The sequence below is a fragment of the Geothrix fuzhouensis genome (assembly GCF_024609325.1).
GTDB lineage: Bacteria > Acidobacteriota > Holophagae > Holophagales > Holophagaceae > Geothrix > Geothrix fuzhouensis.
Genome location: NZ_JANHMQ010000001.1, coordinates 787,557 through 843,787, shown reverse-complemented (window position 1 = coordinate 843,787; position 56,231 = coordinate 787,557). Strand labels below are relative to the sequence as shown.

Below are 56,231 nucleotides of genomic sequence, written 5' to 3'. Positions count from 1 at the left end.
CCCGCAACAGGCGATGATGGTGATGGCGGTCGCCCTCGAAGGCCAGCACCGTGTCCACCAGGTGCTCCAGGACCTTGGGGCCCGCCAGACTTCCATCTTTGGTGACATGACCCACCAGCACCAGGGGGGTGCCCGTGGTTTTGGCCCAGCGGGTGAGCATGGCGGCGCAGCCGCGCACCTGGCTCACGCTGCCGGCGCTGCTTTCGAAGTCGGGATCGAAGAGGGTCTGGATGCTGTCCACCAGCAGCAGGCCCGGCTTCATGCGCTCAGCCTCCTCGATGATGCGGCGCACGTCCGTTTCCGCCAGCAGGTGGATGCCGGGGTTCTCGGCGCCAAGGCGCTGGGCCCGCAGCTTGATCTGGCGCTCGCTCTCCTCGCCGCTGGCATAGAGGACGGTGCCTTCCGCCGTGGCGGCCCATTGCAACAGCAGGGTGGACTTGCCGATGCCGGGCTCACCGCCCAGCAGGGCCACCATGCCCGGCACCACACCGCCGCCCAGGACCCGATCCAACTCCACCAGACCCGTGGGGCTGCGCTCGGTGTCCGTCACATCCACATCGGGCAAGGCAACAGGGCCTGTGTAGTGGCTTTGCGCGTAGGCCGAGCCCGCCCGCTGAAGGTCACGCTTCAGGCTTCCGCGCACCTCTTGCACCGTATCCCAGGCGCCACAGCCGGTACACTTGCCCATGGCCTTGGGATGGCGCGCGCCGCAGGCGGTGCACTCGAACAGGGGTGAGGTCTTGGCCATCAGGCGGAGATCTCGCGGCGGATGAAGGCCACGATGTCGTCGGTGTTCGTGCCGGGCTGGAAGATCTCGCGGATGCCGATGGCTTTGAGATCGGGGATATCGCCGTCGGGGATGATGCCGCCGGCGAACACCAGCACATCATCCGCGCCCTGTTCCTTCAGCAGGCGCATGACCTCGGGGAAGATCTGGTTGTGGGCACCGCTGAGGATGCTCATGCCCAGCACCCGGGCGTCCTCCTGCACCACCGCGGCCACGATCTGTTGGGGCGTCTGGCGCAGGCCGGTGTAGATGACCTCCATGCCGGCATCCCGCAGGGCCCGGGCCACGACCTTGGCGCCGCGATCATGCCCATCCAGGCCGGGCTTGGCGATGACGACGCGGATGGGGGCCTGGCTCATGGGGACTCCGGTACGAGGATTACCAGTTCTCAGTCTGCCGCAGCGCCTCGTAAAGGCCAATGGCTGCCGCCTGCGCCAGGTTCAGGCTGCGATGGTGGTCGCCCACCATGGGGATCCGCACCAGATGGTCGTTGTAGGCCTTCAGGAGGTGATCGGGAAGCCCTACCGTCTCCTGGCCAAACACCAGGCCGTCGCCGTAGGCCCAGGGCACTTGCGTATGTCGCCGTGCGCCCTTGGTGCTGAAGAACCAGAGGCGTTTCGCGGGCGTGCGGGTCAGGAAATCCTCCCAGTTCTCGTAGTGTGTGGGCTCCAGCTTCTCCCAATAATCCAGGCCAGCCCGACGCAAGTAATAATCGCTGGTGTCGAAACCCAGCGGATGGATCAGGTGGAGCTTCGCCCCGTTGTTCACGCAGAGGCGGCCGATGCTTCCGGTATTCTGCGGAATCTCGGGCTGATGCAAGATGATATGGAACATGGGAGGTCCTGATGAGCGCCACGACGAGCGAATGCCTGTTCTGCAAGATCGCGCGGAAGGAAATCCCCGCCGCCCTAGTGTACGAAGATGACAGCCTGCTCGCTTTCAAGGACATCTTTCCGCAGGCGCCGGTGCACTTGCTGCTCATCCCCAAGGCCCACTGTGAGGGGTTGGGTGACATGACCGCTGAGATCGCGGAAGTCGTGGGGCGGCTTCCCCAGGTGGCCACCCGCCTGGCCCAGGAACACGGGATCGCCGCCAGGGGTTGGCGCCTCCTGAGCAACAACGGCCCCGACTCCGGCCAGAGCGTCTTCCACCTGCATTTCCACCTCCTGGGCGGGAAGCCCCTGGGCGGGAAGCTTTGCCTCTAGGCAAGCGGCTGGACTTAGCACTGGCATAGAAACTCACGGAAATTTCAAGGGCCTGACTGGGGGCACCGTCACGGGGCTTGGCCCCGGGGCTACTTCCTCCGCCAGAGATCGAAAGGCCGGGCGCCCAGGAGAATCGACACCCGGTTCTCGTGTTGGGAGGCGGAGCCTCGGTGGAGGTGCACCCGGCCGACGGATAACTCCATGAAGAATTCTCGGAAGCCGGTCCTGGCCACCAGGCCCAACCCTTCGATGCGCAGGCCATCGCCCAAAGTGGACGGCTGGTCAGAGGCCCGACCCAGGTCGAAGCGGGGGCCGATCTGCCAGCCCGTACCCACCATCGACGCCTTGGTGTAGGGCAGGCCGATCTTTAGTGCCGCCAAGTTCGGCATGAGGTAGGCGGCACTGCGGGTGCCGATAAAGGAATCGCTGCCGCCCGCGATCCACAGGCGATCCGGCGGCGCATCCTTCGACAGGGCCACTTCGGTGTCCACCATTAGTCCCCAGTTGGAACTCAGGGGCTGGTGGCGTTTGGCTCGGGCATAGCTGCGCCAGTACGGGTGGGCCTCGCCTTCCACGGAGAGGCTCCGGTCCGCCGAAAAGCGCAGGAGGGTGCCTTCGGTGGGGATGGTGTGGAAGTCCAGATCGTCCCACTCCAGCCAGCCCCGCACCACCGTGGCATTCGGCGTGTCGATGTCGGTCCCTGCGCGGGTGAAGGTGCCCCTGTGCTGGAAGGCCGCGAGGCCGAAGCGGGCTCGATCCTCCTTGCCCCAGCGCAGGATGGCCTCCACGCCCAATTCCTTCCGGGTGAAGCGCGAGTCTAGGTCCGCCATGGGCTCCACGAACAGGACGCCGCCACGCACGTCGTTTTGCGACCAAGTGCCGAAAGCCCCCAGCGACAAGGCTGGAAGGGAGGGGAAGCTCCAGGCCACGTGTCCCTCCAGGCGCTTCTGGAGGTTGTCGGCCACCGCTTCGATGGAGCCGCTCTCGCCGCCGCCGAAGAGGTTCCGGCCCCGCATAAGGACCCCGCCGTGCGGGCCCCAGTCGCTTTCGTAGGCCAGGGTGAGGTTCAGTAGGGTGGGTTGGGTGCCCACGGGGCGAAGGTTGAGGACAAGGCCCTCTTCGCGCTCCTGGAGGCGGGTCTCCAGCCGCTGGAAACCCATGCGGTCCTGGGCGCGTCCCAGTACCTCCTCCAGTTCCGAGGCGCGAAGCGCTTGGCCTTCCAACTCCTGGGCGATGGCGCGGGTGGAGGCCGCCATGGGGCCGGGCTCCACTTGCACGCGCACGAGGCTGGGCTCACGCACCTGGAGGGTGAGCACCCCATTGGCGAAACCACTGCCCCGCAGATCCAGCATGGCTGCGCCCTTGCCGACGGCCTCGGCGAGGAGTTCCTGTTCAGCCAGTCCGAAGCGTGCGGCGTGGAAGGGCTGCCCCGTGACCAGGCCCCGCTCGCGCAGGCTCTGGACCACTCGGGCCTTGTAGGTCGTGGCCCAGTCCGCGGGCAGGTCCAACTGTACCCGCTGGATGAGAGCCGCGGGCTCCCAGTGGAAGGTAGCCTCGCCTTCAGGAGTGGCGGGCAGATCCACCCAGGCCTGTTCCAGCGGCAACCTTCGGTAGGCACGGCGGAGCAGGCGCCAGAGGTCGGCGCGGCGCCAGGGACCGGCGGCCGGCCGGGTGTCGGCCAGCAACCCAGCCAGATCAGGATGCCCGGGGCCATCGACCCTCAGGGTGGTCGCGGCCGGTACCCCGGCATCCGCCATCAGGAGGGCCTCCAGCTTGGGCAGGGCGCCACTGAGGGCGGTCGCGCCAGCCTCGAAGAGCAGGGACTCCTTGCCCCGGTAGGCGAACTCGTCCACCTGGTCGGTCTCGGGCCGGATCACCAGATCCGAATTCGCCTCGCTGCGCGATTCGGTGACCCGCATGGCCAGGTCCAGGCTGCGGTCCAGCAGGGTCAGGATGTCGGAAGGCGGCGTGGTGTTCCAGGTTCGCCCGATGTTCACGGCGAGGATGCGGGCGCCGGGAAATGCCGAGCGGGCCGCCATGGCGGGCAGGTTCTCCACCAGGCCTCCATCCACCAGTTGCTCATCTCCGATGGTCACGGGGGCCAACAGCCCCGGGATGGACATGGAGGCCTTCACGGCATCCACAAGGTCCCCCTGGGCCAGGATGCGGGCCTCGCCCCGCGTGAGGCTGGACGTGACAACCCGCAGGCGGGAACCGAGGCGGTCGAAGTCGGAGCCACCCAGCGCCTGGGCCCGGGCCAGGGTTTCGAACAGGGCGATCCGCAGGCGGCGCGCACGCTCCTCGCCGGGCACCAGGATGGGCCGACCGCCGACGAAGGAGAGTCCCATCAAGGTGCCGTGCCGCTCCTCGTCCTCGGATGCGCTCAGGCCCGGCGTCCGCCGTCGATCATCGAGCACCAGTGAGAAATCGCGGCGCTCGAAGATCCGCTCGGCCCCGACCCCGCCGAAACCGCTGGCGTAGAGCGCCGCTGCGAAGCTGCCGGCGCTGGTGCCCACGATTCCCTCGGGGTGCCAGCCTTCCTCTTCCAGGCGCCGCAGCACGCCGGCGTGGGCCAGGCCCTTGGCGCTTCCGCCCCGCAGAGCCAGCACCAGCGGGCGCTCACCGGGCGCGTGGAGCACCGGCAGGAAACGGAACCGCTGGTCTGGCGGACTCACGGTCAGCGCGAGGCGTTCCTGGGCCTGGGCCCACAGGCAGAAACTCAGGAGGAGGATGGCCAGGAAACATCGCATGGGGATCAGAGCCCAAACCAGCGCTTGATTTCCGCCCGCGCCAAGTCTCGGCGGTTGGCCGTCCGGGTCAAGTCGGACAAGTGCCCGGACCTGGATTCCTTCAGTTCGACCAGGCCCTCCACCAGATGGGGGGCGCTGCGCAGGACGCGCTCGAAGGCGGCCTTGGGTACCTCCACCAGCTCGCACGCCGTCACCGCCACCACCGTGGCCCGGCGGGGCGCGCCCGTGAGCAGGGAGCCTTCGCCGAACCAGGCCCCCTGGCCGAGTTCCCCGATCACCTCCCAGAACAGCCCGGTGTAGGGTTCGAACCGCTCGACCGCCTTCACCGCCTGCAAGGTGCCGGCCATGACCAGGAACAGGGACGCGCCCGGATCCCCTTCCCGAATCACTCCCTCGCCTGGCTCGGCCCGGCGCAGGACCACGCCCTCCTTGAGCTCCGGGGCCCACTCCCGCGGCAACCCGAAGCGTTCCAGGATGTCTTCCATGGCCCCGTCCCTGAGTACCACCGGGTCAGTCCAGGTGGGGGTAGGTCCGTGGGGCCCCAGCAGGGGCACCTCGAGGCGGTTCAGCACCGTCTGGGTCAGGCGCACCGCCTGGTAGTTGGCAGCCCGGCCATGACGGAATCCAAGGGCCCAAAACCGCAATTCCAGTACTACTCCGCCCATGTCGAAACTGTGGGTTCTGACCTCGGGCTTGCGATTGGGGTAGTGGGGGATGCCGCCCAGGGCCTGCTCCAGGGCCGCCAGGGTGGCCGCCATGGCGTCGTGGGGAGCAATGACAACCTTGAAAGTGCGTCGGTGGAGACCGGAAGGGGCGTACAGGTTGGTGACCACTGCCTGGGCGATGATCCGGTTGGGAAGGATGGTGGTGTCCCCGTTCTCGGTGATGATCTGGACCGTGCGCCAGGTCATGGCATCGACCCGGCCGATGAAGTTCTCCTGACCGCTGCTACCCCTCAGATTGCCGGTGACCTCCACCCAGTCGTCCACCCGGAAGGCCGGGGAAAGGCTCATGGAGATGCCAGCGAACAGGTTGCCCAGAGTCTCCTGCATGGAAAGACCCACCACCGCCGCGGCGATGGCGCCCGTGCTCATCAGGGTGCCCAGGTTCACGCCCACAGATCTGTGCAGCAGGAAGATCGCGGCACCCAGGTACAGAGCGACCACCACCAGATCCCGGGCGAACCCGGGAGTGGAGGTGCGCCAGTGGCTCAGCAGCGGGTCCAGCAGCACATGGGTGAAGACCCGGATTCCCAGGTAGCAGCCCAGGGCCCAGAATACGAGCTCGCGCGCCCGCACCAGCACGGGGTAGCCGTGACCATCACCCAGCACTGAGACGGCCAGGACCCCTGCCGTCAGCAGCAGACCGATGGCCACCCATCGCCGCCACGGACTGACGACGGTCCTCAGATCCCTGAACACGGCTGAACCTGGATTACAGAAGCAGGACGACTGACGTATACGCCCAGGTTCTCCCGCAGTTGCTTGCCTGTGTCTTCCACCTGGTAGTCCGCAGGCAGTTCGAAGGCGGAGGGGGGAATGGGCCCTTCCTCGATATGGGTGGTGGTAGTCGTCGTCTGTCCCGCGATGGGCAGCAAGATGCGGTACTTCATGGCAATGCCTTGCACCTTGGCCAGTTCCTCACCAACTTTGAGCGTGGAGGCGGCATCGGCCTGCAGCTGGCCGATGGCGGTATGAAGCCTGAGGAAGCGCTGATAGGGGATGGCGGGCACCGGGGGGGTGATCGAGGGATCGTTGCTGGTCTCGATGATCATCGGGCCCATGGCGATCTTCCACTTGTGGCACTCGCGGCCAAGGAGGATTTCGGACCCTTCGTCCACCACGGTGACGGTGACATCGTTGGCACCCATCACCTTCAGGACCAAGGGCGGCAGCTTCTTCAGCTTTTCTGCGGCAGCCCCCGCCGCGATCTCAAGGTCGTCCCAGCTCATCTTCTGGATGAGTTTCTTGTGGTGATCGATGTTGTAGGAGACTCCCAGGGTGAAATCGACCAGAAAATCCACTTGGCTGCCCGGTTGGTTGATCCGCATGAATCGGGATGACCAAAGCTGGGTCTGCTCCCCTTCACGGCCTTCATGGGCATGATCAGTCTCTGCGGCATCGTGGTCCGGAACGCCATCATCCTCATCGACTACATTAAGGAAAAGCTGCACGAGGGAGTGCCTCTGGTAGAGGCCGCCACCCTTGCAGGCGAACGCAGGCTCCGTCCCATTTTCCTCACCACCATGGCTGCGGCCGTGGGTGTCACGCCCATGATCATCTCCGGTTCCAAACTCTGGAGCCCCCTTGCGAGTGTTCTGGCTGTGGGACTCATCTTCTCGATGTTCTTCACGCTCCTGGTGGTCCCCGTCATCTACGTGCTCGTGTTCCGGTCCAAAGAGAATTCGTCTCCTGGAAGCCGTGTGGCTTCGGTCATCCCGATGGTCCTCCTGGCCTTGGTCTTGGCATCCCCGCTCAGCGCGGGGGCGCCGGACCCCAAGCACCTGACCCTCGAGAGCGCTGTGGCCAGCGCCCTCGACCACAGTGCGGCAATCCGCATCTCCCGGGCCAAGGTCGATGAGGCAGCGGGGAAGAAACACACGGCGAGAGCCGACTACTTCCCACAACTCGCAATGGATGCCACCTGGTTGAAGCGCAACGATCAACCATTCATGACCGTTCCGGCAGGCTCCCTCGGGAACGTGCCAGGTCTAGGGCCCTTCCCGACCCAGGACGCCAACTTGGGCCAGGGTAAGACGCATCTTTTCTATCAGAACATCACCTTGAGTCAGCCCCTCACCCAGCTTATTAAGATCCACCATGGGAACGAGGTTGCTTCTGCCGAGGAGCGGGTGGCAAAGGCCGAGCTGCGAAAGATAGAGACCGAGATCGCCTATCAGACACGCCAGGCTTACTATGGCCTTCTGATCGCTCAGGCCCAAATCTCGGCTGCTCAGGCAGGCGTGGCTGCGGCCGAATCCCAGGAACTGGATGCCCAAGATGCCGTCAAAGCGGGGAATGCCCTGAATGTGAAGCAAATTGGGAGTCGGGCCAAGCTCCTTCAGAACCGCTACAAGCTGAGTACCGCCCAGGCCACAGCCGCTGATCTCACTTCGGAACTCAACGACCTGATGGGTGAACCCCTTCAGACTCCACTGGACCTTGCCCCTGTCTCCCCTGATTCACGTCCGCTTCCAACGCGCGAAGCGATGCTGGAACAGGTCCGGACGTCCAATCCCGATTTGGCGGTTGCCCAGGCGTCGCTCGAGAAAAGCCGTAGCGCCCTCAAGGCAGGTAAATCCGAATACATTCCAGAAGTGGGTGCCTTCATTCGTCAGACCCACCAGGATGGACTTCCTTTCGTCCAAGCCAACTCCACCTCCTACGGGCTCTCCCTGAGTTGGACCATTTTTGATTGGGGCAAGCGATCCGGTGTGGTCCACCAGCGGGCTGCCCTTGCGAGCCAAGCCTCGAGCAACTACGACCGGGTGCGCAACCGAACCGAGATCGATCTCGATCGGCTGCTCCGTAAGCTGGAAACAGCGCGAATCCTGTCAGAGGCCGCTGAAGATGCGTATGCCATGAACGTAGAAAAGGCCCGTCTGGCCGGGAATCAGCACAAGTCCGGACTGATCCCAGTCTCAAAAAAGTTGGAAGCGGATGCCGAGGCCAATGCTTCCGAGGCAGAACTTCTCGCCGCTCGCCTGGGACATGATCTCACGCGCGCCGAGCTGGATCGACTGCTCGGAGGAGGTCTAAACCAATGACTGAATCTAGAGACAACCTGAAAACGCCTGCGCCGATCACAAACTCGAGACTGATGCTATTGAAAGCCGCCATCCGCATCTTCGCCGAGAAGGGGTTCGAAGGCGCCTCCATCCGAGAGATCGCCGATGCGGCAGGAGTCAACAGCAGCCTCATCTCCTTCCACTTTGGAGGAAAGGCCGGTCTGCATGCCGCCTCTCTTCACCTCGCCTCCCGGATGGCTGGATGTTCACCAAGAACCTGGGCGCCGAGCTGCGCTACACCTGGAGCCGATACAAGCCCGAAGTGGCCGATTTCGCTCCTCGGGGTTACACCAGCAAACCCACGGTAGACGCGCCTGCCATCAATGCGAGCTTCATCTTCCGGTTCTGAACCGGGCAGCTTTGTAGAACGTGGGCGGACACATCTCCCCGTCCCGGAGGTTTGATCATGCCAGATGGAGGCGATCCCACGATCGCCTCCATCCCGGCCGGATGGAGCAGATAACGAGGTCTGCAATCGATCTCTAGCTTCTATCTAGGCATGGAACCGATGCCATGCCCTCACCCCTTCAAGGTCACAAAATCATGGACATGAAACTCCAGATGAATACACAGATCGAATGCTCGGACACGATGGACTACGGACCACATATCACCATCCGGTCCATGGCCACGTCCGCCCACGACCTGAAGAACCTGCTTACAGGGATCCTACTCTTGGCGGAACGGATCACCTTTGAATCCGGGGCCCTTGAAACCGGAATCGACGCTCTGGCGCAGCGGATCCTAGAGGGAGGCAAGCGGATGCAGCAGTGCATCAACAACCTCATAGAAGCTGCCGCAGGTGAGATCCGGGACCTTCCCTTTCATTACACAAAGTGCAGTATTTACAAACTTTTGCGCCAAGTCGTCAAGTCCAACTGGGAATATGCCCTGAGCAAAAACATCCGCCTTCGTATCCCGGACCTGGGGTCAGAGGAATGCTGGGGCCAAGTGGACGAGGAAGGTCTGCGCATGGCCGTGGACAACCTGGTGAACAACGCCATCAAGTATTCCCCCCCGGGTTCGGAGGTGCAGGTGACTCTCCGTTCACACGAACGGGAAGGAGAGCCCGTTGCCTTGATCCAGGTGAAGGACCAAGGCCCTGGCCTGACACCGGAGGACAAGGCCAAGGCCTTCTGCCCGTTTCAGATATTGTCTGCCAGGCCCACCGGGGGCGAGTCCAGGGCGGGCCTCGGGCTCTCGATCGTCAGACAGATGGTGGAACGTCACGGAGGCAAGGTCTGGGTTGAGAGCGTGTACGGCCACGGTGCCACCTTCTGCATCAATCTGCCCTTGGATGCCTGCCTTTCCTGAGCGAGATCCGGGAGCCTCTGCTCAAGGAATTCCAAAATGGAGGAGACGGACAGCCAGGTCGCTTGGAATTCCCTGGGTGGAACCCCTCCTGCCCGTGTCGAAATGACCTAACTTGTTCTCGTAGTAAATGGAATTTTCACGTCATGACGGGCACAAATTCCAACTTTCACCCAACTGTGCAATACAATTTCATTCCTTCCAGGCTGGTGGACGATGGAACAACAGGCTTCCTCACACCCTCCCACGTTTCCTGGCCACGTTCACAGAATTCCGGTTCAGGGAGTACGAGCAACTCAGCCTGAGATTATCGCTGATCCTCTCCGTCTCGCCATCCGATGCGGCCATCCCCTTTGCGTCCTGAAGGTGGACCTTGATCATTTCAAACGGATCAACGACACCTTTGGACATGCGACTGGGAACCAAGTGATGCGCCTTACTTCTGACGCGCTCCGCCACGAACTTCGCGCCTCAGATATGTGCGGTTTGACGCCTTCAATTACCACGGTACTTATGCGTTCGCGGAAGAAGTTGTCGGGCAGATGGAGGAAAGCCCATGGCATCAGTCTGGCCTTGATGCTGGGAGGCATGCTGCCTCTGATCGGCCAGGAGCCGATGGAAATGGGCCCCTTCCCAACGAGAGAAATGTTCCCGCTTTACCTCATGCCGATGGTCTACCAACCGGTGGATCCCACTCCCGTAGGTCAGGGACGCTGGCGGGTATCCCTGGATCACATGCAGGCGAACACGTTTGAATTCTCGGACATTTTGAAGGACCAAGCGCCGCGTGATGCTCAAGGGCGGCTTGCGATTACCCGAGAATTCGTGCTCGCGCATGCTGCGGAGTACTCCTCGATACCCCTCATGTTTTTCTTCGACGAGGAGATAGCCCGGACATCACTTCGAGTGCGATTCGGACTTACGGATAAAACGGATGTGTGGGCCGAACTCCCATTTCAAAGCCAAGGTGGCGGGTACCTAGATGGGGTCATTGAAGCATTCCATAACCTGGGGTTCGAGCAGTTTGGCCGAGACCGGGTGAAGAAGGATCAGATCACGCTCATGGTGATGACCAATGGACACCTGGTCTTCTACAGCGATCAGCCCATCCGCGGGAAAACGCAGGATCCGACCATCGGTCTGACCCATGAGCTTTCGAGTGGCCCGACGTGGAGACTCTCCGCTTATATGTCACTCAAACCGCCCATGACCACGACCTATGATATCTATCGCTCCGGCTGGGATCATTCTCTTGGACTCACGGGAAGATGGCAGCCAAACACGCATCACGTCTTCTATGGAGGACTCGGATTCATCCGGCGCCCCGGTGGTTCTGCGGCATATAACACCATGGCTTTTGGGAGCCTCCGTGACGCCTGGGGGGCCCACAGCACCTGGGAGTACCGCCGATGGCATAAAGTTCGGCCCTTCCTTCAACTTTATCTTCAGAGTGGTTTTCTCCCGAAGCAACCCTATCAGAAGTTGGATCGACCCAGCCTTCAGCACGATCTGGGATTCCACTGGCAGATTAAGAAGGATGTCGTTTTCACATTTCGGTATCTCAATAACATTACCCACAACGAGAACACAGCAGACATGGGATTTGGGGCAAGCCTGACGGCCTCCTTCTGAGGCGGAGTCAAAAGGATATCGAAGAATGTGGTCCTTCAATATGGATGCTCAAGGTCTGGGCATGCCGTCTGATCAAAGAGAGACTCATAGCGTCGCTATATTGAGGCTAGGCGAGTTTGGGCATCTCAAGAAGGATCCGAAGAAACCTAGGTCGACGCCGGACATCGTAATTAAAGAGTACATCGATAGGGCTGTGACCAGTTTTGGAGAGCAGCCTATTCGGAGTATGGAACCAGGAGGTTGCGAGATCTTCACTACTGAAGTTGAACCTAGCTAATTCCACACTTTTCCAGACGAGCCAGAACTTGAAGTCAATTTGGGATCGGTAAGGGATGGCCCTTCCTTTCCTAGCCGCACCTACCCAGTAGAAGTAGGTCCTACGGGAAAAGCCAAGGCTTCTAAACTGGCGCATGGTACTGACTTTGAGAAAGTTGGTCGCGTCCAAGAACCTCTTCAGTCCGTCCGTGGATCTTCGAGCGTTGGCTGCTTTTAATTCATTCGCCGTTAGTTTGCCATCAGGGCCTTCGACCGATCGATAGTACGAGGTCCAGGCCTTCTCGACGGTGAATCCACTTGCTTTCCCAGAATCCTGGCGGCTTGGTGAAGATCGCACATCCCAGGAATTGGTCGGGGAGTCGAGGAATTCTTCGGTTCTCTTCCCGCCTTCAGAGCGCCTCGCCAGGGATGCTTCTCCAAATATCGTCCTGACCACTTCTTCATTCGTCGCCGAGTCAGTCCGGATGATGTCGTCGATTGTTCGGAGAGAAGGGTCAGCCATGGGATGGGTCCATGTCGGAAGGGCAGTGGGGCCCTCAAATTCTAGAGAGGGAATCCATTTGGTGGACCAAAAAAAAGCGAAAAAGGACCGAGACCTTCCGTGAGAACCCTGGCCGTACGGGAGAGAACCAGGACATGTGGTCAAGAATTTCGCCATTCTCAATGAGAACTGGCAAGATGCGTGTCTTTTTCGCTTTTATTTTGGCTTGTGGGCTGGCCGGAGGTTTCTAGACTTGGGAGTGGAATTCAGTGGAGAAAAGTGGATTGAAGTGGATCAAAGTGGTCTCACTCGATCTTCCGGTCTTTCCTGAGCCGCTGGTTGAAAGGCGATGTCGGTGCTGCGATTGCGCGGAAACTCACCGGCCACGGTGGATGAGAAGGGACGCCTGAAGCTCCCCTCTTCCTTCAAGGCTGAGCTGGAAACCTTCGCCCAGGGCGAGGGGGTCCAGGCTCTGCGTGAAGGTTCCGGCGCCCTGCGGCACTACCTGACCTCTTTGGATGGTCGTTCGGCACGCCTTTACCCCCTGCCGGTCTGGGAGGCCATCGAAGCTCGTCTGGCCGCCCTGCCATCCACCAGCCCCGCCAAGCGAAAATTCCTGGAGACCACCGCCTACTTCGGCAGCGAAGTGGAACCGGACGCGCAGGGCCGATTCGTCATCCCGCCGATCCTGCGCGAGGCCGCCCAGCTCACCGGCGAGGTGGCGGTCCTGGGGCAGATGGATCACCTGGCCCTGTGGAACAAGGCCGGCTTCGAGCGTCGCCTCGCGGCTGAGCCCCTGGGTGCCGATGACTTGGCCCAGCTCGCGGAACTGGGAATCTGATGATGGCCCTGCAGCCCCCTCGCCACGTTCCGGTCCTCCTTCAGGAGGTGCTGGATAACCTCGTGCTGCCTCCGGCTGCCCGGGTTCTTGATCTCACCTTGGGGATGGGCGGCCATGCGGAGGCCCTGCTGGCCCGTTGCGACGAGGCCTCCCGCTACCTGGGAGTGGATCGCGATCCTGAGGCCCGCTATCAGGCCCGCCGCCGCCTGGGCGACGACAGCCGCCTGGAGATCCTGGGCGGGAATTACGAGGACATCTGGAACGATCCCCAATACCAGGCCTGGAAGACCGAATTCGCCCCGGGCGGTTTCGACGCCATTCTCGCGGACCTGGGTGTCTCCACCTTGCAGCTCCGGACCCCGGAGCGCGGCTTCAGCTTCCGGGACGAAGGCCCCCTCGATATGCGGATGGATACCTCTTCCGGCCCCACTGCCCTGGAATGGATCGCGGAACAGACCGATGAAAGCCTGGCCGACGCGATCTACCAGTACGGCGAAGAGCGTGCCAGCCGGCCCATCGCCCGCGCCATCCTCCGGGCGCACCGCGAAGGCCGGCTGGCCACCACCAAGGACCTGGCCCAGGCCGTCTACTCCGTGATCCCCCGGGAACCCGCCAAGCGCAAGGGCCAAAGTGATCCGGCCACCCGCACCTTCCAGGCCATTCGCATCGCCGTGAACGGCGAGTTGGACCGCCTGACCGCCGCCCTGGAATCCGCCATCTCCCAGCTTCGTCCCGGCGGGCGTCTGGCTGTCATCAGCTTCCACAGCCTGGAGGATCGCATCGTCAAACAGACTCTGCGCCGCCTCGCGGGCATCTACGACGGGCCGGGCCGGACGGCCCCCGTCGAACTCCCCAAGATCCTCAAGCTCGTTCATCCCGGTGGTCTCGCCCCCAGCGAGGCCGAGGCCGCCGCAAATCCCCCATCGCGTTCCGCCCGCCTCCGCGTGGCGGAGCGTCTCTCCTGACCGAGGTTCCCATGGCCGCCGCCATTCTGCCGAGCCCCACCCCTCCCGTCCGAACGGTCGAGAGTGAGGGCATCCTGCGTGTGCTGCTCCTCGTGCTGGCCCTGGCGATGCCCCTGGCCACCCTCGCCTATCTGAAGATCCAGAGCACCCGCCTGAGCTATGCCATGGGCGACCTGAAGGAGCGGATCCGCAAGGAAGAGGAGTTCCAGCGCAAGCTCCTGCTGGAGCGCAGCCGGTACCAGCGGGACGAGGAAGTCCAGGGGTATGCCCAGAAGGCCGGGCTCCAGCCCCGCAAACAGGGGCACCTGATCCGCCGGGGCTTCACGCCCGAGGACCAGCGCCTCGCCAAGCTCCGCCCGGTCTCGTCCGATGGGCTGTAGGCTATAGGGCGTGGGCTCCTAGTCCACGTGACCGCTTCCTTTAGCCCCGGCCGTCCTGTGTCCCTCCGTTTCACCACCGAGCCCCGCGTTTCCCGCCGCCTGCTGGGCCGGCAGGATCCCCAGGATTTGTTGAGCCAGCGCCTGCCCTGGATCATGGGGAGCATGGCCTTCTGGGCCCTGCTCATCCTGTTGCGGCTGCTCTGGCTGCAAGGGGTGGAGCACAAGAGATATCAGGCGAGGGCCGAGCAGCAACACACCACGATCGTCCCCATTCCGCCCATTCGCGGCGAGTTGCTGGACAGGCGTGGCGAGCCTCTGGCCATTTCCATCAAGGTCGAGAGCCTCTTCGCGGATCCCCGCATGTTCTACCCGGACTACAAACCGGGGAAGGGCGAGGACCGCCAATGGGGCGAGCCGGACCGCAAGTCCGCCGCAGCGGTGGCCGTAAAACTCGCGCCCATCCTGGAGCAGACCCGGGCCCAGGTGCTGGAGAAGCTTCTCCGCAAGAAGACTTTTGTCTACCTGGAGCGGCACCTGCCGCCCATCAAGACCGCCGCTGTGCGGGCGCTGAACCTGGACGGCATTGAGTTCCAGCCCGAGAGCCGCCGCTTCTATCCCCGGGGCAGCCTTGCGGCCCAGATCATCGGCTTCACCAACATCGACGGCCTGGGCCAGCTGGGCATCGAGCAGACCTATGACAAGCAGCTGGTGGGCGTGAAGGGCGAGTTGATCGCTCCGAAGGATGCCCACGGCAAGCTGCTCATCCTCCAGGAGAACTACAGCAAGGTCCCGGTGAACGGGGCCTCGCTCCAGCTCAGCCTGGATGCCTCCATCCAGCACATCGTGGAGGATGCCCTGGAAGAAGGCGTGCGCCTGTCCCATCCACGCACGGCGTATGCGGTGGTGGTGGATCCCCGGACCGGTGAGATCCTTGCCATGGCCGGCACGCCCACCTTCGATCCGAACCACATCCTGCCCAAGAAATTCCGGAACCGTGCTGAATCCGAGCTTTCCTCCGCCGAGCGTGAGGAACTGCACCGCGAGATGGAGCGCCAGAAGGCTGCCCGCAAGGTACATCCGGTGGAGGATGTTTACGAACCCGGTTCCACCATGAAGATCTTCACGGCGGCCATGGCTCTGGAGGAACGCAAGGTCCACCTGGGCGAGCGCATCGACTGCATGTCGGGCCGCTGGCTGTACAGCCCCAAGATTCCGCCCATCACGGACACCCACCGTCATGGCCTGCTTACCTTCGAAGAGGTGCTCTGGCAGAGCTCCAACATCGGCGCCGCCAAGATCGGCATTCGCCTCGACCCAGCGGTGCACTATCAGTACCTGCGGAAGTTTGGATTCGGGGACGCCACGGGACTGAACTTTCCTGGCGAGAGCTCCGGCCGCCTGATCGCGCCGGACCGCTGGAGCGTGCCCACCCAGTACACGATGTCGTACGGCTACGGGCTGAGCACCACGCCCCTCCAGATCCTCATGGCCGGCTGCGCCCTGGCCAATGGCGGCAAGCTCATGCAGCCGATCCTCGTCCAGCGCATCTACAACGACAAAGGTCTGCTGCTGAAGGAATTCAAGCCTACTGTGCGGGGCCAGGTCATCAGTGAAGAAACGGCCAATCTCATGAAGGAAACCCTAAAGGGCGTGATCACCCAGGGCACCGGCAAGCGGGCCAAACTGGACAACGGCGTGGAGGCCTTCGGCAAGACCGGCACCAGCCGCAAGCTCATCGACGGGCAATACGACCCGAAACGTCACTACGCCTCCTTCATGGGCTTTTTCCCGGCGGACAAACCCCAGTTCGGAGTCCTCGTGATGCTGGACGATCCCGCTGGGGACACCACCGGCGGTGACGTGGCAGCGCCCCTGTTCAAGCGCATCGGCGACGGCATCCTGCGGTTCCGGCAGACCGCGAACGATGCGGACCGGGAAGCGGATTTGAAGCTGTCCCTGCGCGACTGGCCGGTGAGCGAGACCGACGAAGCGGCCCTGCATGTGGAGCGCGGCCGGGTACCCGACCTGCAGGGCCTCAGCCTCAAGGCCGCCATCCATCGGGTGGTGCTGGTGGGTGGGACTCCCAAAGTGGAGGCCACTCCCGGCTCCTCGGCTGCCCACGTGATCGGGCAGAGCCCCGAGCCGGGGGCGCCACTGGAGGTGGGGACGGTCGTGAAGATCAAGGCGGGGATGCCATGAAGCTGGACGCGCTCATCGATGGAATCGCCCTGCGGTGCTCCGGTCCGGACGCCGAAGTGGCGGACCTCAGCAGCGATAGCCGCGAAATCTGCCCCGGCTGGGCCTTCCTGGCCTTGAAAGGCGAGAAGGCTGATGGCGCAGCGTTCGTGCCACAGGCCTTGGCCCAGGGTGCCAACGCCGTGATCGCGGAATCCAGCCTGGCGGCGCCCGCGGAGATCGCGGTCTGCGCCTTCACCGGAGATCCTCGACTGCAGATGGCCGAGCTGGCCCGTCGCCTCCACGGGGCGCCAGACGAGCACCTGGCCCTCATCGGCGTCACCGGCACCAACGGCAAGACCACCACCACCACGCTCATCCGCCAGCTCCTGCGGGGCGCTGGTATCGGCTGTGGCCTGGTGGGTACCGTGCTGAACGCCGCCGGTGATCTGGAGGAGGAAGCCGTCCGCACGACACCGGAAAGTCCGACCTTCTACCGCTGGTTGCACCGCAGCGTGGCGGCACACGATTCGGCGTCGGCGGTGGAGGTGAGCAGCCATGCCCTCTGCCTGGGCCGGGTGCATGGCGCTCGCTTCCAGGTGGGGGTCTTCACGAACCTCACCCAGGACCACCTGGACTACCACGGCACGCTGGAGGCCTATTTCGACGCCAAGCGCCTGCTCGTCGCCCAGTGCGACCGCTTCCTTGTGAACGCCGATGACCCTTGGGGTCGGCGCCTGCTGGGGCGAGAAGGCCACGCCGACTACGCGGTGGATCGTCCCGCCCGCTACCGTGCCCAGGATCTGGACTTGGGGCCGACGGGAACGCGGTTCGCCCTGGCCACGGACAAGGGGACGTGGGAGGTTCGCAGTCCGTTGCTGGGGCGCTTCAATGTGTACAACCTGCTTGCGGCCCTGGCGGCCTGTGCCGAGGCGGGCTTCGACTTGGACCGGCTGGTGCCAGCTGTACCCTTGGTGAGCGGCGCGCCCGGCCGCCTGGAGCGCATCGACTGCGGCCAGCCCTTCGGTGTGATGGTGGACTACGCCCACACACCGGACGCGCTGGAGAAACTATTGACCGAGGGCCGGCGTCTGCTGCCGCCGGGCGGCCGCCTGCATGTGCTCTTCGGCTGCGGGGGCGACCGTGACCGTGCCAAGCGCCCCCTCATGGCGGCCGCCGTGGCTGCGGGCGCGGACGTGCTCTGGCACACCAGCGACAATCCTCGAACGGAAGATCCCGAACGCATTCTCGAAGACGCCGCGCCGGGGATTCCCGCTGCGGTTCGCGCCGACCAGAGCCGCTACCATCGCAACGCGGACCGCCGTGAAACGGTTCGCCTGGCCCTGGCGGACTGCCGCCCCGGCGACCTGTTGCTGCTGGCGGGGAAGGGGCACGAACCCTACCAGGAGATCCATGGGGTGAAGTATCCCTACAGCGACCGCTCGGCGGTGGAAGCGGTGCTCGGGGGAACCAAGTGACGCGCCTCCTTCACGTCACGGGACCGGACGACCCGGCCATTCTCGAAGCTGCGGCGGTCCTCGCCATGGGTGGCTTGGTGGCCTTCCCCACGGAGACGGTGTATGGCCTGGGCGCCGATGGTCTGAACCCAGAGGCCGTGGCCCGGATCTATGCGGCCAAGGGACGGCCGGCGACGAATCCCGTGATCCTCCATGTCGCCGATGCCGCCGCCGCGCGGGAGCTCGTATCGAGCTGGTCCGCGGAGGCTCAGGGCCTGGCGGAACGCTTCTGGCCGGGCCCACTGACCCTGGTCCTCCCCGCTTCGAACTTGGTTCCTTCCATTGTTCGTGCGGGTGGGTCCACTGTGGCGCTGCGCTGTCCCGCCCACCCCGTGGCCCTCGCCCTGATCCGCGCCACTGGCCGCCCGCTGGCCGCGCCCAGCGCCAACCGCAGTCAGCACCTGTCGCCCACGCTGGCCCAGCACGTGGCTTCCAGCCTCGGCGACGCGGTGGACCTGATCCTGGACGCCGGGCCCACTGCGGCGGGCCTGGAATCCACCATCCTCGACCTGACCGGGGGCCGGCCCCGGATCCTCCGCCCCGGTCCCATCGGGCCTGCGGAACTGGCGGTCTTGGTGGGACCTGTGGATCTGTGGGAGGGGGCCGTGAAGGCCGGAGAGGTGCAGGCCGCGCCGGGGATGGCCGAGCGCCACTACGCGCCCCGGGCGAGACTGGAACTGGTGGCGCCAGGAGCCGGCTTGATGGAGGTCTCCGGGTTGGTGGCGTACGTGGGCCTCGGCTCGCTTCCCGACCTGCCCGAGACCGTCCGCGGGATCCTCTTGCCCATGGATGCAGACGCGGTGGCGGCGAGACTCTACGCCCTCCTGCACGAACTGGATGACGCGGGTTTCGAGCGCATCTTCATGGAACGCCCTCCAGAAAACGAGGCTTGGCTGGCGGTCCGTGACCGCCTGTGGCGGGCCTCTGCCAAGGAGCAGCCATGAGCCTCTGGTCTCTGTTCCAGGTCGCCTCCCAGGTGGGTGGCGAGATCCTGGGTGATGGCACCGTAGTGCCATCGTCTCTTTCCTTGGATACCCGGACGCTTCAACCAGGCGCCTGTTTCGTGGCCCTGCGAGCCGAGCGGGACGGCCACGATTTCACCGCCCAGGCGGTTGGAAAGGGGGCTTCGGCGCTGCTGGTGGACCATCCAGTAGACAGTGACTGTCCACAACTGGTCGTGCCCGATACGGAAGTGGCACTTCAACGCTGGGGCCAGGCCCGGCTGGCGGCCTTGCGACCCAAAGCCGTCTTCGGCGTCACTGGCAGCGTGGGCAAGACCAGCACCAAGGAATTGTTGGCGGCGGCCGTGGGTGGCTGGAAGACTCCGGGTAACCGCAATAATACGCTGGGCCTGCCGGAGGCACTGGCCACCCTGCCGGAGGGCCTGAACGCGGCGGTACTGGAGATGGGCATGAGTACCTCCGGCGAGATTCGACTCCTCACGGAGATCGCGCCGCTGGATTTCGGCCTCATCACTCTGATAGGCACCGCCCATGCCGAGAACTTCGCCCATGGTCAGCAGGGCATCGCCGAAGCCAAAGGTGAGCTGGTGGCGGGTCTCGTCCCGGGGGGCGTCTGGGTCCACCTGGCCTCGGACAAGTGGTGCCGCTGGATCGCGGAGCAGCCCTGGGCCCAGCATGCCAAGGCCCTGCCTGTGGGCGAGGGGCAACCTTACGGGTGGGAGGCCGTCGAGTCGTTGGGGGCTTCCGGCGAAGCCTTCCTCATGCGAACACCGAAGGGCACCTTCCCGGTGCGGATCCAACTGCCTGGCGAACACCAGGTACGCAACGCCGCCCTGGCCGCGGCGCTCGCCATCCATGCCGGCCATGAACCGGACCAGGTCGCCGCGGGCCTTGCCACGGTGGTTCCCGAATGCGGCCGGGGGCGGCTTTACCCCTTGGCTGGCGGCGGCCACCTGCTGGACGAGACCTACAATGCCAGCCCTGACTCCATTCTGGCCTGCGCCCAGGCTCTGCTGCATCTTCCCGGTGGCGAAGCTCTGGCCGTGCTGGGCTCCATGCGGGAACTCGGCGTGGAGGCACCCCAGATCCACCGGGAGACCGGAGCCGGCCTCAAGGCCCTGGGGATCTCTCGACTCTGGGCGTATGGCGATTTTGCGAAGGATTATGCCGAGGGCTTTGGTCCGGGCGCCGTGGCCTTCCCTCATTTCGAAGCTCTGCGCGACGATCCCGCCGGCCTCTCCGCAATCCCGTCGGGAGCCCGTATCCTGGTGAAGGGTAGCCGGTTCTGGCGCGCGGAAGGCGTCGTGGATTGGCTCCTCGCCCACTGACCACCAGACCCCCGGACTCCCCATGCTGCCTTGGCTTCTCTCTCCTTTCCGCGACGTGATCCCGGGCATCTCGGTCTTTCGCTACGTCACCTTCCGCACAGCCATGGCCGCGGCCACGGCCATGGTGTTGAGCCTGTTGCTGGGCCCATGGGTGATCCGGACTCTGCGCGCCCTCAAGATGGGCCAGCACATCCGCGACGTCGGGCCCGAGCATCACCAGAAGAAGGCAGGGACGCCCACCATGGGCGGCATCCTCATCCTGGTGGTGATCACGGTGTCCACGCTGCTGTGGTGCGACCTCAAGAGTGGCGCCATCTGGGTGGTGCTCATGGCGCTCCTGGGCTTCGGCACGGTGGGCGCCTTCGACGATGCGCAGAAGCTGCTCAAGAAACAGAACCTCGGCCTCACCAGCTGGCAGAAGATGGCCCTGCTAACGGGTATCTCGCTGCTGGTTGCCTGGCTGATCCTCCACTTCGGCCTGCGGGGAACCGCCACCAGTCACCTGTCCGTGCCCTTCTTCAAGAATTTCCGGCCCGATGTGGGGATATTCCTCATCCCCTGGATCTGGCTGGTCATGGTGGGCACGAGCAACGCCGTGAACCTCACGGATGGTCTGGATGGGCTGGCCACCGGCGGCACGCTCATCGTATCGCTCACCTACGCTATCCTGGCGTATGTGGTGGGCCACGCGAAGATCGCCGCCTACCTGGTGGTGCCGCATGTCCCGGGGGGCGCGGAACTCTCTGTGTTCATGGGTGCCATGGCAGGCGCCTGCCTGGGCTTCCTCTGGTTCAACGCCCATCCGGCCGAGGTTTTCATGGGGGACACAGGCTCGCTGGGGCTGGGCGGAGCGCTGGGCACCGTGGCTGTGGTCATCAAGCAGGAGCTGCTGCTGGTCATCGCGGGCGGACTCTTCGTGGTGGAGGCCGTGAGCGTCATCCTTCAGGTGGGCAGTTTCAAGTTGCGGGGGGGCAAGCGCATCTTCCGCATGGCGCCCTTCCACCATCACCTCGAACTGGGCGGGCTGCAGGAGACCAAGGTGGTCATCCGCATGTGGATTACCGCCATCGTCTGCTCGATCCTGGCCCTCAGTTCTCTGAAGCTTCGGTAGGAAGGGCGATGGGCCTTGGCCGCGTAGGCCAGGGCTGGCCGAGGATGAAGCCCTGGCCCCAGGGCACGTCCGCGTCCATCACGGCTTCGAGTTCTTCCAGCGTCTCGATGCCTTCCGCGATGAAGCCGATGCACATGTGCCGGGCAAAGTGCGAGAGGGCATTGAGGAGGGCAGCCTGGTAGGGCCGGCGGTGGACCTGCTCCACGAGGCTGCGGTCAGCCTTGATGAAATCGGGCGCCAGTCGGGCCATCTGCGTGAGGCTGGCCACCCCGGCGCCGAGGTCATCCACGGCCACGCGCAAGCCGGTATCGCGCAACCTCTTGGCATAGTTCTGCAGCGCCTCGAGATCATCCATGCCCTGGGATTCGGTGAACTCCATCACGACACACTCCACCGGGAAGGGCAGGGACTCCAGCCAGCGCGGAAGACAGGTCCAGAATCCCGGCGCCTCCAGGCTGACAGGCTCCAGATTCACGAAGTGCAGATAGTCTCCACTCCCGTGCTGGGCCAGCGTCGCGAAGGTGGCTTCGAGGAAGCGCAGGTCCAGGGCCAGCCGATCCTGGGGGGCCAGGGCAGGGTCCTGCAGGATCGGGCCCACGGAGCGGGCGATGCCCGCCTCGTCCTGAAGCTGCGCAAGGTATTCCTGGGCCACCATGCGATTGTCCCGCAGGCGGTACATGGGCTGCACATGAGGGACGATGGCCCCCTCGCCGCTCAATAACCTTTTCAGGATGCCCTTTGACATGACCACTCCGCACTCGTTCAAGGGTCCTGCATCAAGTGTAGCCCGGCCGGGGCCCGCATGCAGGAACCTTCACCTCGGGTTACGCTGGACCTGGAGGGCGACATGCGCACCGTGGTCATGGGGGCGGGACGTTCGGGCTTGGCAGCGGCCCGTTTCCTGGCGGCGCAGGGGCGGTCGGTGGTGCTCACCGACAGTCGTCCGGGGCCGGAGTCCGAACTGGAACTTGATCTCGCGAAAGCAGGCATCCCGGGCGTGTGGGGCGGCCATCCTGAGGCTCTCCTGGAGCATTGCGGCGAACTCGTCCTCAGTCCCGGCATTCCTCCCAGCACACCCTTTGTCGCCACCGCTATTTCCAAGGGCATCCCGGTCATCGGAGAGGTGGAGCTGGCCCATCGATGCCTGCGAGCCCGGAACGATGGGAGCCGCGTGCTGGCCGTGACGGGCACCAACGGCAAGAGCACCACCACCGATCTGGTGGCCCACCTGCTCAGGGCCTCAGGCCTGGCCGCAGTGGCTTGCGGCAACCTGGGCACTCCCGTCATCGAGGCCGTGGTGGCGGGTGCTCCGGAACTTACCTATGTCGTGGAGTTGAGCAGCTACCAGCTTGAGACGGTGGCGACCTTCCATGCCGAAGGTGCAGCCTTCCTGAACCTCACGCCGGACCATCTGGCTCGCCACGGCACCCTCGAAGCCTACCGCCAGGCCAAGCTGCGGATCTTCGAACGGCAGGGCGCGGGGGATCTCCGCGTGGTGCCCGCGGGCCATCCCGAGTGGTGGCAGGACGCGCCGGGCGAGGGGCGGAACGCGCGTTTCGGCTGGTCGGAATGCGAAGCCTGGTGCGATGGCAGAGGCAATCTCAGTCTGCATGGCGAGGGGCTCCTCCATCGGGATGAGTTGCGCATCCCCGGCGACCACAATGTGGAGAATGCCCTGGCGGCGGCCCTGCTGGCCCGGCATGGCGGCGCGGAGCTGAAGGCGATCCGCACAGGTTTGCGCAGCTACCCTGGGTTGGCCCATCGCATCGCCTTTTGCGGCGAGAAAGGCGGCGTGCGCGCCTACAACGATTCCAAGGGCACCAATGTGGATGCGACCTTGACCGCCATCAAAGCCCTGCCGGGGCCGCTCGTGTTGCTGTTGGGCGGCACGGACAAGGGCGCCAGCTACGGCCCCCTGCGTCAGGCCCTCAACGGCAAATTGCGCCGCCTGATCTTCCTGGGCGAGGCGATACCGCAACTCACCCGCGATCTGGGCGATCTGCCCCATGACGTGGTGCCGGCCTTCGACGATGCCGTTCGGGCCGCGCTGTCCCTGGCGCGTTCTGGCGACCAGGTGCTCCTCAGCCCCGCCTGCGCCAGCTTCGACCAGTTCGACAATTTCGAGCAACGTGGTGAGCGGTTCGAGTCCCTAGTGCGGGCCTGGCTTTGAGAAAAACTCAATGATCGTTCTTGATTGACCCGTCCGGCCCCCGGATTTCTTGCGTCAGAATTGGTCAATCTGCGAGAGGTTGCGATGCCCGATACCACCCGAATTGCCGCCGATCTGCGAACCATGTTGGGACAGGATGCCGTACTGAGCGAGGCGGAGGACCTCGCCAAGTACGAGTCTGGCTGGCGATACGGGAAGGGCAAGGCCCTGCTGATGGCCCGGCCCGGGACCACCGAGCAGGTCTCGGAGGTCATGGCCTACTGCCACGAGCGGGGCCTCCGGGTGATGCCCCAGGGCGCCAACACGGGGCTGGTGGGCGCGTCCAATCCCGACGTCAGCGGCGACATGCTGGTGCTCAGCCTGGAGCGGCTGAACAAGCGCCTGGAGATCGATCCCATCAACCGCACGGCCGTGGTGGATGGTGGTGTGTTGCTCAGCACCTTGAACGAGGCGCTCTCGGCGCACGGGCTCATGTTCCCCATCGATCTCGGGGCGGATCCGACCATTGGCGGCATGATCGCCACCAACACCGGTGGTACCCGGCTTCTTAAGTACGGCGACGTGCGCCACAACCTCCAGGGCGCGGAGGCCGTGCTGGCGGACGGCACGGTGGTGGATGTGATGAACCACCTGCGGAAGAACAACACTGGCCTCGACCTCAAGCAGATCCTCGTGGGCACCAGCGGCGTCTACGGCGTGATCACCGGCGCGGTGCTCCAGGTGGTGCCTGTACCCAGGCAGGACGCGACGGCCCTGGTGGGCTGTGCCTCCGGCGAGGCGGTGCTGGCCTTGCTGCAGGCCGTGGAGCGGGAACTGGCGGATGTGTTCACGGCCTACGAGGTCATCAGTGCCAACGCTCTGAACCCCGTGTTCAAGCATCACGAGGGCATCCGAAATCCCTACGGCGCCACCAATCCTCCCGCCTACACGGCTTTGGTAGAGCTCTCCTCGACCCTACCGGACACCGCCCTCAACCTGTCAGAAGTGCTGGAGGAACGCTTGGGGGCCTTTCTGGAGAGCGCAGCCGGCGAAGGCATCACGGATGTCTTCATGGGCAAGCCTGAGGATTTCTGGGCCATTCGCCATCACATCAGCGAAAGCCTGCGGAACGAGGGGAAAGTGCTGGCCTTTGACATCAGCGTGCCCCGCAGCCGCATGGCCGCCTTCACGGAGGCCGCGGTGGCCCTGCTGGCCAAGGACTACCCTTATGTCCGTTGCTGCGACTTCGGGCACTGGGGCGATGGCGGAACCCACCTCAACCTGGTGTGGAATGAAGCCGAGTCTCCACGGTCCCCGGCCCAGATCGTCGAGGAGCTGCAGTCCCGGATCTACGAACTGGCCGTCCGTGGCTTCGACGGCTCGTACAGCGCCGAGCATGGCGTCGGACCCCACAATCAGCGGTTCTACGACACCTATACGCCCGAGCCGGTGAAGGCGGTGAATCAGGCGCTCAAGCAGCGGCTGGACCCCAAGAATCTACTGGGCACCACGCGCCTGGGGCCCAGGCTGTGATCACGCGTTAGTCCATCCCGAGGTAGATTCAAGGAAACCCCGGAGCTTTCATGCGCCTTTCCATTCTCGCTCTCCTCCTCGTTGCACCCCTTCTCGCGCGGCCGCCGGCGCCCAAGACCGATGCCTTTGCGCTGGTCCGGTTCCTGGCGGGCGAGTGGGTGGGCGAGTCAGATGGGAAGACCGGCTCCCCAAGCGGCGCGGCCTCCTTCCGCTTTGAGGTGGAGGGGAAGGCCTTGGTGCGGCGTAGTCACGCCGACTTCCCTGCCGCCAACGGCCGGCCGGCCGCCCATCACGAGGATCTGATGACGGTCTTCGCCGAGGGCGGTCAGCTCAAGGCTTTCTATGTCGACAACGAAGGCCACGTCATCCGCTACCTGGCGACCGCCATGCCCCAGGGCGTGGCCTTCACCAGCGAGGCGGCGCCCGGCCCGCGGTTCCGCCTGACCTACCTCCGCGGGGCCACCGACACCGTCACTGTCCGCTTCGAGATCGCCCCGCCTACTGCCCCCGACGCCTTCAAGACCTACCTGGAGGGTGTCACCCGCAAGGTGAAGTGACCTTCCATGCATCCTCCCCCTCGGAAGAGGAGGCAAGAAGAAGCCCGGCTCTGCCGGGCTTCTTCGCGGGGGTCGCGGGGGTATTCGCGCAGCGAGGAACCCCCGGAGAATACTAGGCTTTGGAATGAGGCTTTTGTTCCCAGAACCGTGCCGGTGCGGCGCAGATGGCCATGAAGACCAGCTGGCTGAGGATGAAGAGGCTCAGCGCGTAGAAGGCCTTGTCCATGAAGCCGTAGGAGTGCAGGCCGACGCCCAGCATGTTCACGCCGAACCAGGAGCAGGCAGTGATGACGTTGCCGAAGATGGCCATCACCATGGTGCCGCGTTCGCGGACATAGCCGGCCCAGCGGGCGTGAAGGATGATGGCGTTCCACAGCACAATCAGCAGGGCGCCGTTCTCCTTGGGATCCCAGCCCCAGAAGCGGCCCCAGGACTGGTCGGCCCAGATGCCGCCCAGCACGGTGCCCACGAAACTGAAGAAGAGCGCGAAGCAGATGATGCCGTAGGTCATATCCACCAGGGCCTTGTCCGTCTCCGCATCCACCTTGGTGACGATGTGCTTGCGGATGGCGTAGCCGATGGCGATGGCGCCGGCCAGGAAGGTGCCGGAGTAGCCGATGGTGATGGTCACCACGTGGGTGGCCAGCCAGAAGTTGGAATCCAGCACGGCCCGCATCATCTCCATGGTGTCGCCCTCGGTGCCCAGGTTCTGGGCCACCAGCAGGGAGGCGAAGCCCGCGGCGGCGGCCACGGCGGTGCCAAAGCCCTTGCGGTACATCCGCTCGACGATGAGGCCCAGGATCACGGCGCCCCAGCCCACGAATACGGCGGAGGAGTAGAGGTTCGTCACCGGGGGACGGCCCTGCAGGATGATGCGCGCCGCCAGGCCCAGGGTGTGGACCACTGCGCCCGAGAAGAGCAGGGCGTAGGCGGTGGGGCGCAGCAGCTCAGGCTTCCAGATCCAGGAGAGGCACAGGACGATGAAGGCCACGAAGTAGATCGACAGGCCCACGTAGAAGGGTTGGGCACGGTTGAAGATGACTTCATTGTTCGCGTGACTCAGTGCGCCGGGCTTCAGGGTCGCAACCACCCCCTTCAGGTCGGTCAAGGCCTGGTTGAAGCTGGTGGCGTCATTGGCGACGTAGGCGGCGTTGAGCCGGGCGAGAGGCACCAGAGCCGGGTGGACACCCTGGCCGGCGGCCATGACGCGAAGGCCTTCGCCCACGTTCTGCCAGGCGTCGGGGGCGGCCGCGGCGGTGGGCGGCAGGATGCGGAACTGGGCCAGCTGCATCAAGTCCTGGTGGCGGGCAGAAGCCTCGGGGTCGCTGATGGACTGAAGTTCCCAGCCGAGGCCCGGTGAGCCGGCCAACTGAAGGGTGTTCCGCAGCTTGTAGTAAAGGTAGGCGCGATCGAAGAGATTGACGATGGCGCTCTGGAAGCGGGTTCGCTTCTGGGGCGCGATGGGCTGGGCGGTCTGGGCCTGCTTTTGGATCTCCTCCAGGTGGGAGGAGAGATCGGCGAAGCTGTAGTTGTCACGGCCCAGTTTCTTCCCCTCGGTATTGACCAGGCTCTGCACTTCTGTGTCATTGATGATGAAGATGGGCTGCTGATCGGCCACCTGGGGGCGGAACATCACGTCCAGGATCCACTCGTCGGGTCCGATACCGCGGCCTTCGTAACGGAAGCCCTGGCTGCCGTGGATGACGAGCAGGGAATTGCGGGCCAGGGAATCCAGCGGCTTGACGCGCCCGCCTTCGAGGATGGGGATGTTGCCGAAGCCGGCGGCGTCGAAGCCGCGGACCTTCCCGCCGGGCATGGCGACAACAAGCGCGATAAGCAGGGCGAGGATGCCGGCGCCCCAGGCGAGGTATTTCTGCACGAAGGTCATGTCAGCCCTCCTTCTTGTCCTGGCGCCGCTTCAGCGAGCGCCGCAGGACGATGGCGAAGTGCACGAGCAGGCCCAGGGAGACCAGCACGCAGGACACATAGGGGAGTATCCAGCCGGGATTTTCGACCACGGAAAGGACGGACAGGGTGTCGTTCTTGCCAAAGCTCGCCTGGTAGAAGGTCTTGCCCTCGTACCGCAGCGGCTGGTTCATGTAGATGAGTACCTCGCGGGATTCCTTCTGCGAGGGGTTCACCACCTGGACCAGGCTGGAGAAGTTCTTGGGGATGTCGGTACCGGGGTAGACGTCATGCCGGAATTGCTTGAGCGTGAAGGCGTACGGCAGGTACTGGCGGCGCAGCCGCATGGAGAGGGAGTAGGTGTGCCCCTCATGGGTGAAGGACTGGGGAGCGCCGAGTGCCATGGAGGCCAGCCAGATGCCGTAGCTGCGACCGCCGGCGATGGGTTCCACCAGCACGGATCCCATGTTCATCTCATTGTCGTTGGTGACGGTGGGGCGCTCGACGATGGCAACGCCGGGACCGATGCCTGCGGTTGCTCCGGAAGGCTGTGCTCCGGTCGCCAGATTGGAGAGTTCCGCGTTGGGGTAGTAGCGCTTCACGTTCAGGGTGATGGGCGTGCCGGGGATGGCGATGGCCCCGCCCTTGGCCAGCAGCGTGTCGGGCACGGAGTAGACCTCGTCCCAGGCGGGATCGGTCGTGTCGATAACGGCCAGTTCCAGGTTCTTGTAGCTCTGAACGTAGTTGACGGTCTGGCCCACCTCGATGGACATGTTGGTGTCCACCTGCATCATGCCGGCCACGAACTCGCCGGCGAACAGGATCACCAGACCGGCGTGGACCAGCCACATGCCGGCCTTGGTCCAGCTGCGCTGGATGTCGAGCGTCTTGGCGATGAGGTTGAGCGTGAGGAGAAGGCCCACCAGCCCACCGCCAGGGAACACGGGCAGGGGGAAGGGCAGGGCCGAGGTTCGCCACCAGACGAAGAAGCTGCGCATGTAGGCGTTCACGGCGCCCTGGGTGCCCATGCTCACCTGGGCCAGGGTGCAGAGCACCACGAGCGCCATCAGGCAGGCCAGCAGGACGATGGTGAGTTGGAAGGACTTGAAGAACTTCCAGGTACGGGAGGCAAGTGTCTTAATCAAGGCTGAGGCTCCCCAGGATGCGCATGAAATCAGGCTTGGCCTTGGCTACAGGACCGGCGTCCCCCGTCAGCTTTAGGAACCAGGTGTTTCCGTCCGGCGTGGAGATCAGACCGGCCACCATGCGGCTCTTGGTCTGGCCCTCGCTGGTGAAGTCGTAGACATTCAGGGCGCCGGCCTTGGTCTTGACGACCACACGCGACGCGGCCAGGGCGGCCTCGTCGATGGGGCCCAGGCCGATCTGGCCGCGCCAGCGGTTCACGTTGGCCAGCTCGCCGCCGGCGGCACCGGGCAGCACCACCACCGTGGCTTCATTCTTGCCCGGCACGGGGGACTTGAAGGTGGCAAAGCGCATCCCCTCGCCCTGGATTTCGCTCCAGCCCTTGGGCAGGGACCACTTCAGGGAACCTGGGCCAGCGGGCCTCGGGGGCGCAGGCATGTCCCCAGCGGCCGGGGGCATCCCCGAGGGGGTCTCTCCCATGACGGCCATCGGCGAATCGGAGCTCGGAGCCTCCTTGGGCACCCGGAAGTGGCTCACCTGGTCACGGTTGCACCCGACGGCCAAGGCCAGGAGTCCGGCACCAGCCAGCGAAGTGGCCTTCGCGACGAAGGGCCTGGAATAGTGGGGAAGCATCGATGTTTTCAACAAGGGGTTCCTCTAGGACATATCAGAATACCGGACCTGCTAGGGAGAAGACACATGACATTCGGCAAGGCTTACAAGTCGAATGGCCGGACAGCTTCATCAATGAGCTTCGCTAATTGTTGATCTTTATCCGTGATACCTCCCGCGTCGTGGGTGGTCAGGCTGATTCGGACATGCCCCCAACCAAAGATGATATCTGGGTGGTGATTCAAGGCCTCGGATGGTTCCACCACAGCGGTCACAATCCGGAAGGCTGTGATGAAATCCCGGGTCTTGAATTCCCGGACCAGGCATCCGTCCTGTTCGATCCACGTCATGGCTTCACCTCCTGGGCCAGGGCGGCTTCCAGTTCTGCCAACTCCGCCTGGAGGAGCCATTCCTCAGGGAAGGACCGGGCCTTTCGCGCCAAGGCCCGGAGCCGCTGCCCATCCAAATTGCCGTCTTCCCTCAGGGCCTGCGCCTCCAAATAGAGATCAGCCAGCTCCGAGGGCAGCGAGGATGCCTTCCGGGTCCGGGCCTGGGCTTCCGCCTCGCCTTCCGCGAAAGCCCCCAGCCCTCCGTACCACTGGTCCCAGGCGCCCGGGTCGGCGGGACCCCCGGCCACGGAAGGCAGGCCTGGACTGAGAAAGAGCAGGGCCCAGCTGGGCAGATCCAGGGGCCGCCCGTCCTGGTGGCCCCGCAGGTTGATGACCTCGTGCTCCCCCACCCGGAAACCCGTGAGGAAAAGGCCCGAAGGCAGGTCGAGGCTGAACGGCCCGCGAGGCGGCAGGGAACCACGCCCGAAGGCCACTAGGGCCGAGCCGGGCCAAGGGCGGCCTTCTGCGACGCCGTGGTGGGACAGCAGCACCGGCCCCTCCACTCGGACCAGGGCGGTGGCCAGGCCCGGGGTCAGCTCACCGCGGGCCGGAATCCGCGCCACCACCTTGCCCGTGAGTTCAAGGCCACCCTCCAGGCCCAGGTGGTTCACGGTGCGGGCACGCAGGGCCTCTTCCAGGCCGTGGTCGCCGCCGCGCCGCCAGCTGAGGGTGGCCTCGAAGGCGTCCAGCACTTCGAAGAGGTGGTCGAAATCCCGGGCCACGAAGAGCTGAGGCTGCATGCGGGTGATGTCGTATTCGGTGTCCGCGCAGGCGAGGCTGAGGGGCACCTTGGCCACGGCGTCGGTGAGGCAGTGGGCGGCCTCGCCCAGGCTGCTGAGGAGCCCGGCGCCATAGAGCTTGGGATCCGCCAGGTCGCCCACCAGGCCGTATTCGGCCGTCCACCAGTAGAGGCGGCTGGCTTTGGTGCTCTCGCTGACGTACCGGCGGCTGGCGGAGGCGGCCCGCAGGCGCTCCTCGGCCAGGTGGACCTCGGCCTCGGTGGCTTCGGGATCCTCCTTCACCACGCTGAGGTTGCGGATGGCCTCGTAGACCGCCTGGTCCTCCACGGAGGCGATGGCCCGGAAGCCCGCCTCGCCGCAGCGCTTCAGGTAGTCGGCGTAGCGCCGGTCCGCCAGGATGGGCGCATGCCCGGCACTCTCGTGGACGATGTCCGGCGCCGGGGTGTACTCGATGTGCTCGTGACTGCGGATGTCCGCAGCGATGGCCAGGACACCGAGGGACTGCAGCTCCGTGAACACCGCCGGGGGAATGAAGCCGCGGACACCCACGGCGGACCAGCCCAGGCCCTCCAGCTTGAGGTTCATCTCGTCCAGGCTGGGGATGCGCTCCAGGCCGATGCCCGTGGCCGCCAAGCCCGCGAGGTAGCTGCCATGGGCCGTATCCTTCAGCCGGTGGGTGAGCCGATGCAGGATGTGCCGCCAGACGGCGTGGTCCCGGGGCGTGTAGGCCCCGTAATCCTGATCCGCCACGTAGCGCTGGAGGTGGGTCGGAAGCCGGTCGATGGCGCGCCGGGTAGGTGATGGCAATGGGAGCATGGCGGCCTCGGGATCCATTAAACTTTAAATTGTGAACAATTGGTAGGGAACTTCCAATTCATGAGGTCCGCGCCCGCGCGGGCTACCCTGGTGCCATGACCGATTTCGATCCCTGGGACCCTTACCGCGATCTGCGCTTCGCCGGGACGCGGGAGCACCCGGAGTACGGTCCTTGTTTCATCGCCGAAGGGCGGATCCTGGTGGAGGATCTGCTCGCCGCAGGACGGGCCGGCCGCTTGCGCGTGGTGTCGGTGGCCGCCACCACTCCAGCGGCCGAGGCGGCGCGGGCCCTGCTTCCGGAAGGGACCGAACTGCTGGTGGCCGAACCCTCGGCGTTGTCGGAATTGGCGGGGTTCTCTTTCCATCGGGGCCTCATGGCCTTGGCCCAGGTGCCCCCGCCGCCGTCCGTGGCAACCCTGGCGTCGGCCCGGCGCCTGCTGGTGTTGCCCCGGCTCTACGACGGCGAAAACCTGGGTTTGCTGCTGCGCAGCGCCGCGGCCCTGGGGCTGGACGGCGTGCTGGCAGGCCCCGGTCCCGGTCTCTGGAGCCGCCGCACGGTCAGGGTTTCCATGGGCGCCGTGTGGCGCATTCCCGTCTGGCGGGTGGAGGATCCTTGGGTGCTGCTGGCGGACTGGAAAACGGCGGAACCTGGTTCCGAAATCGTCGCCGCGGCCCTCACGGAAAGGGCTGACGACGCCCGGAGTTGGCGGCCCGCCGCCCGCTGCGCCCTGGTGATGGGGCCCGAGGACAAAGGCCTCGACGCGGGCCAACTGGCTCAGTGCGACCGGGCCGTGGCCATTCCCATGGCTTCCGGCATGGACAGTCTCAACGTGGCCGCTGCCGGGGCGATCCTCATGTTCCGGATGGTTGAAGGGCTGACAAGCTAAGGTTCGCGGCAGGTTGCGATCTCCACCAACCGCAACAGCTCGCTGATGACCTCGCGGCAGGCGGGATCCTGCTCGTAGGAGGCCGAGACCTTCTTTCGCGCGGCGGCCACGTCGCCGCATGCTTTGCCCCGGGCGATGATTTCCTTGCAACCCTCGGGCATGGGGCCCCAGTTCCCGCACTCCACGAACCGGTCGCTCAGGAAGATGAACTTGGGGATGGCCTCTCCGCCATTCGTGAGGAACCGGACGAACACGCCCGGGTGCTGCTGCCGGCTGAGGTAGCGGACCTTCAGGTTCGAGCTGGCCTCGGCCAGGCGCTGGAGCACGGGCGCGTGGCGCACCACGTCGCCGCACCAGTCCTCGGCGATGGCTACGACATGTACGGGTCGGGGCAGGGCGGCCAGGAAGCCCGCCACGGTGGGCTCCATCATCAGGGCCTGGCGCTGGGTTTCGAGCTTGTCCCTCTGCTCAGTGGACTCCGCGGCGGCCAGCCAGTCGGCGTAAGTGAGGCCGGAATCGAACACGGCCTCCCAATCCAGGGTGGGCAGGGTGGGGGGGCGGGGCATGGCACCTCCAGAGAACCTCTGATGCTGCCATGCCCGCCCTCGTGACTGGACGTACCTTTGGGGTGGCGCGGACCGCGGCCCGCGGGAAAGGGGGGCGCCATGAGAGCCATGTGGAATGCCACCAAACCACCTCTCGAATGGGTGGATCCCATGGTGAGAGTGCCGAAGTACGAGCTCCATGCCGGCGATGAGGTGCTGGCACGGCTGTCCCTGGAGCCGCTCTGTCGGACTTTCGCCACGGTGGAGACGGCGGAGGGACGCTGGACCTTCAAGCAGACGGGCATCCTCGCCACCCTCGTCCACATCCGCGAAGCCGAGGCCGTCCAGGATCTGGCCATCTTCCATCCGGGCCTCCTGGGGCGGGGGCTGCTCCGGTTCTCCGACGGCGAGACCTTCAAGTGGCGGCGGGTCCACCACGATGGAGGCTGGTCGTTCCGGGACAAGGACGGCCAGGTGGTGCTCACCCTCCGGCTCGAGCCCTCGCTGCCGGGAGAGCCTTGGCCCCGCCGGACCCGGGCGGAAGTCGACATCACGGCGGAAGGGCGCCCCAACCCGCGGACGCCCCTGCTGACGGCGGTCGGCTGGTTCCTGATGCTGCTCCATCCGCTCTAGCTGGATGGCGTCCCGGACCTTCAGGTCCGGAGGCCACGCACCGGGAAGTGCCTTCTTCACCCCGAGGCCACGTGGTCTAGAGTGGAGGTCCGGTCTTTTTCAGGAGTTTCCATGGCCACCGCCAAAGCCTACGCCACGACCTCTGTCACCTCTCCCCTGGCCCCCTTCCAGATCGAGCGTCGCGCCGTGGGACCGCACGATGTCCAGATCGAGATCGCCTACTGCGGAATCTGCCACTCCGATGTGCACCAGGTGCGCGACGAGTGGGGCGGCTCCAAGTACCCGATGGTCCCCGGTCACGAGATCGTCGGCAAGATCACGGCCGTGGGCACCCATGTGAAGGCCTTCAAAGTGGGCGACCTGGCTGGCGTGGGCTGCATGGTGGACAGCTGTCGCACCTGCCCCAGCTGCCAGCGGAAGCTGGAGCAGTTCTGCGAGAAGGGCGTGGCCTGGAGCTACAACAGCACTGAGATGGACCGCGTGACGCCCACCTACGGCGGCTACTCGTCCAGCATCGTGGTGGACGAGGCCTTCACGCTGAGGGTCTCGCCGAAGCTGGATCTCGCGGCCACGGCGCCCCTGCTCTGCGCGGGCATCACCACCTACTCGCCCCTGCGCCACTGGAACACGAAGAAGGGCGACAAGGTGGGCGTGGTGGGCCTGGGCGGCCTGGGTCACATGGCCGTGAAGATCGCCGCGGCCATGGGTGCCGAAGTGACCATGCTCAGCACCTCGAAGTCCAAGGAATCCGACGCCCGCAAGCTGGGCGCCCACCACTTCGGCCTTACGTCGGATGACGCGACTTTCAAACAGCTGGCGGGTCGCTTCGACCTCATCATCGACACCATCTCCGCGCCCCACGACTACAACAAGTATCTGGGCCTGCTCCGGGTGGAGGGCGCCATGGTGCTCCTGGGCGTCCCGCCCCAGCCCGCTCCTGTCGCGGCCATCGCCCTCATCGGCGGCCGCAAGACGCTGAGCGGGTCGCTCATCGGCGGCATCCAGGAGACCCAGGAGATGCTCGACTTCTGCGCCGAGCACGGCATCGTCTCGGAGATTGAGCTCATCCCGGTCCAGCAGGTGAACGAGGCCTATGAGCGGATGCTGAAGAATGACGTCCGCTACCGGTTCGTCCTGGACATGAAGACATTGTGATTGAATCCGCGTAAACACGGACTACCACAAGGAAAAAAACGGTTGGCCGAGTGGATGTGAAGCTGTAACCTTCTGGGGCTCCCCTTCTCCTTGAGTGGGCGGAGGTTCGATGTCACCCCTTGTCCCCGGCTCGTCCATCGGTGCCTACCAGATCGTGGGTTCCCTTGGTGCGGGTGGTATGGGGGAAGTTTTCCAAGCCCGTGACACGAAGCTGGGCCGCGACGTGGCAATCAAAATCCTGGCCGAATCCTTCGCCTCAGATCCGGCGAGGTTGAAACGGTTCCAGCAGGAAACACATGCGCTGGCGGCCTTGTCGCACCCCAATGTCGTGCAGGTTTTCGACGCGGGCGAGCAGCGCGGACTCCCGTACCTGGTGATGGAGCTGGTGGAGGGCGAGACCCTGCGGCACCGGATGAAGGCCGGGCCCATGCCCTGGCACCAGGCGGCGGAACTGGCGGCGGCGGTCGCGGACGGTCTTGCCGCAGCCCACGCCAAAGGCATCATCCACCGGGATCTCAAGCCCGAGAACCTGATGCTGACCCCAGATGGCCATGTGAAGATCCTCGATTTCGGGCTGGCCAAGCTGCGGAAGGAGCAGTCCAACCCGCATGCACCCCGTTTGACGCCGGGGGCGCTTCAGCTGGCCGGGAGGCTTACGGAAACAGGCCTGGTCATGGGCACCGCCGACTACATGAGCCCAGAACAGGTGAGCGGCAAGGTTGTGGAAGTCCCAAGCGACCTGTTCAGCCTGGGCGTGATCCTGTGGGAATTAGCGTCGGGCCGCCACCCTTTCCGGCGGGGTACGCCGGGAGAGACCATGCGCGCCATCCTGATGAACAGGCCGGAGCTGCCGGCAGGGATGGAGCGGCTGCCTTCGCCCCTGGGACGCATCCTCCGGGTCTGCCTGGAGAAGGATCCCTCCCAGCGATTCCAGACGGCCCGGGACCTGGCGGAGGCCCTGCGTTTTGCGGCTCGCGCGGATCTCGGTCCCCGACCGGTCTGGCATCCCTCGGCCCATCCCCCGACGAGGCACGCCCTCCAGTTCCTGAGCGCCGGAGTGGCCCTGACGGTTCTGGGCTCTGGCGTTGGCGTCTATGCCTGGTGGCGGAGCCATCAGGCCCCTGCGATCTCAGCGCTCCGGGCACCTGGGCCGCCCAGCGTGCTGGCCCTGCCTGCGCGGGTGTACGGGGCAGACGATGCGGCCTTCCTAACGGATGCCGTGCCCAACACCTTGTCCACGCTGCTCTCTAAAGTGGAAGGCCTGGACACGAAGGCACCGCCCTCCAGTTTCCAGATGGAGAAGTGGGAGGGGGATTTGGCGCGGGTCACGGAGGCCTATCACGCGGACCACTTGGTCGTGACCACCATCACCAAGAAGGCCAAGCATCTGATCCTCAACGTGCAGCTGGTGGATACGCGGACCTGGAAAGTGCGCTGGGGGCATCAGTACGAAGGAACCCAGGCGGACTACAACACCCTGGTCCGCGATGCAGCCGAGGCCGTGGCCCGGACCCTGACCCGGGAGGAAGGGCTCGGCCCGGTCATCGCCCGGCCGACCACCGGCTCCGAGGGAGAGCTCGCTTTCGGTGAAGGGCGGCACTTCCTGTATCGGTACCGGGCGCTGAGACGGAGCCAGGACTTCGATCAGGCCGTAGCCGCCTTCGAGAAGGCCTTTCGCCTGGATCCGCGCAACAGCGAGGCCGCGGTGCAATTGGCCTGCCTGCACGGATGGCGCTCCTACGAGGCGGGCACGGCCCAGGCGGGCGAAGCCGAGCGGCAGCTCGAAGCGACGTGGGCGCGGCGGGCCCTGGCCATCGATTCCCGCAGTGGGCTGGCCTGGAGCCTCCTGGGGGCTGTGGAGGTGCAGGGGCGGCGGGAGAATCCGGATCTGGCCGTCGAATACGCGGTGAAGGGCGTGTGCCTGGCCCCGAACCAGGCCCAGGTCCATATCACCATGGCCACCATCCTGTCCGGGCCGGGGTCGGTGGGGCTCTTCATCGCGGGTGGGCGACGGTCCATGGAACTGGATCCCATGGATCTCACGGGACCCGCCTTCGTGGCGCTTGGCTTGGCCTGGATGGGACGCGCGGAGGAGGCCCTCGCCATCGCGGATCGGGCCCTCCTGAGGGAACCGGGGCACGTGCTGCTCAACCACACAGTCCGGCCTTACGCCCTGGCACGATTGGGCCGGCCGGCCGAGGTGGAGGCGCACATCGCGCGCCTGGAGATGCCGGTCGATAGGACGATCCGGTTCTGGTGCGCGGTGGACCGCGGGAAGGAGGCGGAGGCCCGGATTCTCGCGAAGTCCATGCGGGCCCGCTGGCTGGGCCCCAAGATGCGGGCCATCGACATCGGGAACGAAGTGCTGTTCAACGCTCCCTACCTCGTCAAGGCGGGCCTGACTGACGACGCCTTGCGGCTCCTCTTGCGGAGCGTGGACATGGGTAACCCTCCCTGCCTGGATTGGCTCCTGACCAATCCAGAGATGCAGCATCTTCGCCGTGATCCCCGCTTCGCGAGGATTCTCCTGGCCTCCCGGAACGGCGCGGCCATGGTGGCCAGGCAGCTCGATCAGGCCCGGATCCGGGGGGACCTCCCGGATTATCTGTCTGGCCCCCTGGACGACCTGCACGGGCGCATCGCAGAGGCCTCGCGGTTGGTTCCATGAGAAGCGCCCCGACGGGGCGGGGCGCTTCAGGGCAGGACCATCGCTTATTTGTACTGGAACACCAGGTCCAGGGTGGCGGGCCCACCCTTGGTGCCGTTCTGCCAGGGGGTGATGGTGATGTCTTCGATGACGCCCCGCTGCAGGTCAAGATCCAGCAGCTTGGGGTTGAACAGCAGCTCCCAGTTGGTGGCCTGGCCCATGGCCATGACGCAGCCGTTCTTGAGGGCCGCTGGGGTGGTACCAAAGGCGGGGACGGCACCGGTGAGCTGTTTCACGAGACCGGTGGCGTAGGCAGAACCGTCACGAACCAGGGGGTCACGGGGCAGCAAGGCCAGCAACTGGACTCCCCGTTGCCTGATCACAGCGCCGGCAGCACCTACCTGCATGGGATGGCGCGCATCGACCACGGTGAGGGTGGAGCCTTCAGGAATGGCTCGCTGGAGATCTGCCAACAGATCCTGGCTACGACCCATATCGCAAACGACCCCGAAGTGGGTTTTCCCCTGGAAGATGAGGCCCGCCGCCTTCACCACCGGGCCGAAGTCCTCGGCGACGAGGGAGGTGGAGAGGGCTGCCAGGGCAAGTAGGGTGGTGGGGCGGAACATGAAACACCTCCGTGGAAGGGGACCCAGCCGGGCCCAGGTGGTGCCGAGCCGGAGGCTGCGGCGAGTGAAAACCTTGGCCAAGTCGCCTCACCGCGCCATGACCGGTGGCTGACGGTGTAACCGGTGATCTCTGGCGGCTTGCAAAGGGCCTGCTCGGTTTGAATGAGGAGGAAGGTCCCCCGGAGAGCCGGCGGTTAGAGCCCCGTGAGGTCCGATTCTTGAACCTGGTTTCAGTGGCCCCATACTTTCGGGGCGCCCTGGGGTGCTGCATGACGCGATTGGCGTTTGGCGGATTCGAGCTGGACCCCGTCACCGGTGAACTCTGGAAGGGTGAGGAGTGCGTGCGCATCCAGGAGCAGCCGCTCAAGTTGCTGCTCTGTCTGCTGGAGCGGCCCGGGCAGTTGGTAGCGCGCGAGGAACTCCAGAAACGGGTCTGGGGCGGAGATGTCCATGTGGGCTTCGAGGATGGCCTCAACGCGGCGGCCTGGCGCCTGCGACAGGTGCTGGGGGACTCCGCCGAGCGGCCCCTCTTCATCGAGACGGTGCCGCGCAAAGGCTACCGCTTCCTGGGGAAGGTGCTCCCCCTGCCGGGGAAGGCACCTCCCCTTTCCGGATCCTTCCCGATGCCGGTCTTCCGGCCGCCTTCGGGTTCCAGTGTGTATCCGGTGGTCCAGGGTGGCTGGCTTCGGATCCCGCGGAAACTTTGGCTCGGGGCCGCCCTGGGACTGGGCCTGCTGGGCGCAGGTGTCATGTTGTGGGGGGTCATGAGGCCCAAGCCGATTCCTCTCCTGGTCTCACCCCTGGTGAATGTAACGGGCGATCCCGCCGTGGACTACTTCGCCTCTGCCCTGTCCCGGCAGGTAACCCAGGATTTGGCCGCCGTACCCAAGTTGAAGGTTCAGGCTGTCGAAAACATAGCCACAGGGACTGAACCATCACCTGCGGAGACACAAATTCTCACCTGGACCCTGGCCCGGGAAACCCAGGGCTATCGCGTCACCGTGAGCCTGAGGGATGCCCAGGGTGGCAGCCGCGGCGACCAGGTGTTTCTTGTGGCTGCCGAGGATCTGCATGATGCCCATCGCTCCATCGCCGCCTACCTTACCTCTCGGGTCACCGAGGGCCCTCGGTCCATGGCCGCGCCTTGACTCTGCAACCGGATCGCAAGCTGTAGACTGGCGGAAACTCACCCAAGAGGTCTTCATGCCCTTTGGCTCCCGTGCGCTCACCCTCCTTCTGGGTTTTCTGGCCACGACCTTGGGTACGGGGTCTGAGCCAGCTGGTGACACCACGATATTCCTTCGATACAACGCCCTGAACGGCCAAGTGGAGCGCACCACTCACGAAGTGGCCGTCCACCATTTCAAGGAGGCCCGGCGCCTTCTGGAACCCTGTCTGAGCCAGGTGCCGGATCATTTCGAGGCCCACTACCTCCTGGCCCGGATGGCCTACGAGGATCGTGATTTCGAGGGGGCACTGAGCCATCTCGACCGTTCCGAGCGCAGCCTGGCGGAGCTGGATCGAAAGTACCGCGACGAAATAGCGGCACTGGCGGCCCAGGCGGAAGCCGAGGAGGTGGCCACCCAATCCAGTCTCGACAACCTGTATGCCCGAGGGGTGGATCCTTCGGGCTGCTCGGCGAACCTTTTCCAGGTCAAGCAAAGCCACCTGGCCTTCCTCGAGGCCAAAAAGGGAAATATTTATAAATCTGAAAACCCCTTTGAGATTCCTGCGGATTACCACTTCCTGCACGGCAATTGCCTCTACCGCCTGGGTCGCAAGGGCGAGGCCATGGCCCGATACCGCTTGGCTGTGCGGCAGGATCGGGCCCATGCGAACGCCTGGAACAACCTCATCAGCCTCCAGTGGGAGATGGGGGCTTAGGCTGAGGCCAGAGCCGACCAGGACCGGGCCGAAGCCGCGCATGTGGCTATCCGTCCGAACTTGAAGAAGGCTGTCCTCGCGGCCTCTGCCGCGGTGGCGCCAACTCCGCGAACAGTCGGCAACCCAGCGTTGAGCGCGGAGAAACCCCGATAAAGGTCCCTGGCGTCAAAGATCGGTCCGCTGGGCCGGGGCGATTGTGTCCCACTTCCCGACCGCCTTCAATCCCTCGGGATGGGCAGACCATGCTGGCGCAGGAAGGTGAGCTTGTCCCAGTAGCCACGCTGGAAGACGATCAGCCCGTCGACCACCCGGAAGAAGCCACAGCCGCGCAGGCCCAGAGGATCCTGCCATTCGAGAATGGCCCACTCGCCATCCTCGAAGAGGTTTTCGACGAGGCAGACCATTTTCGCTGCCGCGAACTCCCGCTGGAACATGGCCTGGATGGCAGGCCGGCCCACCACCGGTGTCTCCGTCACCTGATGATTCACCGCTTCCACGTGGTACATGGCCGCCAAGGCCGCCGCATCGCCGCGGTTGAAGGCCTCGACCCAGACTGCCACGAGCTGTTTCGGGGTGGGGCGCATGCGGTTACCTCCAGCGTTCCGGCCTATGTCAGCTTGGCGCGGCCTGGTTATCCGGCGGAAGGGTAAACCGGGGCCTCTAGGAAGAGAGATTCGTTCGTGCACTCGGAGGCCACCGGCCGGAACCCGAGGCTCGTGTAGAGGGCCTGGGCCACGGTGTTGTCCCGGTAGACGCGGAGGGTGAGGACCCTGGCGCCACTGGCGCGAAAGGCCTCGCCCATGAGGTGGTGGCAGAGTTCGCGGCCCAGTCCCCGGCCCCGGGCCGCAGGCGCCACGAGGATACGCCCCAGGTGCGCGTGGCCCGGCGCCTGAACCCAGTACTGGCCGAAGGCAACGAGGGCCGACCCGTCTTCCCAGAGCCCGTAACTGGGCCGTTCCTGAGCCTCCAGCAGGCCTTCCAGGTGCTCCGGCGCGAAAGGGAAAGGCACTAGGGGGCCCGCCCAGCGTCTGCAGGCGGCGGCGTCTGGGACCCAGGCGGCCAGCACCAGGAAGTCCGAGGGGCGGGCCGGGCGAAGCAGCAGAGACATGACTCCAGGGTAGCGGAGGTCCAGATTCTGGCTGCAAACAGGGAACCTGGATTACACCAGACAAACCTGCTGTTCATGCCGGGTCGGCGCTGTGGGTGTGGTCAGGCCTCAGCCCTTGGTGTGTTTGGGGTCAGCGGACCTTGGGTACGTCCGCTCTTCCTGGATCTGGCCGTTCTCTTTATGGATCTTCACCGAGCCCGGGTGATGCTGCATGTACGCCCTCGTCTGCCCGATCGCGTCGGTCTTGGTCGCGGCATGGACAACGGACCGGCTGCCTCCTTCGGGCTTGAGGCTCCAGGCGTTTCCTTCCTTGGCGAGGTGATAATTTTTCATATCTCCCTCCTTCGTTTGGTGATCGCCGTTCCAGAACATAGGCTTTTCGAGCGGTTCGACCAATAAAGATGGGAAACCTTTGCCCGAGGAAGAACCTTGCAAGGCCTGACGAAAGAAGCTGATCAAGCCCGCCGCGGCCGAAACGATTGCAGGGATTCCCGGGAAGAAAGGGCCTAACCGCTAAAGGCTGGGTCTAAGTCGAGCGGAGGGTTAGGCTGCTCACGGTTCCCGTCGATAAATACCTGTGCCATTGCATGTTTTGCAAATAGCTACGATTTTTAGACTTCCATGGCATTTCTTGCAGGGAAGATTGACGGAACCACTGCCTGAACACTTCGCGCAGGTAGAAGAGAACGCCTTCTGTGTCTTGCTCCCCTTGCAGCGCGGGCATTTAGCACCATCAGGGAGCAGGCCTTTCGCGTTGCACCGAGAGCATGGACCCGACTCTTGGGAATAGGTGCCTGACCCGGAACATTTTCGGCAACTCAGCACCACCACGCCTCTGCCACTGCAGAGATCGCAATCCATGGAGAGGTGGCCCGCGCCCTCACATCGCAGGCATTGGACACCAAGGCCTGCGGGAGAAAAGCTTTTGGAGGAAGGCTTCGGATGGTTCATTTCTGGCGAATGTTTCAAAACAGCCCCCGCTGAAGTCCGAGTGATCTGAGGTGAGGCTTGACGATGGATGAGGTAAGTCCTCTGACCTGACAGCGGGATTACCTGAACAGGTGAATGGGATTGATGCGGCCGTTCATCAACCCCACATCCTCTCGCCGCCCACCCAGGTACCGAGAATCTTCCCTGGCAAAGCCCAGCCCTTGAACGGGGTGTTGTAGGACTTGGATTGGATGAAGGCCCGATCCACCTGGACCTTGGCGTCGGGATCGAAGAGCACGAAGTCGGCAGGGGCGCCGGACTTCAGGCTGCCGAGGCCACGGCGGTCCAGGTGGAAGACCTTGGCAGGCTCCCAGGAGAGGAGGCTGATGGCCTTGGCCAGACTGATGACCTTCCGGTTCACCAGCAACTCAAGCGTGAGGGGCAGGGCAGTTTCCAGACCGATGACGCCAAAGGCGGCGATGGGCAGTTCCACTTCCTTGTCGTCCCAGCCGTGGGGGGCGTGGTCCGTAGCGATGGCGTCCACGGTGCCGTCGGCGATGGCCTCCAGCACGGCCTGGATATCGGCCTCGGTGCGCAGCGGGGGGTTCATTTTGTAGTCGCTGTCGAACTTCATCAGCTCCTTGTCCGACAAGGCGAAGTGGTGCGGCGTCACTTCGCAAGTGACGGCAAGACCGCGGGCTTTGGCCTCGCGCACCATGCGCAGGGAACCCTTGGTGCTGAGGTGGGCCAAGTGCAGATGGCCGCCTGTATGTTCGACCAAGACGATGTCACGGGCCACCATGGCCTCCTCCGCCGCCGCGGGGATGCCCAGGCAGCCGAGCGAGGCGCTCACCGCGCCCTCGTGCATGTAGCCCTTGCCCGCCAGTTCCTTGTCTTCCTCGTGGGCCACCACGGGCACCTCGAGCCACCGTGTGTATTCGAGGGCTCGGCGCATGAGGGAGGCGTTGCCGATGGGCAGGCCGTCATCCGAAAAAGCCACACAGCCCGCAGCCTTCAGGGTGCCCATGTCCGCCAGTTCCTCGCCCTTCATTTCGCGGCTGACGGTGCCGATGGGGAAGTAGCGGCAGAGGTTCGCCTTGGCGGCGCGGGCGAGCATCATCTCGGTGATGGCCACGCTGTCGTTCACGGGCTTGGTGTTGGCCATGGCGCAGACCGAGCTGAAGCCCCCGGCCACCGCCGCCCGGCTGCCAGTCTCAATGCTCTCCTTGCGGGTCTGCCCCGGCTCGCGGAAGTGCACGTGCAGATCCACGAAGCCCGGCGCCAGGACCGCGCCTCCGCCATCCAGGACTTCGGCCCCCACCGCCAGCGGATCGCGCTCCAGATCTGTCCCGATGGCCGCCACCGCCCCCTCCACCACCAGCAGCTCTCCCGGCCCATCCAGGTTCTGCGCAGGATCCACAAGGCGGACGTTCTTCACGAGGAGGGACATGGGGGCTCCGGGGACCAGGACTCTAACCGGCCACTGATATTTCAAGATTAAAGAAGAACACCGATGAACACTGATAAAAGCTGATGAACACCGAAAAAGTGGGAAGCCTAGCGGGAAAGGCGTTTGATCTGCGGCTTGGGGATTCCGAAGTTGACGAGGAGACAGGTGGGCAGATCGGTGGCTTTGAGATAGTTCAGGCTCTGTGCCGTGTGGGCATCTTCCAGCGCCCGGCAGGCTTTCAATTCGAGGAGGAGGCGGCCCTCCACCACCAGATCGGCGATGTAGGTGCCGACCACTTGACCGGCATAAGACACGGTGATGGGGACCTGCTGCTGGAAAGTCAGCCCGGCTCTCTGGAGTTCAATCGCCAGTGCATTCTCATAGACCTTCTCCAGGAATCCCGAACCCAGCCCGTTGGCCACCTTGAACACCAACCCGATCACGATCTCGGTCAACGGATCATGATCCGGCCGCAGTCCCTTTTCCTGATCGGTGTTCATCAGCAGTTATCGGTGTTCATCGGTGTTCCGCCTTTTTCCGCCCTACTCCATCCGGTAGTTCGGGGCTTCCTTGGTGATCATGACGTCATGGGCGTGGCTTTCGCGGAGGCCGGAGCCGCTGATCTCGACGAGGGTGGCCTTCGCCTGGAAGTCGGCGATGGAGGCGCCACCGCTTAGCCCCATGCCGGCGCGCAGACCGCCCATGAGCTGGGTGACCAGGTCGCCCATCTTGCCCTTGTAGGGCACCTGGCCCTCGATGCCCTCGGGCACGAGCTTGGTGTCCTCCTTGCCTTCCTGGAAGTAGCGGTCCTTGCTGCCCTGCTTCATGGCACCCAGGCTGCCCATGCCGCGGTAGGCCTTGAAGGTCCGGCCCGCGTAGAAGATGGTCTCGCCCGGCGCCTCATCGGTGCCGGCAAAGAGGCTGCCGATCATCACTGCGTCAGCCCCGGCGGCGATGGCCTTGGCCACATCCCCGCTGAACTTGATGCCGCCATCGGCGATGCAGGTGACGCCGGCCTCGCGGCATGCGCGGCTGGCTTCGGCCACGGCGGTGATCTGGGGCATGCCCGCGCCGGTCACGATACGCGTGGTACAGATGGAACCCGGCCCAATGCCCACCTTCACGGCATCTGCTCCGGCTTTCGCAAGATCCTTCGCACCCTGGTAGGTGGCCACGTTGCCCGCGATGACGGAGATGGCGGGGAAGGCCTGCTTGAGGGCCCTCACGGCCTCCAGCACGCCTTTGCTGTGACCGTGGGAGCTGTCCAGGCAGAGCACATCCACCTGGGCCTCCACCAGGGCGGCGGCGCGGTCCAGCAGTTCCTTGCCCACGCCCACCGCCGCGCCCACCCGCAGGCGCCCATGGGCATCCTTGCAGGCGCTGGGGTACTCGATGGACTTCTCAATGTCCTTCACGGTGATGAGGCCCTTGAGCTGGCCTTGGCCGTCCACCACCAGCAGCTTCTCAATGCGGTGCTTCTGCAGGATGCCCTTGGCTTCCTGGAGGGTGGTGCCCACGGGCACGGTGATGAGGTTGTCCTTGGTCATGGCCTCGCGCACGGGAATATCCCAACGCGTCTCAAAGCGCAGGTCGCGGTTGGTGAGGATGCCCACCAGCCGGTGGCCCTCCACCACGGGCACGCCGCTGATGCGGAACTTGGCCATGAGGGCCTCGGCGTCGCGGATGGGGGCGTCGGGGCCGATGGTGATGGGATCCGTGATCATGCCGGATTCGGACCGTTTCACCTTGTCTACTTCCTCCGCCTGGCGCTCAGGACTGAGGTTCTTGTGGATGATGCCGATGCCGCCCAGCTGTGCCAGGGCAATGGCCATGCGGCTTTCGGTCACCGTATCCATGGCGGCGGACATGAGGGGGATGCGCAGGTCGATATCCTTCGTAAGCCGGGTGCCCAGGTCCACCTGGTTCGGGTGGATCTCCGAGTAGCCGGGGACGAGCAGGACGTCGTCGAAGGTGAGGGCGCGCATCAGGGGCAAGGTCAGCATGGGGAGCCTTTTTCCGGACCCGCTGCCTGCGGGACCTTGCATCCCATGGTCTCACGGCTGGGGAGCGGGTTCCAGCGAACGGCTCAGTGCGGGCGGCGGAAGGTGATCGTCAGGGCCAGGGGTGCCTTGAGGCCATGGGGACCCAGGGGTTCGAAACGCCACCCCAGCGCAGCCTTGATGGCCATGTCCTTGAGCTTCTCTGGACCGGAGACCAGGGTGGCCCGGAAGGGCACGCCGTCGGCGTCGATGAGGATCCGCACCTGCGGAGGATCGGTCAGGAGGTGGCCATCTCCAGGGGCCATCTGATAGGTCAAGTCAACTTGGTGGATGGCAATGAGCAGGAGATCCGGGCCGGACCCCAGGGCCGCGTCCCGGCCGGTGCCACGGGTCAGTCCATTCCCCCCGGCTTGGGGTGGCAAGGCGGAATTCAATGAGAGGTAGACCCGTTCTGCATTGGGAGAGGTGCCCAGTTCATCGGGATCGATGACCTCGCTGGGCGCGATCTGGGTGGTGGTTTGGATGCCGGCCAGCCTTGGATCGAGGGTGGAGGTGCCAGCCTCGTGTCCCTTTCCGCCAGGTCCATCGGGGCCCAGGAGATTCCGGACTGGCTCGGTGACATCGGGCCGCAGGATCGGCTCATGCAGCAGGAGGGTGACCGACCGGCCAGCCTTATCCACTGTCCTCCGGGCTCTCTGGATTGCGGAGGGGTTGGCAAGGCTCAGGGACAGGCCGTAAATCAAGAGGGGCGTCAGCCCCAGGCTGAGCAGGCTGGGGATTCGGCGGGACCTTCCGGGTGCAGCGTCCTGGATAGGGTGCAGATCAAAGACGGACGGATCGGCCCCGGCGACGGCCGTTGAATCGAGGATGCGGAGCAGGGGATGCATGTTGGGGGACAGTCTGGGTTCTAAAGAGGCCGTTCGCAACGAAGGCCGGCTTCTGGTGTTCCACGCCAAGCGGCCCAGGTGATGCAGGTGGTCTGAGGCGTGGGGCAGCGGGACCTGAAGGGACAGCCCGGGGGGCGATCCTGGGGGGCGGAGAGGAACCCTGATTCTGCTGAGGGCTGGCGCTGGGCCGCGGCCAGCAAACGGGCGGTGTAGGGGTGCCCCGGCGTGGACAGCAGGCGAACGGTGGGCCCTGCCTCCACGGCTTCGCCGCCATAGAGGACCAACAGCCGATCGCAGGCCCGGGCAGCCAGGCCCAGGTCATGGGTGATCCACAGGAAGCCCAGGCCCCGCTCCTGTTGGAGCTCCAGCACCAGGTCCAGGAAGGCCTTCTGGGCCAGGGGATCCAGGGCGGTGGTGGGCTCGTCCAGCACCAGCAGCTCGGGATCACAGGAGAGAGCGATGGCGAGGCAGAGGCGCTGCCGCTGGCCACCACTGATTTGATGAGGGAAGCGCCGGAGGAAGCCTTCGTTCGTGGGCAACCCCAGTCGCTCCAACATCGGCGTGAGCCGTCGCTGGGTCGCCGAAGTAGATTCCTTGCGGTGGAGGCCCGGCAGCAGGCCCAGGTGTTGGGTCAGAGTCAGGAGGGGGTTCAGGGCTTGGCGGGGATCCTGAGGGACCCAGGCCAGCCGGGTGCCCAGGACTCGCTCCCGATCCCGCCCGGGACCGTCCATGGGGACGCCGAAAGCCGTGAACCTTCCTTCCGTCTGGCGCACCCCTGGGGGCAGGACGCCAAACAAGGTCTGCACCAGCAGGCTCTTCCCGGATCCGCTCTCGCCCACCAGCCCCACGCGCTCGCCGGGGGCCAGTCGGAGGCTTAGAGGGCCCAGCAGGCGGACCCCGTCCACCCGTTCCAGGAGCAGCGCGTCGATGGTCAGGGACATGGGCCAAGAATTACACGGAAGTAATGGAAATCAAAGGGTTCCATAGAGTCTCGGATTGCCCCTTGACGCCCTGCGGGGTGGTCCTAACCTTGGGCCACCCTATCACCCTGCGGAGTCCGTACCGGCCCCGCCTAGGCAAGGAGGATTCATGGATTTCTTGCGCCCAGATCTTCAGGAGCGCCTGATGAAGGAACACTTCGAATTTCGCAAGCTCATGGAGGAACACAAGGCGGCTGATTCGCGCCTGGGCGACCTCCAGAAGAAACCCTCTCTCTCTGCCAAGGAATCCCTGGAAGAGGTGGAACTTAAGAAGACCAAACTCCGCGCCAAGGAACGCATCTATCACATCGTGCAGGAGGTCTCAAGGCACGCCGAACAGTAGACCCTCCGCACTCGTAGGAGAAGCCCCGGGAATCGGCCCGGGGCTTCGTTTTGCCTGGATTCCCTAGGGCACGGATGGGGCCGGGCGCGGCCCCACGGCGATGTCCAGGACCCCCTGGTCCGTCCCGGAGATGGAGATGCGTTTCTTGCTGTTGGTCTGGGTTCCGAAGTAGGGATGGGCCGCCGAGATCATGTAGACGATCACCCGCCGAAGGTCATTGGTGGTTCCCGTGCTCGTGATGCTGGTCTTCCAGACCTGCTTGGCGACGGCCGGATCAGGGGCGTCGTAGGCCTCGACGATCAGATTTCGCTGGTAGGAGGTGATGTTGGCGGTTTTGGGCGGCACGTTGAACCACATCCATCCCACGGCATAGGAATAGCCTGCGCCGGTGGTCACGTTCTCGGTCTGGGGGGTTCCGATGCCATAGGCGAGGCGGAGGAAAAGCTCGGGCCGCTCCTTCTCCCCCGCCTTCTGGAAGCCCTTCAGCGCCAGGGCATTGTCCATGTAGCGACACACCTGCCTGAATTCGAGGTCATCGGCCTTCAAATCGCGCATGCCCGGCATCAGCACATAGCGATTACCCGGCGACTGCCGATCCGGGTCCTGGAGGGCATCGACTTCGATTTCCAGGTTGCCACCGTAGATGAAGTCGAAACGCGAAACCCTGGGGTCGGGGTTGGGATTCGCGCAACCCGTCAGGACCGCCATCAGCCCCGCGAGCAGGACGCTGCCAAGAGAAGATCGATTCATGAGGGGTCTCCTGGGGCTGGGAGGCCCAGAAGAAGAGGCCTCCCGCTTGTGGATGATTTGGTCCTTATTGCTTGGGTCGAGACCATTCTAGGCGCATGGACAGGGGGGCTCAAGGACCGTTCTGCTTGAGGCGGGCAAAGCGGCCCCGGACCTGGTTGTGGAGGATCAGGCCCGCAGGAGCCTCGACCGGTAGGGCTCGCCCACCCAGTAGATGAGCTCCAGCAGGTCACCCACGTCCCACAGCAGCACATCGGCTTTGGCTCCGGGGTGGAGGTGGCCCAGGTCGTCGCGACGCAGGCTGTGGGCGGCGTGGAGGGTCATGGCCGTGAAGGCTTCCTCGAAGGTCATGCGGAGCTGAAGGCAGCCCAGGCGGAGGATCGTGAGCGGATCGGCGCAGGGGCAAGAGCCGGGGTTGAAGTCTGTGGCCAGCGCCACGCGGCAGCCAGCTTCGATCATCTTCCGGGCCGGGGCCCAGTCGCGCATGCCGAGGAAGAGCGTGGTCCCCGGAAGCAGCACGGGGATCACGTCCGCAGCGGCCATGGCCTTCATGCCGGCGTCGCTGCAAAACATGAGGTGGTCCGCGCTGGCGGCACCCACCTCGGCGGCCAACTCGGCGCCGCCGGTCCAGGTGAGTTCGTCGGCATGCACTCGTGGGATCAGCCCCAGGCGCTTCCCGGCCGCGAAGATGCGCCGGCCCTGGTCGGCGGTATACACACCCGTCTCCACGAACACATCACAGAACCGCGCGACGCCGGGATGGCGGCGCACCAGCTCCGGCAGCCAGTCTTCGGCCACGGCCCGGGCATTGGCCTCGGCATCCCCGGCGAATTCCGGGGCCAGGTCATGGGCCGGAAGCAGGGTGACGTCGAGGCTCCAACCTCTCTGCTTCAGCTCCGCATAGGCGGCCGTGAGGCGGGACTCCGCTTCGAGTTCGAGCCCATAGCCGGTCTTGCATTCGAGGTGGACCACCCCGCGATCTCGAAAGGCCTTCAAGCGGGCTTCGCCCGAGGCCACCAGGTCTTCCACCGTGGCACTGCGGGTGGCCCGCACGGTCTCGCGGATGCCGCCGCCTTCCGAGGCGATTTGCTGGTAGCTGACGCCGTGCAGACGCCGGTTGAATTCGCCCGAGCGGTTGCCGCCAAAAAGCAAGTGCGTGTGCGGATCGACGAAACCCGGTGTGGCCCAGGCACCACCGCCGTCCACCGTTGGTGCGTCCCTCCAGCCCGCTGGCAAGTCCACAGCCCGGCCCATCCAGGCCACGCGCCCATCTTCCATGGCCAGGGCCGCGTCGGGAATGCGGTCCACCGCCCAGACCTGGGTGGGATCGGGGGTCAGGAGGCCCCGGAGGTTCACGAGTACACGGCGGTCCGACATGGATCCAGTCTGCCAGGGAACGGTGATTCAAAAAAAACACACCGGGGTCCCTTGCGCCTGGGGGACGGCTTGATAGCATCGCTCGACACCGGAGGTTCCAGTGCGGGGCAGGGGGCGTGGCATGAGGCGACTCGCGCAGGGTCTGTGCGTACTGGCGATCCTGGTCGCGGGAGCGGCCCCGGCACAGGTGCCGGTCTGGGCGCAGGAGCGCGCCCAACACTGGTCGATCTACCGCACGAACCTGCAGGGCCAGCGCGTCTGGAAGGCGATCCCTTTCGATGAGATGACCCCGAATGAGCAGGCGGGCGAGCTGATGGAGCATCTGAAGCAAAACGGCGAGTCGCGGCGGGTGGCCCTGGCCTTCCTCGGCCAGCGCACCCTGTCCGAGTGGGCCGAGGAGGCCCTGAAGACCCGCGATCCGGAGGTGGCCCTCTTTCTCTATCGGCTCGGCTACCGCCAGTCCGGTGCCGATCCCTACGCCTACCTGGGCGCCCCCGACCGGGTGGATCGTCCCTGGACCCATGGGCTGGGCCTGCACCTGGATAAGGGAGGCTGGCGCTTCCAGTGGATCCCCAGCCCGGCATTGTTCACGCAGACTGGCACCGCCGCCCTCCCGAGAGGCCTGGGCCAGGCCGCCCAGCCTGGCGTGCTCATCCACCTGAAGCAGCTGCGGCCAGGGCTCGAAAAACTGGCGGCCCTCAGCGGGGGCACCGACTCCGCCTCCGGTGCCCCTGCCAGCGGCATCCTTCCCGCCCTGGCCCAGGGCAGCCGGGCCGGCTTCGCCGTGAGGCATCTGGAGCCTTGGCTGAAGCAGGTCTCCCCGGCCCTGGAGCCGCTCGCCAACCGCGAGGCCTGGCTGCTGCACTACGGGGTGGACCGCGCGAGCGCAGAGGCCCTCCGGGGCACCCTGGTGTTCATCCCCGGTGATCTGCCCGCCCGCACGCAGCTCGTGATGGCTTTGCTCAAGCTGAATCCTTTGAGCGCGGGCGCGCGGGCCCGGATCGTCAAATGGACAGGCCCTGGCGCATCTACGGAAGTCCAGCAGCTGAGGGGGTCCGGGGGTGTCTTCCACCTGATCCAGAGAGCGGAAGGTACCTGGATCAGCGACCGGGAAGCTCCCCTGCGGGCCTTGCTGTTCCCGGGTCCGCTGCCGTCCCTGGACGAACGCCAGGAGTGGGCCCGCGTCGCCTTGTCGGCCATGGCGCCGGATACGGACCTGTCCTTCTGGCTGGCCCCCCGCATTGGCGCGGGAGCGGCCTTCGAGACCCAGGCCCTCCGTCGCCGCCTGGCCAACGTCCAGCAGGGCGCCTGGTCCAACCCCTTCGTGGCGAAAGCCGCACCCCTCACCGGTGCCTTGGCAGTCTCCCTGGGGGCTGGGCCCACGGAGAAGCTGGTGGAGGCCATGCTTCGGGTGGATGACGGTAGCGACCTGGAGCTGCCCCGCATGCCTGACTTCGCCAATGGTGGCCAGGCGCTGACCCCGTCTCAGATGAAGGGTTACCAGGATGCCCTGGCAGCGGCCCAGGAACGCCAGCGCCAGCGGACCGGCCTGCGCCAGGATGCGGCGGCTTTGCAGGCCTGTTTGGACCTGCGGGGGGCGGCCCTGTTCTGGAACGGCTGGGTGACCGCACCGCCGCTGGGGTCCGTCGAAAAAGCGTCACTGATGGAACTCGCCAAACTCCGGCGGGAGGACCCCTGGCGGGCCATGCAGGCCCAGCGGGACGGCAAAGTGACAGCCTTCGGGGGCTTCGGCGAGCCGGGCATGACACCCAGCCTGGCCTTGGCGTTGCCCATCCAGGGCGCCAAGCGGGCTCAAGTGGAGAACCTGATGAAGAAGGTGCTGCCGCGCCTCTTCAAGGGGCAGAACCAGAAACAGGCCTTGGGCACCACGGAACTGCACCGGGTGATGACGGCCCAGGCGTTCCGCCCTGCCTGGACCCTGGTGGCCGACACCTTGGTGCTGGGTACCGACGATGCGGCGGTGAAGGCTGTGGCCGCGGGGCTCCTGGGCCAGGCCCCGACGCTGGCGGACCGCGATTCCCGGGCCTGGGCCCGCATGGAAATCGACGGAACCCGTGCCTCGAAGGAACTGGAGAACCTGCTGCTGGCCTTCCTCCGCAGCCGCACCGGCAGCGGCTGGTGGATTGGCGAGACCGAGACCGCCAGCGAGGACGAGGCTGCCACAGAGCTGGCCTCCAGCCTGGGCCCCTTCCTGGGCGCCCTGAAGGGACTGGGATCTGTCCGGATTGAATGGAACTGGACCGCGGGTGGCCTGGAGGGGCGGCCCCGATGAACCTCCGTCACCTTCTGGCCGGAGGCGCCGTCCTGGCCGCCGCGGCCCTCCTGGTGCCGATCCGGCACCGGGCGGTCCTGGAGGCGGATCCGGCCAACCCCGTGGTGCACATCCGGGTGGACAGCCGCTCGCTGTTGGGTCTTCGGCGGCCCGGCTGGGGCGTGAAGGTGGAAGGGGTTCCGGCTTGGCGGGGGGCGGGGGGCTTCTTCCTGTCCTCTGAGGGGCCGGCCGTGGCGTTGGTCACGGCCTGGCCCAATTTCCGACAGTCTTTGTCCATTCCATTTCATGCAGCGCGATCTGCGAACGCCCTTTCGGATGTGGGCGACCGCGAAGCCTTCCAGACCTGGTTCGTGGCCATCCTTGAGCAGCAGCTCGAAGGCCCCAGTCCCGCCTGGGAGCCGGCCCAGAGGGACTGCGCGGGCCTGCTCCGCTTCGCCTTCCGCGAGGCCCTGGCTCCGCACACGGTGGCCTGGCGGGAGCGGGTGGCCTTCACTGCGGGATCCCCGGGGCAGGATCCCTCGTCGGCTTTTGTGGCGGATTGGCGAAGCGGCTTTCCCACTCCTGAGGGGCCTCGGCCCTTCGCCAAGGGCGCCTTCCTCCGCCGCCTGGCTTGCGTGTCCTTGGGTCGGGACCTGGCCCTTGCCCACCCTGGCGACCTGATCTTCTTCGCCCGGGGGGGTGCCCGAGCCCAACCCGACCACGCCATGGCTTTCGTGCGTCCCGACGTGGACGGCACGCCTATGCTGCTCTACCACACGGGGCCCGAAGGCAGTGGCGCCTCTCGTCAGCCCGGCGAGATCCGCCGCGTCCGCCTCGACGACCTGCTGCACCACCCTGAGCCCGACTTCCGCCCCCTCCCTGAAAATCCGGCCTTCCTGGGGCTCTACCGCTGGCGCCTGCTGGCGGACGAGCCTTCCGAATCCGCTTCCCTTCCCAGGTCCTGACATGCGCTGGCTTCGCCCGTTCCTCACACTGCTCCTGCCCACCGTTCTGCTCTTGCCCACCACGGGTTCGGCTCAGAAACGGGCCGCCGAAGCCCCCTGGCGGGAGGGCGGCTGGACCGGCGCCTTCGCCACCCTGCGCCCCACCCTGCCCGGGAAGCCGGGCCTGCTGGAGGCGGCGGGCCCCATTCCCACCGAAGCGCGCATCCGCCTCTACCGTGTGGAGGAACCGGAAGCCTTCTTGAAGAAGGTGCTGTTGGACCGTGGCGCGGCCGCCGCCGAGGGCGGACGCGCCGCCCAGGATCCCCTGGATGTCCTGCGGGAGGCGGTGCTCTGGGGTGGCCGCCGGGCCTTTGTGACAGTGCATCGCACGGCTACCCAGGGCCTGCGGGATGCCGCCAAGCAGGCGGACCGCCTGACATCCGCGAAGACCCCGTCGGCACCGGTGCGGGAGGGCTCCGCCCTTCCCCTGGAAGGCCAGCCCGGCATCACCTTCGTGACCGAGGTCGTGCCCAAGGTCAGCGAGGACATCGCCGGGAAGAAGGGGCACGAGGACGATGAATCGGGTGACGACGGCTTCACCAGCCGCGTGCAGCTGCCCGCCCAGGCGGCGGGTCTCTACCTGGTGGAGGTGTTGCGGGGCAGTACCGCCGCCTACGTTCCCTGGATGGTCACGGACCTGGCCCTGCTTTCAGAGCAGGACGGGGCGAAGCTCCGCGTGCAGGCCGTGGATGGGCGCGATGGTGCGCCGAAAGCCGGCGTCTCCGGTCAGATCATCGAAGGGGGCAAGCGCCAGCCCCTGGTCTTCGACGGCGTCGGCAAAGTTGAAGCCGCTGTGACCCCTGGCGTTCGCCGCGTGGTCATGGCGCGCAGCGGCGCGAGCTTCGCCCTCCTCGCCAGCGAAGGGCAGAGCGCGGCCGCCGTGCGCCAGCGCCTCTACGCCTTCACGGAACGGCCGCTCTATCGCCCCGGCCAGGAGGTCTTCGCCAAGGGCATCCTGCGGCGGGTGGAGGACGGCGAGAACCGCGTGGACAGTGGGTCGGCAAGCCTGCCTTTCACGGTCCTGGACCCCGAGGATACGAAGGTGACCGAGGGCCAGGCCAAACTGCTGAACGCCGAGACCGGCACCTATGCGGCCCAGTTCACCCTGCCCGGCGCGGGCCGCCTGGGCCTCTATCGCCTGGTGTTCCAGGGGCCCCAGGGCCCTGGCCAGGCCGAATTCAAGGTCGAGCAGTTCGTGAAGCCCGCCTTCGAAGTGAAGGTCACCACAGAGAAGACCAAGGTGGGTCTGGGCGATGCGCTGGTCTTCCACGCGAACGCCCGCTATTTCTACGGCGCGGCCGTGCGCGGCGCCAAGGCGGACTGGTTCCTCTACAAGGTCGTCCCGCCCAAGTCCCGCTGGATCTGGGATGACGAAGATGCCGGTCCCGCGCCCGAATTAATGGAAAGCGGCCAGCTCGAACTGGACGATGAAGGCCAGGCAGATCTGCCCACCTTCAAGGCCGAGAGCGACGGCCTCTGGCGCATGGTGGTGAAGGTGGCCGATGCGTCGGGCCAGCGCAACAGCGGCCAGGCCCAGGTGCGCGCCGCCGCGGGCGACCTGGTGCTGATGATCGCCGCGGACCGCCAGGTGGCCCTCCCCGGCAAGCCCTTCCAGGTGACGGCCCGCGCGCTCGACCTGGACGGCAAGGAAGTTCCGGGCGTGGCCATCGCGCTGCGGGCTGCCCGCATTGTGGCGCAGAAGGACAACGCGTACTGGTGGTCCCGTCCCAATGCCCTGAAGCCCGGCGAGACCGTGGCCTCGGCCCAAGGGCCGCAGGCCATGCTGACCATTCCCGAAGGTGGCGCCTTCCTGCTGGTGGCCGAGGCCAGGGATTCGAAGGGGCGCTCTGTCACGGCCCAGCGCCAGATCACCGTGGCCGCCGAAGGCACGCCCCTGCCGGCGGTACCGGACCTCCGTGCCGCCGCAGACAAACCCGAGTACCAGCCCGGTGACACGGCGCGCGTCCTGGTCCAGCTGCCCCGGCCGAAGCTGACCCTTCACTGGGCCATCGAGCATGAAAGCCTTGGCCAACACCAGAGCCGCACTGTAGCGGGCACTACCGCCCTGGTGGAGGTCCCCATCACGGCCGCCATGCAGCCCAATGTCTGGGCCGTCTTCGAGATCGTGGCCGAAGGCCGCCGCCAGATGGTGGAAGTTCCCATCCGCGTGCCGAAGAGGGACCGGCGCTTGTCGGTGGCTGTGACCACGGACAAGGAGCGCTACCAGCCTGGCCAGCCCATGAAGGTCTCCGTGGAGGTGAAGGATGCCTCCGGTCGGCCCTCCGCCGCGGACCTCAGTGTGGGCGTGGTGGATGAGGCCATCTACGCCTTGAGCCAGGAACTGCATCCGGATCCCGTGCGCTTCTTCCACCCCACGCGCCGCCACGGCGTGCTGCGGTCGGGCTCCACGGACTGGAGCTTCCACGATCTGCTGCGCCGTCAGCGCCCCGTCTGGAGCCTCAAGCAGACCAAGCGCGGCGACTTCAAGGCTGATGACGACGACAAGGTGCGCCAGAACTTCAAGGACACGGCCCACTGGGTGCCCTTCGTGGCCGCTGGCCGTGACGGGAAGGCCAGTGTGGACCTGGTGCTGCCGGACAACCTCACGGCCTGGCGGGCCACGGCCACGGCCATCACCGGCGATACCAAGGTGGGGGTGGGTCGCAGTTCGAGGCCAGCCTCCAAGCCGCTGCAGGTGGCCCTCACCCTGCCACGCACGCTAAGTGTGGGAGAGGAGGCCCGGGCCATCGCCCTGGTGCGCAACCTCTCGGGTCAGCCCATTCAGGGGAAGATCCGTCTGGACGTTCAGAACGGCCGGTTCTCGGGCGCGCCCGAGGCCAGCTTCAATCTCCAGGACCAAGGTGAGTACCGCTTCGCCTTGCCGCTGTTCTCCGATAAGACGGGCCCGCTTACTGTCACGGCCCGGGTGGAAGGTGGCAGCCTGAAGGATGCCGAACGGCAGAAAGTCACCGTGCTGGATCAGCTGGTGCCTGCCTCGTTGTCGGGTTCCCTGGTGCTGGATGGCGGGTCCCAGACCCTCACCATCCCGGCGCCTCCGGCCGCCAAGGGCGACGCCACGCTGGTACTCACGCCCGTGGGCAACCTGGAGCATCTGGCCGCGCCCTCGCTGCCCTACCTGATCGGGTACCCCTACGGTTGTGTGGAGCAGACGCTGTCGAGCTTCGTGCCGAACCTGCTGGTGGCGGACCTGGTGAAACAGGGCGCCATGCCGGACCTCGACTGGAAGCAGCTCACCAACCTGGACCGCAACATCCGCGACGGAGTGTTCAAGGTCTACGGCTACCAGCAGCCCAACGGCGGCTGGGGCTGGTACGCGCCCAACGACTTCGGCCTGGATGCGAATCCGCACACCACCGGCTACGCCATCCAGAGCTTCGCCACCA

Annotated in this window: 51 protein-coding genes and 2 pseudogenes (2 of these 53 cut by a window edge); 28 read left to right on the top strand and 25 right to left on the bottom strand. The window is 65.4% G+C overall.

Annotated features, from left to right (window positions below):
• The 3 genes in view from radA to NOV74_RS03880 are tightly spaced (at most 19 nt apart) and all read right to left on the bottom strand, a layout consistent with a single transcriptional unit that may run on beyond the window.
• Positions 1-748, bottom strand: the 5' portion of a protein-coding gene (gene radA / locus NOV74_RS03890; protein WP_257309430.1) for a DNA repair protein RadA. Its footprint begins 617 nt before the window's first position; only the first 748 of its 1,365 coding nucleotides appear in the window; it begins with the start codon at positions 746-748; its stop codon lies beyond the left edge, outside the window.
• The gene (locus NOV74_RS03885) at positions 748-1,146 is read right to left on the bottom strand and encodes a cobalamin B12-binding domain-containing protein (RefSeq protein WP_257309428.1); all 399 of its coding nucleotides are present in this window, start codon (positions 1,144-1,146) and stop codon (positions 748-750) included. The genes radA and NOV74_RS03885 overlap by 1 nt, the downstream gene beginning before the upstream one ends.
• Positions 1,147-1,165: 19 nt before the next feature.
• A complete protein-coding gene (locus NOV74_RS03880; RefSeq protein WP_257309425.1) occupies positions 1,166-1,621 on the bottom strand; it encodes a tRNA (cytidine(34)-2'-O)-methyltransferase in 456 nt (151 codons plus the stop codon).
• Positions 1,622-1,632: 11 nt separating this feature from the next.
• Between NOV74_RS03880 and NOV74_RS03875 the strand changes: the two genes are divergently transcribed.
• Positions 1,633-1,992 carry a histidine triad nucleotide-binding protein gene (locus NOV74_RS03875; protein WP_257309424.1) on the top strand — a complete coding sequence of 120 codons (360 nt, stop codon included), beginning with the start codon at positions 1,633-1,635 and terminating at the stop codon, positions 1,990-1,992.
• An 89-nt stretch (positions 1,993-2,081) separates the two neighbouring features.
• Here the strand turns inward: NOV74_RS03875 and NOV74_RS03870 are convergent, their stop codons facing one another.
• From NOV74_RS03870 to NOV74_RS03860, 3 genes are read right to left on the bottom strand one after another with little or no spacing between them, the layout of a single operon-like run.
• Entirely contained in the window at positions 2,082-4,742 is a 2,661-nt protein-coding gene (locus tag NOV74_RS03870; RefSeq protein WP_257309423.1) for a patatin-like phospholipase family protein, read from the bottom strand.
• Positions 4,743-4,747: 5 nt separating this feature from the next.
• Positions 4,748-6,118 carry a mechanosensitive ion channel family protein gene (locus NOV74_RS03865; protein ID WP_257309422.1) on the bottom strand — a complete coding sequence of 457 codons (1,371 nt, stop codon included), beginning with the start codon at positions 6,116-6,118 and terminating at the stop codon, positions 4,748-4,750.
• Positions 6,119-6,147: 29 nt separating this feature from the next.
• Complete coding sequence (locus tag NOV74_RS03860; protein ID WP_257309421.1) at positions 6,148-6,792, bottom strand: hypothetical protein; 645 nt, start codon at positions 6,790-6,792, stop codon at positions 6,148-6,150.
• A 45-nt stretch (positions 6,793-6,837) separates the two neighbouring features.
• Between NOV74_RS03860 and NOV74_RS03855 the strand changes: the two genes are divergently transcribed.
• From NOV74_RS03855 to NOV74_RS03835, 6 genes and pseudogenes are all read left to right on the top strand, one after another.
• Positions 6,838-8,508 (top strand): TolC family protein, encoded by a 1,671-nt coding sequence (locus NOV74_RS03855; protein WP_257309417.1) that lies wholly within the window; start codon positions 6,838-6,840, stop codon positions 8,506-8,508.
• Positions 8,505-8,636: pseudogene (locus NOV74_RS15440) on the top strand (TetR family transcriptional regulator); the annotation flags it as partial. The gene NOV74_RS03855 and the pseudogene NOV74_RS15440, both read left to right, overlap by 4 nt.
• 95 nt (positions 8,637-8,731) lie before the next feature.
• Entirely contained in the window at positions 8,732-8,878 is a 147-nt protein-coding gene (locus NOV74_RS03845; RefSeq protein ID WP_257309413.1) for a hypothetical protein, read from the top strand.
• 164 nt (positions 8,879-9,042) lie between these two features.
• Positions 9,043-9,843 (top strand): sensor histidine kinase, encoded by an 801-nt coding sequence (locus NOV74_RS03840; protein ID WP_257309411.1) that lies wholly within the window; start codon positions 9,043-9,045, stop codon positions 9,841-9,843.
• Between the two features lie 213 nt (positions 9,844-10,056).
• Positions 10,057-10,314, top strand: a pseudogene (locus NOV74_RS15435) (diguanylate cyclase); the annotation flags it as partial.
• 114 nt (positions 10,315-10,428) lie between these two features.
• Positions 10,429-11,472, top strand: a complete 1,044-nt coding sequence (locus tag NOV74_RS03835) for a DUF3187 family protein (protein ID WP_257309410.1) — start codon at positions 10,429-10,431, stop codon at positions 11,470-11,472.
• Between the two features lie 106 nt (positions 11,473-11,578).
• On the opposite strand, the gene NOV74_RS03830 is transcribed toward NOV74_RS03835, so the two are convergent.
• Entirely contained in the window at positions 11,579-12,250 is a 672-nt protein-coding gene (locus tag NOV74_RS03830; RefSeq protein WP_257309407.1) for an MbcA/ParS/Xre antitoxin family protein, read from the bottom strand.
• A 343-nt stretch (positions 12,251-12,593) separates the two neighbouring features.
• Here NOV74_RS03830 and NOV74_RS03825 point away from each other — a divergent pair, with 343 nt between their 5' ends.
• The 8 genes from NOV74_RS03825 to mraY are packed head-to-tail and all read left to right on the top strand — an operon-like array spanning position 12,594 to position 21,508.
• On the top strand, positions 12,594-13,070 hold the full coding sequence (locus tag NOV74_RS03825; RefSeq protein WP_257309405.1) for a division/cell wall cluster transcriptional repressor MraZ: 477 nt from the start codon (positions 12,594-12,596) through the stop codon (positions 13,068-13,070).
• Between the two features lie 2 nt (positions 13,071-13,072).
• Positions 13,073-14,035 carry a 16S rRNA (cytosine(1402)-N(4))-methyltransferase RsmH gene (rsmH, locus tag NOV74_RS03820; protein WP_257309403.1) on the top strand — a complete coding sequence of 321 codons (963 nt, stop codon included), beginning with the start codon at positions 13,073-13,075 and terminating at the stop codon, positions 14,033-14,035.
• Between the two features lie 11 nt (positions 14,036-14,046).
• Positions 14,047-14,415 (top strand): hypothetical protein, encoded by a 369-nt coding sequence (locus tag NOV74_RS03815; RefSeq protein WP_257309401.1) that lies wholly within the window; start codon positions 14,047-14,049, stop codon positions 14,413-14,415.
• Between the two features lie 57 nt (positions 14,416-14,472).
• Positions 14,473-16,614 carry a penicillin-binding transpeptidase domain-containing protein gene (locus NOV74_RS03810; protein ID WP_257309400.1) on the top strand — a complete coding sequence of 714 codons (2,142 nt, stop codon included), beginning with the start codon at positions 14,473-14,475 and terminating at the stop codon, positions 16,612-16,614.
• On the top strand, positions 16,611-18,068 hold the full coding sequence (locus NOV74_RS03805; RefSeq protein ID WP_257309399.1) for a UDP-N-acetylmuramoyl-L-alanyl-D-glutamate--2,6-diaminopimelate ligase: 1,458 nt from the start codon (positions 16,611-16,613) through the stop codon (positions 18,066-18,068). The genes NOV74_RS03810 and NOV74_RS03805 overlap by 4 nt, the downstream gene beginning before the upstream one ends.
• Positions 18,065-19,051 carry an L-threonylcarbamoyladenylate synthase gene (locus tag NOV74_RS15430; RefSeq protein ID WP_257309397.1) on the top strand — a complete coding sequence of 329 codons (987 nt, stop codon included), beginning with the start codon at positions 18,065-18,067 and terminating at the stop codon, positions 19,049-19,051. The genes NOV74_RS03805 and NOV74_RS15430 overlap by 4 nt, the downstream gene beginning before the upstream one ends.
• Positions 19,048-20,397, top strand: coding sequence for a UDP-N-acetylmuramoyl-tripeptide--D-alanyl-D-alanine ligase (locus tag NOV74_RS03795; RefSeq protein WP_257309396.1), 1,350 nt, complete (start codon positions 19,048-19,050; stop codon positions 20,395-20,397). The genes NOV74_RS15430 and NOV74_RS03795 overlap by 4 nt, the downstream gene beginning before the upstream one ends.
• A 22-nt stretch (positions 20,398-20,419) precedes the next feature.
• On the top strand, positions 20,420-21,508 hold the full coding sequence (gene mraY, locus NOV74_RS03790; protein ID WP_257309394.1) for a phospho-N-acetylmuramoyl-pentapeptide-transferase: 1,089 nt from the start codon (positions 20,420-20,422) through the stop codon (positions 21,506-21,508).
• Here the strand turns inward: mraY and NOV74_RS03785 are convergent.
• Positions 21,486-22,253, bottom strand: a complete 768-nt coding sequence (locus NOV74_RS03785; protein WP_257309392.1) for an EAL domain-containing protein — start codon at positions 22,251-22,253, stop codon at positions 21,486-21,488. The genes mraY and NOV74_RS03785 overlap by 23 nt on opposite strands.
• Before the next feature lie 102 nt (positions 22,254-22,355).
• Between NOV74_RS03785 and murD the strand changes: the two genes are divergently transcribed.
• The 3 genes from murD (at position 22,356) to NOV74_RS03770 (ending at position 25,747) form a co-directional block, all read left to right on the top strand.
• Positions 22,356-23,678 carry a UDP-N-acetylmuramoyl-L-alanine--D-glutamate ligase gene (gene murD, locus NOV74_RS03780; protein WP_257309390.1) on the top strand — a complete coding sequence of 441 codons (1,323 nt, stop codon included), beginning with the start codon at positions 22,356-22,358 and terminating at the stop codon, positions 23,676-23,678.
• A gap of 84 nt (positions 23,679-23,762) precedes the next feature.
• The gene (locus NOV74_RS03775) at positions 23,763-25,190 is read left to right on the top strand and encodes an FAD-binding oxidoreductase (RefSeq protein ID WP_257309388.1); all 1,428 of its coding nucleotides are present in this window, start codon (positions 23,763-23,765) and stop codon (positions 25,188-25,190) included.
• A 50-nt stretch (positions 25,191-25,240) separates the two neighbouring features.
• Positions 25,241-25,747, top strand: a complete 507-nt coding sequence (locus tag NOV74_RS03770; RefSeq protein ID WP_257309387.1) for a hypothetical protein — start codon at positions 25,241-25,243, stop codon at positions 25,745-25,747.
• A gap of 112 nt (positions 25,748-25,859) precedes the next feature.
• Here NOV74_RS03770 and NOV74_RS03765 read toward each other — a convergent pair whose 3' ends face one another.
• The 5 genes from NOV74_RS03765 to NOV74_RS03745 form a co-directional block, all read right to left on the bottom strand.
• The gene (locus NOV74_RS03765) at positions 25,860-27,635 is read right to left on the bottom strand and encodes a cytochrome c biogenesis protein (RefSeq protein ID WP_257309384.1); all 1,776 of its coding nucleotides are present in this window, start codon (positions 27,633-27,635) and stop codon (positions 25,860-25,862) included.
• Position 27,636: 1 nt separating this feature from the next.
• Entirely contained in the window at positions 27,637-28,797 is a 1,161-nt protein-coding gene (locus tag NOV74_RS03760; protein WP_257309382.1) for a cytochrome c biogenesis ResB family protein, read from the bottom strand.
• Positions 28,790-29,428 carry a hypothetical protein gene (locus tag NOV74_RS03755; protein ID WP_257309381.1) on the bottom strand — a complete coding sequence of 213 codons (639 nt, stop codon included), beginning with the start codon at positions 29,426-29,428 and terminating at the stop codon, positions 28,790-28,792. Before NOV74_RS03755 ends, NOV74_RS03760 begins: the two co-directional genes overlap by 8 nt.
• Before the next feature lie 83 nt (positions 29,429-29,511).
• A complete protein-coding gene (locus NOV74_RS03750; protein WP_257309379.1) occupies positions 29,512-29,757 on the bottom strand; it encodes a 4a-hydroxytetrahydrobiopterin dehydratase in 246 nt (81 codons plus the stop codon).
• Positions 29,754-31,352 (bottom strand): aromatic amino acid hydroxylase, encoded by a 1,599-nt coding sequence (locus NOV74_RS03745; protein WP_257309377.1) that lies wholly within the window; start codon positions 31,350-31,352, stop codon positions 29,754-29,756. Before NOV74_RS03745 ends, NOV74_RS03750 begins: the two co-directional genes overlap by 4 nt.
• A 95-nt stretch (positions 31,353-31,447) precedes the next feature.
• Between NOV74_RS03745 and NOV74_RS03740 the strand changes: the two genes are divergently transcribed.
• On the top strand, positions 31,448-32,239 hold the full coding sequence (locus NOV74_RS03740) for a TrmH family RNA methyltransferase (protein WP_257309375.1): 792 nt from the start codon (positions 31,448-31,450) through the stop codon (positions 32,237-32,239).
• Here the strand turns inward: NOV74_RS03740 and NOV74_RS03735 are convergent.
• The gene (locus tag NOV74_RS03735; protein WP_257309373.1) at positions 32,236-32,805 is read right to left on the bottom strand and encodes a thioredoxin family protein; all 570 of its coding nucleotides are present in this window, start codon (positions 32,803-32,805) and stop codon (positions 32,236-32,238) included. The two genes, NOV74_RS03740 and NOV74_RS03735, sit on opposite strands and share 4 nt — an antisense overlap.
• A gap of 99 nt (positions 32,806-32,904) precedes the next feature.
• Here NOV74_RS03735 and NOV74_RS03730 point away from each other — a divergent pair, with 99 nt between their 5' ends.
• The 3 genes from NOV74_RS03730 to NOV74_RS03720 all read left to right on the top strand — a co-directional run bounded on the left by NOV74_RS03730 (position 32,905) and on the right by NOV74_RS03720 (position 37,240).
• Positions 32,905-33,417, top strand: coding sequence for a hypothetical protein (locus tag NOV74_RS03730; protein WP_257309371.1), 513 nt, complete (start codon positions 32,905-32,907; stop codon positions 33,415-33,417).
• Positions 33,418-33,528: 111 nt separating this feature from the next.
• Positions 33,529-34,572 carry an NAD(P)-dependent alcohol dehydrogenase gene (locus NOV74_RS03725; RefSeq protein ID WP_257309369.1) on the top strand — a complete coding sequence of 348 codons (1,044 nt, stop codon included), beginning with the start codon at positions 33,529-33,531 and terminating at the stop codon, positions 34,570-34,572.
• A 109-nt stretch (positions 34,573-34,681) separates the two neighbouring features.
• Positions 34,682-37,240 (top strand): protein kinase domain-containing protein, encoded by a 2,559-nt coding sequence (locus NOV74_RS03720; protein ID WP_257309367.1) that lies wholly within the window; start codon positions 34,682-34,684, stop codon positions 37,238-37,240.
• 44 nt (positions 37,241-37,284) lie between these two features.
• On the opposite strand, the gene NOV74_RS03715 is transcribed toward NOV74_RS03720, so the two are convergent.
• Positions 37,285-37,845 (bottom strand): hypothetical protein, encoded by a 561-nt coding sequence (locus tag NOV74_RS03715; protein WP_257309365.1) that lies wholly within the window; start codon positions 37,843-37,845, stop codon positions 37,285-37,287.
• Positions 37,846-38,114: 269 nt separating this feature from the next.
• Here NOV74_RS03715 and NOV74_RS03710 point away from each other — a divergent pair, with 269 nt between their 5' ends.
• Together NOV74_RS03710 and NOV74_RS03705 are read left to right on the top strand one after the other, a co-directional pair.
• A complete protein-coding gene (locus NOV74_RS03710; RefSeq protein WP_257309363.1) occupies positions 38,115-38,993 on the top strand; it encodes a winged helix-turn-helix domain-containing protein in 879 nt (292 codons plus the stop codon).
• A gap of 55 nt (positions 38,994-39,048) precedes the next feature.
• A complete protein-coding gene (locus NOV74_RS03705; protein ID WP_257309361.1) occupies positions 39,049-39,729 on the top strand; it encodes a tetratricopeptide repeat protein in 681 nt (226 codons plus the stop codon).
• Between the two features lie 218 nt (positions 39,730-39,947).
• On the opposite strand, the gene NOV74_RS03700 is transcribed toward NOV74_RS03705, so the two are convergent.
• From NOV74_RS03700 to NOV74_RS03665, 8 genes are all read right to left on the bottom strand, one after another.
• Positions 39,948-40,313 (bottom strand): nuclear transport factor 2 family protein, encoded by a 366-nt coding sequence (locus NOV74_RS03700; protein WP_257309359.1) that lies wholly within the window; start codon positions 40,311-40,313, stop codon positions 39,948-39,950.
• Between the two features lie 47 nt (positions 40,314-40,360).
• On the bottom strand, positions 40,361-40,837 hold the full coding sequence (locus NOV74_RS03695; protein ID WP_257309357.1) for a GNAT family N-acetyltransferase: 477 nt from the start codon (positions 40,835-40,837) through the stop codon (positions 40,361-40,363).
• 108 nt (positions 40,838-40,945) lie between these two features.
• Positions 40,946-41,296, bottom strand: a complete 351-nt coding sequence (locus NOV74_RS03690; RefSeq protein ID WP_257309356.1) for a DUF2188 domain-containing protein — start codon at positions 41,294-41,296, stop codon at positions 40,946-40,948.
• A 628-nt stretch (positions 41,297-41,924) separates the two neighbouring features.
• On the bottom strand, positions 41,925-43,217 hold the full coding sequence (locus NOV74_RS03685; protein WP_257309355.1) for a dihydroorotase: 1,293 nt from the start codon (positions 43,215-43,217) through the stop codon (positions 41,925-41,927).
• A gap of 107 nt (positions 43,218-43,324) precedes the next feature.
• Positions 43,325-43,717, bottom strand: a complete 393-nt coding sequence (locus NOV74_RS03680; protein ID WP_257309354.1) for a GxxExxY protein — start codon at positions 43,715-43,717, stop codon at positions 43,325-43,327.
• 42 nt (positions 43,718-43,759) lie between these two features.
• On the bottom strand, positions 43,760-45,220 hold the full coding sequence (gene guaB / locus NOV74_RS03675) for an IMP dehydrogenase (protein ID WP_257309352.1): 1,461 nt from the start codon (positions 45,218-45,220) through the stop codon (positions 43,760-43,762).
• A gap of 83 nt (positions 45,221-45,303) precedes the next feature.
• Positions 45,304-46,104, bottom strand: a complete 801-nt coding sequence (locus NOV74_RS03670; RefSeq protein ID WP_257309351.1) for an energy transducer TonB family protein — start codon at positions 46,102-46,104, stop codon at positions 45,304-45,306.
• 20 nt (positions 46,105-46,124) lie between these two features.
• Entirely contained in the window at positions 46,125-47,045 is a 921-nt protein-coding gene (locus tag NOV74_RS03665) for an ABC transporter ATP-binding protein (RefSeq protein ID WP_257309350.1), read from the bottom strand.
• A 148-nt stretch (positions 47,046-47,193) separates the two neighbouring features.
• Here NOV74_RS03665 and NOV74_RS03660 point away from each other — a divergent pair, with 148 nt between their 5' ends.
• Positions 47,194-47,427, top strand: a complete 234-nt coding sequence (locus NOV74_RS03660) for an HP1242/YdcH family protein (RefSeq protein ID WP_257309348.1) — start codon at positions 47,194-47,196, stop codon at positions 47,425-47,427.
• Between the two features lie 63 nt (positions 47,428-47,490).
• Here NOV74_RS03660 and NOV74_RS03655 read toward each other — a convergent pair whose 3' ends face one another.
• Together NOV74_RS03655 and hutI are read right to left on the bottom strand one after the other, a co-directional pair.
• On the bottom strand, positions 47,491-48,177 hold the full coding sequence (locus NOV74_RS03655; RefSeq protein ID WP_257309346.1) for a DUF4136 domain-containing protein: 687 nt from the start codon (positions 48,175-48,177) through the stop codon (positions 47,491-47,493).
• A gap of 165 nt (positions 48,178-48,342) precedes the next feature.
• On the bottom strand, positions 48,343-49,551 hold the full coding sequence (hutI, locus tag NOV74_RS03650) for an imidazolonepropionase (protein WP_257309345.1): 1,209 nt from the start codon (positions 49,549-49,551) through the stop codon (positions 48,343-48,345).
• 121 nt (positions 49,552-49,672) lie between these two features.
• Here hutI and NOV74_RS03645 point away from each other — a divergent pair, with 121 nt between their 5' ends.
• The 3 genes in view from NOV74_RS03645 to NOV74_RS03635 are tightly spaced (at most 1 nt apart) and all read left to right on the top strand, a layout consistent with a single transcriptional unit that may run on beyond the window.
• Positions 49,673-51,844: a hypothetical protein gene (locus NOV74_RS03645; RefSeq protein WP_257309343.1), complete on the top strand. Its 2,172-nt coding sequence runs from the start codon at positions 49,673-49,675 to the stop codon at positions 51,842-51,844.
• Positions 51,841-52,788 (top strand): DUF1175 family protein, encoded by a 948-nt coding sequence (locus NOV74_RS03640; RefSeq protein ID WP_257309342.1) that lies wholly within the window; start codon positions 51,841-51,843, stop codon positions 52,786-52,788. Before NOV74_RS03645 ends, NOV74_RS03640 begins: the two co-directional genes overlap by 4 nt.
• A gap of 1 nt (position 52,789) precedes the next feature.
• A protein-coding gene (locus NOV74_RS03635) for an alpha-2-macroglobulin family protein (protein WP_257309340.1) crosses the window boundary here: on the top strand, positions 52,790-56,231 show its 5' portion. The gene runs 1,316 nt beyond the window's last position; only the first 3,442 of its 4,758 coding nucleotides appear in the window; the start codon lies at positions 52,790-52,792; the stop codon falls past the right edge of the window.

Bases quoted from the DNA above. Each gene is read 5' to 3' on its own strand.
- NOV74_RS03740 (WP_257309375.1), top strand. From the start codon at position 31,448: ATGACCGATTTCGATCCCTGGGACCCTTACCGCGATCTGCGCTTCGCC.
- NOV74_RS03665 (WP_257309350.1), bottom strand. From the start codon at position 47,045: ATGTCCCTGACCATCGACGCGCTGCTCCTGGAACGGGTGGACGGGGTC.
- NOV74_RS03880 (WP_257309425.1), bottom strand. From the start codon at position 1,621: ATGTTCCATATCATCTTGCATCAGCCCGAGATTCCGCAGAATACCGGA.
- NOV74_RS03805 (WP_257309399.1), top strand. From the start codon at position 16,611: ATGAAGCTGGACGCGCTCATCGATGGAATCGCCCTGCGGTGCTCCGGT.
- NOV74_RS03645 (WP_257309343.1), top strand. From the start codon at position 49,673: ATGAGGCGACTCGCGCAGGGTCTGTGCGTACTGGCGATCCTGGTCGCG.
- NOV74_RS03835 (WP_257309410.1), top strand. From the start codon at position 10,429: ATGCTGCCTCTGATCGGCCAGGAGCCGATGGAAATGGGCCCCTTCCCA.
- hutI (WP_257309345.1), bottom strand. From the start codon at position 49,551: ATGTCGGACCGCCGTGTACTCGTGAACCTCCGGGGCCTCCTGACCCCC.
- NOV74_RS03855 (WP_257309417.1), top strand. From the start codon at position 6,838: ATGGGCATGATCAGTCTCTGCGGCATCGTGGTCCGGAACGCCATCATC.
- rsmH (WP_257309403.1), top strand. From the start codon at position 13,073: ATGGCCCTGCAGCCCCCTCGCCACGTTCCGGTCCTCCTTCAGGAGGTG.
- NOV74_RS03750 (WP_257309379.1), bottom strand. From the start codon at position 29,757: ATGACGTGGATCGAACAGGACGGATGCCTGGTCCGGGAATTCAAGACC.
- mraY (WP_257309394.1), top strand. From the start codon at position 20,420: ATGCTGCCTTGGCTTCTCTCTCCTTTCCGCGACGTGATCCCGGGCATC.
- NOV74_RS03700 (WP_257309359.1), bottom strand. From the start codon at position 40,313: ATGCGCCCCACCCCGAAACAGCTCGTGGCAGTCTGGGTCGAGGCCTTC.
- NOV74_RS03830 (WP_257309407.1), bottom strand. From the start codon at position 12,250: ATGGCTGACCCTTCTCTCCGAACAATCGACGACATCATCCGGACTGAC.
- NOV74_RS03715 (WP_257309365.1), bottom strand. From the start codon at position 37,845: ATGTTCCGCCCCACCACCCTACTTGCCCTGGCAGCCCTCTCCACCTCC.
- NOV74_RS03765 (WP_257309384.1), bottom strand. From the start codon at position 27,635: ATGACCTTCGTGCAGAAATACCTCGCCTGGGGCGCCGGCATCCTCGCC.
- NOV74_RS03870 (WP_257309423.1), bottom strand. From the start codon at position 4,742: ATGCGATGTTTCCTGGCCATCCTCCTCCTGAGTTTCTGCCTGTGGGCC.
- NOV74_RS03860 (WP_257309421.1), bottom strand. From the start codon at position 6,792: ATGCGGATCAACCAACCGGGCAGCCAAGTGGATTTTCTGGTCGATTTC.
- NOV74_RS03670 (WP_257309351.1), bottom strand. From the start codon at position 46,104: ATGCATCCCCTGCTCCGCATCCTCGATTCAACGGCCGTCGCCGGGGCC.
- NOV74_RS03845 (WP_257309413.1), top strand. From the start codon at position 8,732: ATGTTCACCAAGAACCTGGGCGCCGAGCTGCGCTACACCTGGAGCCGA.
- NOV74_RS03695 (WP_257309357.1), bottom strand. From the start codon at position 40,837: ATGTCTCTGCTGCTTCGCCCGGCCCGCCCCTCGGACTTCCTGGTGCTG.
- NOV74_RS03725 (WP_257309369.1), top strand. From the start codon at position 33,529: ATGGCCACCGCCAAAGCCTACGCCACGACCTCTGTCACCTCTCCCCTG.
- NOV74_RS03705 (WP_257309361.1), top strand. From the start codon at position 39,049: ATGCCCTTTGGCTCCCGTGCGCTCACCCTCCTTCTGGGTTTTCTGGCC.
- NOV74_RS03660 (WP_257309348.1), top strand. From the start codon at position 47,194: ATGGATTTCTTGCGCCCAGATCTTCAGGAGCGCCTGATGAAGGAACAC.
- guaB (WP_257309352.1), bottom strand. From the start codon at position 45,220: ATGCTGACCTTGCCCCTGATGCGCGCCCTCACCTTCGACGACGTCCTG.
- NOV74_RS03720 (WP_257309367.1), top strand. From the start codon at position 34,682: ATGTCACCCCTTGTCCCCGGCTCGTCCATCGGTGCCTACCAGATCGTG.
- NOV74_RS03685 (WP_257309355.1), bottom strand. From the start codon at position 43,217: ATGTCCCTCCTCGTGAAGAACGTCCGCCTTGTGGATCCTGCGCAGAAC.
- NOV74_RS03730 (WP_257309371.1), top strand. From the start codon at position 32,905: ATGAGAGCCATGTGGAATGCCACCAAACCACCTCTCGAATGGGTGGAT.
- NOV74_RS03815 (WP_257309401.1), top strand. From the start codon at position 14,047: ATGGCCGCCGCCATTCTGCCGAGCCCCACCCCTCCCGTCCGAACGGTC.
- murD (WP_257309390.1), top strand. From the start codon at position 22,356: ATGCGCACCGTGGTCATGGGGGCGGGACGTTCGGGCTTGGCAGCGGCC.
- NOV74_RS03640 (WP_257309342.1), top strand. From the start codon at position 51,841: ATGAACCTCCGTCACCTTCTGGCCGGAGGCGCCGTCCTGGCCGCCGCG.
- NOV74_RS03795 (WP_257309396.1), top strand. From the start codon at position 19,048: ATGAGCCTCTGGTCTCTGTTCCAGGTCGCCTCCCAGGTGGGTGGCGAG.
- NOV74_RS03755 (WP_257309381.1), bottom strand. From the start codon at position 29,428: ATGCTTCCCCACTATTCCAGGCCCTTCGTCGCGAAGGCCACTTCGCTG.
- NOV74_RS03785 (WP_257309392.1), bottom strand. From the start codon at position 22,253: ATGTCAAAGGGCATCCTGAAAAGGTTATTGAGCGGCGAGGGGGCCATC.
- NOV74_RS03875 (WP_257309424.1), top strand. From the start codon at position 1,633: ATGAGCGCCACGACGAGCGAATGCCTGTTCTGCAAGATCGCGCGGAAG.
- NOV74_RS03680 (WP_257309354.1), bottom strand. From the start codon at position 43,717: ATGAACACCGATCAGGAAAAGGGACTGCGGCCGGATCATGATCCGTTG.
- NOV74_RS03775 (WP_257309388.1), top strand. From the start codon at position 23,763: ATGCCCGATACCACCCGAATTGCCGCCGATCTGCGAACCATGTTGGGA.
- NOV74_RS03745 (WP_257309377.1), bottom strand. From the start codon at position 31,352: ATGCTCCCATTGCCATCACCTACCCGGCGCGCCATCGACCGGCTTCCG.
- NOV74_RS03735 (WP_257309373.1), bottom strand. From the start codon at position 32,805: ATGCCCCGCCCCCCCACCCTGCCCACCCTGGATTGGGAGGCCGTGTTC.
- NOV74_RS03770 (WP_257309387.1), top strand. From the start codon at position 25,241: ATGCGCCTTTCCATTCTCGCTCTCCTCCTCGTTGCACCCCTTCTCGCG.
- NOV74_RS03840 (WP_257309411.1), top strand. From the start codon at position 9,043: ATGCCCTCACCCCTTCAAGGTCACAAAATCATGGACATGAAACTCCAG.
- NOV74_RS03655 (WP_257309346.1), bottom strand. From the start codon at position 48,177: ATGAATCGATCTTCTCTTGGCAGCGTCCTGCTCGCGGGGCTGATGGCG.
- NOV74_RS03885 (WP_257309428.1), bottom strand. From the start codon at position 1,146: ATGAGCCAGGCCCCCATCCGCGTCGTCATCGCCAAGCCCGGCCTGGAT.
- NOV74_RS03710 (WP_257309363.1), top strand. From the start codon at position 38,115: ATGACGCGATTGGCGTTTGGCGGATTCGAGCTGGACCCCGTCACCGGT.